The organism is Streptomyces sp. NPDC044571 (assembly GCF_040647115.1).
GTDB lineage: Bacteria > Actinomycetota > Actinomycetes > Streptomycetales > Streptomycetaceae > Streptomyces.
The window spans coordinates 1-57,015 of the sequence record NZ_JBEZBN010000023.1 but is presented as its reverse complement, the minus strand read 5'-3'; the positions used below and the strand labels follow the sequence as shown (position 1 = coordinate 57,015).

The following is a 57,015-nucleotide window of genomic DNA, read 5'->3' as shown; positions in this document are numbered from 1 at the left end:
CCGCGGCGCTGCGCTGCGGCTCGCGCTGCTTCTTGCGGTAGGAGTTGATGAACGTATTGGTCAGAATGCGGTAAAGCCACGCCTTCAGATTGGTGCCCTCGCGGAACTGGTGGAAGGACGCGTACGCCTTCGCATACGTTTCCTGGACCAGGTCCTCGGCGTCGGCCGGATTGCGCGTCATGCGCAGCGCGGCCGAGTACATCTGGTCGAGGTAGCCGAGGGCGTCCCTCTCGAAGCGCGCATTGCGCTCCGGGGTCGTTTCCTCCGCGTGGCCTTCGTCGGTCCCAGCGACAGGACCCACCTCCTCCGACTGCGTGACGGCTCCGAAAGCGGACCCGCTCGAATCGGAGAATAGTCGACCATCCCGGCCTTCCGCCGCCCGAAGCGGGCTGCGCTTGGGCGCGGGCAGGACCGTCCTCCCCCAGCTGCCGCTGGACGGGGCCCCCAGGCCGGCAACCTGCGGACGCTCCTGGCTGATGACCTGGGTCATGCGCTCCCTCTCCTCCGACGGGTTCCGTGCGTTCTGACATCCGGGACAACAGAGCGGCCGGGTCGCGCATTCCCGCGCGGGCACGGGCCGTAGGACCCTGTCAGGTCGCAGGGGAGGCCCGGGTCACCGCGGGAGCCCGCCGAGCCATCCGGCGACCGCCTCCGTGATCACCCGGAGCGCCCCGTCCTGGGTCAGGTCCGCCTTTTTGGGCACCGCGAAGCCGTGATCGCCGTGGGGGACCTCCACCAGCTCGTACGCCGTCTGCCCGGCCGCCGGCGGGAACTCCTCCGGGCGTCCGAAGGGGTCCCGGCCGCCCTGCACCACCAGCGTGGGCACCCCGGCGCCGAGCAGCTCCCCGGCGCGGGACTTCTCGGGCCGCCCCGGCGGGTGCAGCGGGAACGCCAGGGCCAGGGCGCCGGCCGCGCCCAGCTTGGCGGCGGTCCGGCAGGCCACCCGCGCCCCGGCGCTGCGCCCGCCCGCCACCACCGGCAGGCCGGGCGCCGCCAGGGCGGGCCACAGCCCCCGCCAGCCCTCGTCCAGCACCTTGGGCGCGGCGGCGACCTTCTTCCCGGCGACCCGCCAGGGCTGTTCGACCAGGGCCACGGTGGTGCCCAGCGCGGGCAGGGCGGCGGCCAGCGCCTGCAGGTCCCGCGCCTCGATCCCGCCGCCCGCGCCGTGGCCGACGGCGAGCACGAGGGAGGCACCGGGGGCGGTGTGCCAGGTGATGCGGGCCTGGCCCGCGGGGGTGTCGACGCTCTCGGTGCGGGTGGTCATGGGGCCCATCCTGCCCCGGGCCGCTCCTCAGAAGAGCGTGCCCTCCTCCGGCGCGGCGAGCTCCGTCAGCAGCTCGGGCCCGTTGTTGCGCACGCTGCTCACGGCGGTGGACACCGGGTACGCCCGCATGAGCCCGCCCGGTGGCGGCGCCAGCAGGTCCCGCAGCGAGCCCTCGGTGTCCGTGTCCGCGGGGTCCAGCCAGCGGTCCCACCGGTCCGGGGTGAGCATCAGCGGCATCCGCGGGTGGATCTCGGACAGGGAGCGCGGCCCCTCGGCGGGAGCGGTGGCCAGCGGTCCGGTCTCGGCCTCCGTGGTGATCACCGAGCAGGTCACCCGCCAGGCGAGCGGGTGCTGGTCGGGCAGGGTCCGGTCGCGCCAGAACTCGTATATCCCCGCCATGGCGAAGACGGTGTCGTCGGCGGGCAGCACGAAGTAGGGCTGTTTGCGCGCCCGCTTCTTCTTCCCCTCGACCTCCAGCTGCCGTTCGTCGTGGGCGGTGACCCACTCGTAATAGCCGTCGGCGGGGATGATGCAGCGGCGCTGTGCGAACGCCCGGCGGAAGGACGGCTTCTCGGCCAGCGTCTCGGACCGGGCGTTGATCATGCGGGCGGCGCCGTCGGGGTTCTGGGCCCAGGAGGGGACGAGCCCCCACTTCAGGACGCGCAGCTGCCGAACCGGACGCGGGTCCGCCGCGTCTTTCAGGAGACGGTCGAGGACGACGTGGACCTCCTTCGTCGGCGCCACGTTCCAGTCGGGGGCCAGGGTCTCCTCGGGCTCCCACTTCTCGATGCCGAAGAGCTCGACCAGGTCCTCGGGCCTGCGACTCGCTGCATACCGTCCGCACATGGCTGCCACACTGCCATGCGACCCGACCACCACCGCAAGGAGTCCGCCACTCTATGGACAGCACCACGACGGCCGCCGGTCTGTGGGACCGGCTCACCGGCATACAGGCCTCGCCCCCCGTGTGGGTGGTGATCGTGACGGGCGTGCTCGCGCTGTGCGCCGTGGCGCCCCACCCGGTGTGGCGGCTGTCCCGCAACGCCGTGACCATCGCGCACGAGGGCGGCCACGGGCTGCTGGCCCTGCTGACGGGACGCAAGCTGGACGGCATCCGGCTGCACTCGGACACCAGCGGGGTCACCCTCAGCCGGGGCCGGCCGACCGGGATCGGGATGGTCCTGACCGCCGCGGCCGGGTACACGGCCCCCTCGCTGCTGGGCCTCGGCGGGGCCGCACTGCTGTCGGCCCACCGGATCACGGTGCTGCTGTGGGCGGCGACGGCCCTGCTGGTGGCGATGCTGGTGATGATCCGCAACGCGTACGGCGTCCTGACGGTGGTGCTGGTCGGCGGGACCTTCGTGCTGGTGTCCTGGCAGACACCCGCCGAGGTGCAGGCACTGTTCGCGTACGCCGTGGTGTGGTTCCTGCTGCTGGGCGGCGTACGGCCGGTCTTCGAGCTGGGCGCCATGCGCCGGCACGGCGGAGCCCCCGACTCCGACGCCGACCAGCTCGGCCGGCTCACCCACGTCCATCCGGTGGCCTGGCTGCTGCTCTTCCACGCCGTCGCGCTGTGTTCGCTCATCGGTGGCGGGCGCTGGCTTCTCGGCCTCTGAGACGGGGCCCCGCACAGGCCGCGATCAAGATCTGGGGCCGTGGCGAGCCACTAAAGTGGTCGACATGACCGAGACCCCCGCTCTCCCCGCCCTCTGGCCCGCGCCGCTTGCCGACGGAACCGTCCAGGCCACCGTCTCCGTGCCCGGGTCGAAGTCGGTCACCAACCGCGCCCTGGTGCTCGCGGCGCTCGCCGCCGAGCCCGGCTGGGTGCGCCGCCCGCTGCGTTCGCGCGACTCCCGGCTGATGGCCGATGCGCTGCGTGCGATGGGCGTCGGCATCGAGGAGACCGTCTCCTCCAGCTCCGGCTCCGGCTCCGGCGGCCAGGCCGGTGGCGAGGCGTGGCGGGTCATCCCGGCGGCCCTGCACGGCCCGGCCACCGTCGACGTCGGCAACGCGGGCACGGTCATGCGCTTCCTGCCCCCGGTCGCCACGCTCGCCGCGGGCGACATCCGCTTCGACGGCGACCCGCGCTCCTACGAGCGTCCGCTCGGGCAGGTCATCAACGCCCTGCGCGCGCTGGGCGCCCGGATCGACGACGACGGCCGGGGCGCCCTGCCCATGACCGTCCAGGGCGGCGGGGCCCTGGAGGGCGGCACGATCGAGATCGACGCCTCGAACTCCTCGCAGTTCATCTCGGCGCTGCTGCTGTCCGCTCCCCGGTTCAACCAGGGCGTCGAGGTCCGCCACGTCGGCACCACCCTGCCCTCGATGCCGCACATCCGGATGACGGTGGAGATGCTGCGGGCGGCGGGCGCCCAGGTCGACACCCCGGAGGCGGGCGGCGAGCCGAACGTGTGGCGGGTGGCGCCGAGCGCTCTGCTGGGCCGCGACATGATCGTGGAGCCGGACCTGTCGAACGCCCAGCCGTTCCTGGCGGCGGCCCTGATCACCGGCGGCACGGTGACCATCCCGGACTGGCCGCGGCGCACCACGCAGCCGGGCGACGAGCTGCGCCGGATCTTCACGGAGATGGGCGGCTCCTGCGAGCTGACCGACGCCGGGCTGGTCTTCACCGGCAGCGGCAAGATCCACGGCATCGACGTGGACCTGGGCGAGGTCGGCGAGCTGACCCCCGGCATCGCCGCCGTGGCCGCGCTCGCCGACTCCCCCTCCACCCTGCGCGGGGTGGCACACCTTCGGCTGCACGAGACGGACCGGCTGGCGGCCCTGACCGCGGAGATCAACGGGCTCGGCGGCGAGGTCACCGAGACCGCGGACGGCCTGCACATCCGCCCGCGCCCGCTGCACGGCGGGGTGTTCCACACCTACGACGACCACCGGATGGCCACCGCGGGCGCGGTGATCGGCCTGGCCGTGGAGGGCGTGGAGATCGAGAACGTGGCGACGACCGCGAAGACGCTGCCGGACTTCCCGAGGATGTGGGCCGACATGCTGGGCCAAGCGCGGGTTGCGGGAGCGTAGGGACCGTCATGCGCAGGTACGGCAAGCACACCGACGAGGACGACATCCGGCAGCGCCCCAACCCCAAGGGCAACCGGCCCCGGACCAGCATCCGGCCCAAGCACGAGGACGCCTCCGAGGGGTTCGTCCTGACCGTCGACCGCGGGCGGCTGACCTGCCTGGTCGAGAACCGCACCGTCCACGCGATGAAGTCCAGGGAACTGGGCCGCAAGGCGGCGGTGGTCGGCGACCGGGTGTGGATCGTGGGCGATCTGACCGGCAAGAAGGACACGCTCGCGCGGATCGTGCGGATCGAGGAACGCAAGTCGGTGCTGCGGCGCACCGCCGACGACGACGACCCGTACGAGCGCGTGGTCGTGGCCAACGCCGACCAGCTGGCGATCGTCACGGCGCTGGCCGACCCGGAGCCGCGGCCCCGCATGATCGACCGCTGTCTGGTGGCCGCGTACGACGCCGGGCTGGAACCGCTGCTGGTGCTGACCAAGTCCGATCTGACCTCCGCGGACAAGATCCTGGAGATCTACTCGACGCTCGGTTTGAACTACGTGGTCACCAACCGCCAGGAGCTGGCGAACGGTGATGCGGCGGACCGGGTGCGGGAGCGGCTGACCGGCCGGATCACCGCCTTCGTCGGCCATTCGGGCGTCGGCAAGACCACCCTGGTGAACGCGCTCGTCGACGAGGGCCGCCGGCGCGCCACGGGCCACGTCAACGCGGTGACCGGCCGCGGCCGGCACACCACCACCTCGGCGCTCGCGCTGCCGCTGCCCTCGGGCGACGGCTGGGTCATCGACACCCCCGGTGTGCGCTCCTTCGGCCTGCACCACGTGGACCCGTCCCGGGTGATCCTGGCCTTCCCGGACCTCGTCCCGGGCACGGAGGGCTGCCCGCGCGCGTGCAGCCACGACGAGCCGGACTGCGCGCTCGACCAGTGGGTACAGGACGGCCACGCGGACCCGGCCCGGCTGTATTCGCTGCGGCGGCTGCTGGAGACGCGCGAGCGCCGCGAAGGGGACTGAGCGCCCGACGGGGTTTGGCCGCGATGGCCGAGGGTCAAGTCTGTCGTGATGCACTCGATGCACGAGCGCCCGAAGTGATGCGACGTCACGTGACACGGGGAGGCATACGCCATGGCGTGGCTGCTGGTCGTGGTGGCCGGGTTCCTGGAGACGGGTTTCGCGGTCTGCCTCAAGCTGTCCCACGGCTTCACCCGCCTGTGGCCGACCATCGCCTTCGCCGCCTTCGCACTCGGCAGCTTCGGCCTGCTGACGCTCGCCCTGAAGAAGCTCGACGTGGGCCCCGCGTACGCGGTGTGGACGGGCATCGGCGCCGCAGGGACGGCCATCTACGGCATGGTCTTCCTCGGCGACCTGGTCTCCACCCTCAAGCTCGTCTCGATCTCGCTGGTCATCCTCGGGGTCATCGGCCTCCAGCTGTCGGGCTCGGCTCACTGAGCACCCGCAGCAGGCGCATCAGCTCCCCGAGCCCCGGCTCCTCCCCGGGGGCTATCACGTAGGACAGCGCGAGGCGTACGGCGAGCTCGAAGCGTTGCGCCCCCTCCCCCGGCCGCAGCGCGACCGAGGCCCGGTCGCGGACGGCCCGCGCCAGTTCCCCGGGGCCGGGCGCCGGGACCCCCGGGCGCGCCCCCTGGCCGGGCGGCACCGGCAGGTTCCCGTCCCAGCACCCCGTCAGCAGGGCCCGTACGAGCGGACGCGCGCGGGCCGCCCGTACGGTCCACTCCGCGACCGAGGCGAGGCGCTCGCCGCCGGCCGCCGGGGAGCGCAGGGCCCGGTCCACCCCGTCGAGGTACCAGTCGGCCTCCCGCCGCACCAGGGCCCGCCCGAGGCCCGCCTTGCCGCCGAACTCGTTGTAGAGGGTCTGCCGGGACACCCCGGCGGCGGCAGCGACGTCGACCATCCGCACCGAGGGCCAGGGGCGCGTCGCGAGCGCCGCTCCCGCCGCTTCCAGCAAGGACTCCCGGGCTGCCGGCATCCGCGCCTCCCCGCTCCGCTTTCCCCGCTGGGCCTTCCTGCCAGAGTTGACGGGTCGACAGATCCTGTCAAGGGCGCCTGCCGGCCGCTCCGTGGACGCCGTTCGCCGGGCCCGGGCAGGCTCGATACTGTTCGGTCATGCCCGAGTATGACGATGACCTGCGCCTTGCCCTTGAGCTCGCCGACGCGGCGGACGCCGCCACGATGCAGCGCTTCCGCGCCCTCGACCTGAAGGTCGAGACCAAGCCGGACATGACTCCGGTGAGCGAGGCCGACCAGGCCGCGGAGGAGATCGTCCGGGCCGGGATCGGGGCCGCGCGGCCCGCCGACGCGATCCTGGGCGAGGAGTACGGGCTCAAGGGCAGCGGCCCGCGCCGCTGGGTGGTGGACCCGATCGACGGTACGAAGAACTACGTCCGCGGTGTCCCCGTCTGGGCGACCCTGATCTCGCTGATGCAGGAGGGCGCCGACGGCGTGTTCCGGCCCGTGGTGGGCGTCGTGTCGGCGCCGGCGCTGGGCCGCCGCTGGTGGGCGGCGCGCGGCGCGGGCGCGTACGCCGGCGGTGCGCTGGGCGGGACCACCCCGATCGGCGTGTCGAAGGTGGCCTCCCTGGGCGACGCCTCGTTCGCCTACTCCTCGCTGGGCGGCTGGGAGGAGCAGGGGCGGCTCGACGGGTTCCTGGACCTGACCCGGCAGTGCTGGCGTACGCGCGGCTACGGCGATTTCTGGCCGTACATGATGGTCGCGGAGGGCTCGCTCGACCTGTGCGCCGAGCCGGAGCTGAACCTGTGGGACATGGCCGCCATCGCGGTCGTCGTCCAGGAGGCCGGAGGCCGGTTCACCAGCCTGGACGGGGTCGAGGGCGTACACGGCGGGAACGCGGCTGCTTCGAACGGGCTGCTGCACGAGGAGATGCTCGGCTACCTGCGCCCCCGCGCCTGAGCCGGGCGGGGGCCTGCACCCGGACAACCCGGTGCGCCCTCTTGATGACCCTCCGTGCCCGTGGGAATCTGGGACTCCTCCGCTTGTGCGCTTGTGAAGGCTTTCTCCAGCGGAGGGACTCTCCTCAGGAGGTGGCTCTCTTCATGCTCGTCCGTGACGCCATGAGCACCGTGATCCTCACCCTCGGACCCGCCCACACCCTCCGGCAGGCGGCCTGCCTGATGTCCGGCCGTCGCGTCGGCGCGGCCGTCGTCCTCGACCCCGACCACAGCGGCGTCGGCATCCTCACCGAACGCGACATCCTCAACTCGATCGGCGCCGGCCACGATCCCGACCGGGAGACCGTGGGCACCCACACCACCAACAACGTGGTGTTCTGCACCCCGCAGGCCACCGTCCAGGAAGCCGCCGAGGCGATGGTCCACGGCGGCTTCCGGCATCTGATCGTGCTAGAGGACGGCGGCCCCGTGGGCATCGTGTCCGTCCGTGACGTCATCCGCTGCTGGGCGCCCGCCCGCCGCACCGTCCCTGCGTGAACGCCGGAGGGCCGGCCCCCGCGGGGTCCGGCCCTCCGGCTTTCGGCGAGCGGGTCAGCCGCGAAGGGCCTGGACCGCGGCCTCCAGCCGCTTGCCGAAGTCGCCGTCCGCCTGGCGGAAGTTGTTGATCGCCCGCTCGGCGATGTCGTCACGGGAGACCTTGGCGATGAAGCCGGAGAGGTTCTCGATCAGACGGGACTTCTCGTCCTCGGACATCAGGCGGTAGAGGTTGCCCGCCTGGACGAAGTCGTTGTCCTCGCGGTGGACCGGCGCGGCGTGGTTGCCCGTGCCGCCGGTCAGCGAGAGGGACTGCCACAGCGGGCGGTCGATCTGGTGCGGACCGCCGAAGCTGTTCGGCTCGTAGTTCTTCGCACCCTTGTGGCGGCCGTCGTAGAGGAAGCCGTCACGGGAGTTGGTGCGGGCCTCGGTGGCGTGCGGCCGGTTCACCGGGAGGTGGTCGGCGTTGATGCCGACGCGGTAGCGGTGGGCGTCGCCGTACGCGAAGAGGCGGCCCTGGAGCATCTTGTCCGGGGAGGGACCGATGCCGGGGACGAAGTGCGCCGGAGAGAAGATCGACTGCTCGACCTCGGCGAAGATGTTCTCCGGGTTGCGGTTGAGCTCCAGCTTGCCGATCTCGATCGGCGGGTAGTCCTCGTGCGGCCACACCTTGGTGAGGTCGAACGGGTTGAAGCGGTACTCGGCCGCCTCGGCCGCCGGCATGATCTGGACCTGCACGGTCCAGCTCGGGAAGTCGCCGCGCTCGATGGCCTCGCGCAGGTCGCGCTGGTGCGAGTCGGGGTCCTCGCCGGCGAGCTGGTTGGCCTCGGCCTGGGTGAGGTTCTTGATGCCCTGGTCGGTCTTGAAGTGGTACTTGACCCAGAAGACCTCGCCGGCCTCGTTGTTCCACTGGTAGGTGTGGGAGCCGTAGCCGTTCATGTGGCGGTAGGACGCAGGGATGCCGCGGTCACCGAAGAGCCAGGTCACCTGGTGGGTGGACTCGGGCGACAGGCCCCAGAAGTCCCAGACGTTGTCCGCCTCGGTCGAGCCGGTGTACGGGTCGCGCTTCTGGGTGTGGATGAAGTCGGGGAACTTGATGGCGTCCTTGATGAAGAACACCGGCGTGTTGTTGCCGACGAGGTCGTAGTTGCCCTCTTCGGTGTAGAACTTCAGCGCCCAGCCTCGGGGGTCGCGCACCGCGTCGGCGGCACCGAGGTTGCCCGCGACGGTCGAGAAGCGCAGGAAGGTCTCGGTCTGCTTGCCGACCTCGGACAGGAACTTCGCCCGGGTCCACTGCGAGACGTCACGGGTGAGCGTGAAGGTGCCGTGGGCACCGGCGCCGCGGGCGTGCACCACGCGCTCCGGGATGCGCTCGCGGTTGAAGTGGGCGAGCTTCTCCAGCAGGAGCTGGTCCTGGACCAGGACGGGGCCGCCGATGCCCGCGGTCTCGCTGTTCTGGTTGTCGGCGACCGGCGCCCCGGCCTCCGTGGTGAGCGGTCCCTGCGTCACGTGCGCCTCCTGCGTCATTCCTGCGTGTCCTGTCCTCGGCCTCTGCCGTACTCGATCCTACGATGGACTTTGTCTAAGTCAAGCAAGCATCCAAGTCCGCACTGGTTCGGGAGTTACACCGAATCCCCTCGCTGTTAGGCTGGTGTCCATGAGTGACCTGCTGGAACGACTTCGCGGACGCGGATGGCGCATGACCGCACAGCGGCGTGTCGTGGCCGAGGTGCTCGACGGTGACCACGTTCACCTGACGGCGGACGAGGTGCACGCGCGCGCGGTGGAGAAGCTGCCCGAGATCTCCCGCGCCACCGTCTACAACACCCTGGGCGAGCTCGTGTCCCTCGGCGAGGTACTGGAAGTCTCGACCGACCGCCGCGCCAAGCGGTACGACCCGAACGCGCACCAGCCCCACCAGCACCTGGTCTGCGCACAGTGCGGCTCGATCCGGGACGTCCACCCGGCGGGCAACCCGCTGGCCGACCTGCCGGACGCCGAGCGCTTCGGCTTCGTGGTGTCGGCGGTCGAGGTGACCTACCGGGGCCTGTGCCCGAACTGCGCGGACGCGTGAGCGGCGCGGCACGCCGCTGAGGAAGCAAGCAGGGCCGGGGGCCGCAGCCCCCGGCCCTTTGCGCGTGCCCGAACGGGCTCCTTGCGTAGGCCCGAAGGGGGCCGGAAACGACTGAAGGCCCGGATCCAAGGATCCGGGCCTTCAGCCTTCAGTAGCGGGGACAGGATTTGAACCTGCGACCTCTGGGTTATGAGCCCAGCGAGCTACCGAGCTGCTCCACCCCGCGTCGGTAAACCCAACGTTACGTGACACCCCGCGACACATGCAAATCGGTTAACGGGCGCGGACCTGCGGCCGGGGTTTCGGGCCCCGGCCGCAGGTCACGCGGACAGCTCCTCGGCCAGCGCGTCGCGCAGCCGCGCCGCCCGCTCCGAGACCTCCGCCGGCCCCAGCTCCATGGCGCGGACGCACCACTTCTGCCCCTCCGCCAGATCCCCGTGCCGGGCCGCCAGCAGCCCCAGCCGCAGCGCCGCCCGGCCGTGGCCGGCGACGGCCGCACGGGTCCACCACAGGGCCGCCTCCGGCTCGTTCCCCTCCCGGGCGAGCAGCAGCCCGAGGTTGAAGGCGCCGTTGCGGGAGCCGGCCTCCGCCGCCTCCCGGTACCACCGGGCGGCCGCGGCGAGCTCGCCCCGCGCGGCGGCCAGCATCCCGACCCGCACCTGCGCGCGGCGGTGCCCGAGCTCCGCGGCCCGCTCGTACCACTCCTCGCTCTCGGTCTTCGGGGCTCCGCCCACCGGCTCGCCCAGGGCCACCGGCTCCGGGGGCGGAGCCAGCGATTCGAGCAGCGCGGCCAGCCGGAACGCGGCCTCGGCGCTGCCGCCGCCCGCCGCGCACCGCAGGTGCCGCTCGGCCGCCCGCTCCTCGCCGTCCCGGACCAGCGCGATGCCGACCTGGAGCGCGGCGTCGGTGTGCCCGGCGGACGCGGCCCGCTCGTACCACTTCAGGGCGGTGCGGTCCTCGTCCCGGCTCGCGAACAGGATGCCGAGGTTGAAGGCGGCGTCCACGCTGCCGGCTTCCGCCGCCTTCGAGAACCACGGCTCCGCCCCGGCCGCGTCGCCGACCTGGAGCAGCATGATGGCGAGGGCGTTGGCCGCCTCCCGGTGCCCCGCGTAGGCGGCCCGCCGGTACCACTGCTCGGCCTGCGCGGTCCGGTCCTGTGCGGCGCACAGCAAAGCAAGGTTGTACGCCCCGTTCTGGTCGCCCGCGTCCATGGCGGTCCGGTACCACTTCTCCGCGGTCTCGGTCTCCCCCCGGGCGGCGTGCAGGGCACCCAGCGCGTTCGCGGCGTTGCCGTCGCCGTCCTGCGCGGCGCGGTTCCACCACGCGACGGCGCTCTCCTCGTCACCGGCGTCGCGCAGCAGGAAGCCGAGCGCGCACGCGGCCCGGGCCTCGCCCTGCTTGGCGGAGGTCAGGTACCAGCGGGCGGCCTCCTTGAGCTCGCCGCGGGCCTCCAGGAGGGCGCCCAGGTGCAGCGCGGCCCGCCGGTGGCCGCGCGCGGCGGCCTGCCGGTACCACTGCTCGGCCTCTGCGGGGTCGCCCTTGCGCAGGTGCCGGGCCAGCCGGTAGGCGGCCTCGCGGTGGCCCTGTTCGGCGGCCTGGCGGTACCACCGCTCGACGCCCTTGTCCCCGCGGTGCTCCAGCAGCTCGGCCAGGCCGTACGCGCCCAGGGCATGACCGGATTCCGCCGCCTGGCGCAGCCAGTACTCGGCGGCGGGCTCGTCCCCGCGTTCGCGGAAGTGGCGGCCCAGGGCGTGCGCGGCCGGCGCGGAGCCGGCCACGGCGGCGACCCGCCACCAGCCGGCGGCCTCGTCCGGGTAGCCCCGCTGGAGCAGCAGCACCCCGAGGTTGTTGGCGGCGGCGCGGTCCCCCTCCGCGGTGGCCCCCCTCAGGTACGGCTCGGCGCCGTCCAGGTCTCCGCGGCGCAGCAGCAGCGCCCCGAGCACGCTCATCGCGCCCGGGTCGCCCCGGTCCGCCGCGACCCGGTGCCGTGCCTCCAGCTCGGCGTCGCTCGCCGGGTCGGTCTCGGCGAACATTTCCTCCGCGAAATCCGCATCGGTCAGTGCGGTCTGCGCGTTAACGACCGGAGCCTCCTCCATGGCCTCTGTGCCCGATGCGGCTGCCGTCCTCACAAACCGCCCTGCCTCCAGCAGAGTTGACCTGTCCCCCATAAATCCCATCGTCGCATCACCTGCTACCCGCGTACACCTGGTATGTCGCAGCCTGTGAGGTCACTACAGCGTTTTGTCGACATGCCCACAGAGAGATAAGTCAAACACGCTCCGCCCCCAACTCACCCGCCCCGGCTACCTCATGCTCCCCATGCACCCGTCCCGGGCACGACGAAGGCCCGGATCCCATGGATCCGGGCCTTCATCTTCAGTAGCGGGGACAGGATTTGAACCTGCGACCTCTGGGTTATGAGCCCAGCGAGCTACCGAGCTGCTCCACCCCGCGTCGGTGAAACCACAGTATCACGACGCGGGGCCGAGCCATTACGCCGGTCGCTCAGCCCCCGGGCTTGGGGGTCGTGAGCTTCGCCTCCGCGTCGATCGCCCGCTTCAGCGCCGCCTTGATCTCGTCCTGCGCCTTGCCGAACGCCGCCCAGTCGCCGGCCTGGCGGGCCTTCTCGGCGTCCTCGACGGCCTTCTGGGCATCCGCGAGCGCGGCCTTGACCGTCGGGTCCTGGGCGGTCGGCGGCGTGGCCGTCCCGTCGCCCGGCGGGGTCACCGGCGTCGTCGGCACGGTCGGCGCCTCCGCCCCGAAGACCACGTTCAGCGCCTTCTCCAGCGTGTCCTCGAACGCGGTCTGGCCGCCGTAGGTCACCAGCACCTTGCGCAGCAGCGGGTACTTCAGCCCGGAACTGCGCACGTACACCGGCTCCACGTACAGCATTCCGCCGTCGAGCGGCACGGCGAGCAGATTGCCGTACTCGACCTCGGAGTCGCCGCCGCGCAGCAACCGGATCGACTCGGCGATCTTCGGCTCGGACTGGAACTTGCTCTGCACCTGGCCCGGGCCGTCGACCGGCTTGCTGGTCGGCAGCTTCAGGATGCTGATCTTGCCGTAGTCCGGGGTGCCGGGATCGGCGTTGACCGCCATGAAGGCACTCAGGTTGGGCCGCTCGTTGGGCGTGAAGGTCGTCGTGAGGGAGAAGACCTGGTCCTTCTCCTTCTGGTCCGGCATCTTCATCGACAGGTAGTACGGCGGAACGGCCGTACCGGCCTTGGTCGTCGGGTCGTCGGGGACGGCCCAGGCCTCACTGCCGCTGAGGAAGGTCTGCGGGTCCGTGACGTGGTAGCGGGTCAGCAGCTCGCGCTGGACCTTGAAGAGGTCCTGCGGGTAGCGCAGGTGCTCCATGAGCGACTTGGGGATCTCGCTCTTGGTCTTGACCGTGCCGGGGAACGCCTTCATCCAGGTCCGCAGGACCGGGTCCTTGGTGTCCCACTGGTAGAGGCTGACCGTGCCGTCGTACGCGTCGACGGTCGCCTTCACCGAGTTGCGGATGTAGTTGACCTGGTTCTCCTGCGCCACCACCGCGCGCTGGCTGTTGGTCAGCGAGTCCGCGGTGCTCTGGCCCAACGTGGTGCGCGAGGCGTAGGGATAGCCGTTCGTCGTCGTGTAGGCGTCGACGATCCACTTGATCCGGCCGTCGATGACCGCCGGGTACGGGGCGCCGTCGATGGTCAGCCACGGGGCGACCGCCTCGACGCGCTCCTTGGGCGTGCGGTGGTAGAGGATCCGCGAGCCGTCCCCGATGGCACCGGAGTAGAGGATCTGGGGCTCGCTGAAGGCCAGGGCGTACGCGGCCCGGTTGACCGGGTTGTCCAGGTTGACACCGGAGTCGCCCTGGTAACTCGTCTCCTTCTCGCCCTTGTCGTCCGAGTAGTCGAGCTCCTTCTGCGGGCCGCCGACGATCGAGTACTGCTTCGTCTGCTCGCCGTAGTAGATGCGCTGCTCGAAGTCGGTGCCGAACATGCCCTTGGAGGGCAGGTCGGACTGGGTGAAGTCGGGGGCGCCCTGGTCGCCGACGGTGGTGCCCTTGGCGGCGACCACGCCGTATCCGTGGGTGTACTTGAAGTGGTCGTTGATCCAGTTGTTCTTCGGGATGCCGCCGATGTTCAGCTCACGCAGCCCGATGACGGTGTCCTGGCCCTTGTACCGGTCCACGGCGAGCGTGGACGGGAAGGCGTAGTACCCCTTGACCTGCTGGAGCTGCTGGAACGCCGGGGAGACGATGTTGGGGTCGAGGAGGCGGACGCTGGCCGTGGTGTCGGCGGCCTGCCGCAGCTTCGACTTGTCCTGCGTCTGCGGCACGCCCGGGTAGTCCTTCACCTCGGACCGGTCGATCCCGTACGCGTCGCGGGTGGCCTTGATGTTCTTCTCGACGTACGGCGATTCCTTGGCCTGCTCATTGGGCTGGACCTGGAACTTCTGGACGATCGCCGGATACAGCCCGCCGATCAGGATCGCCGAGAGCACCATCAGGCCGAAGCCGATCACCGGCAGCTGCCAGGTGCGGCGCCACAGGGTCGCGAAGAAGAGCACGGCGCAGATGGCGGCGATGGCGACGAGGATCGTCTTGGCCGGGAGGTACGCGTTCGCGTCGACGTAGCGCAGGCCGGTCCAGTTGTCGGCGGCCTTGAAGTCGCTGGACTTCACCGCGAGCCCGTACCGGTCCAGCCAGTACGCGACCGCCTTGAGTGTGACGAACAGGCCGAGCAGCACCGATAGGTGCCCGGTCGCGGCGGCGGTGGCCCGGGCGCCCGGGCTGGTCACGCGCAGGCCGCCGTACAGGTAGTGGACGACGACCGCGGCGATCACGGACAGCACGACCGCCGCGAAGCCGAAGCCGAGGAGGAAGCGGTACCAGGGCAGCTCGAAGGTGTAGAAGGACACGTCGAGGTGGAACTGGGGGTCCTCCTCGCCGAAGGGCACCCCGTTCACGTACATCAGCCAGGTCTTCCACTGGCCGGCCGCCGAGGCCCCCGCGATCATGCCGACGAGCGCGGCGATCCCGAGGAGCAGCCACTTCTTGTACGGGGCGATGCTCATCCGGTAGCGGTCGAGGCTCTGCTGCTCCATCGACATCGCGCTGAGCGGCGGCCGCAGCCGGTGGGCCAGCCAGAGGTTCAGCCCGACGGCGCCGGCCATCAGCAGGCCGAAGACGGCGAAGAGGCCGATCTTGGTCCACAGGGTGGTGGTGAAGACGGTGGAGTACTTGACGGAGCGGAACCAGAGCCAGTCGGTCCAGAAGCCCGCGAACATGACGAACGCCATGCCCAGGACGGCCAGCACGCCCAAGGTCATCAGAAGAGTGCGGGACCGCCGGGAGGGGCGGCCGACTCTCATCCGTGGCCCGGAGGGGCCTCCGCCGCGGTCCGGCATCTGGAAAGCCAAGGTGCGCACCTCGAAAGTCGCTGAGTCTGGTGATGGGGCATTTCAAAAGCTGGGCCCCCGATCGTAGGGCCCACTCATGCAACTTACTGAGGCTTTAGTCAGTTCCCGTTATCGGGTGGAAACGAGGCAGGATGTTGTCCATGTCCAACGTTTCCCCTTCCCCCGGCACGCCGATGGCGGCCAGCCCGCTCACCCGCGCCTGCCTTGAGATCGACGAGTACGCGGCCGGCCTGGGCTGGGACCAGCCCGCGCGGCTGTTCGCCCTCGTCGACACGGCCAAGCTCAAGAAGCAGGAGCCGCGTCTCGCAAGCCAGCTCGGCCTCGACCAGGACGACGCCGGCAAGTCCTCCCTCACCCCCATCGAGCAGGAAGAGCTGCCCGCCGGGACCCCCCTCGACAAGTTCCTGGGCACCATCGCCTGGCCCGACTCCGTCGTCGGCTGCGCCCTGACCGTGGAGCGGCTGATGCTGCCGCCGTCCGCGGAGGCCTCCGTACCGGAAGGGCTCGGCGACAAGCAGCTGGCGAAGTGGGTCGCCGGCCACCCGGAGCGGCAGGAGGTGCGCCTGACCGTGGCCGTGCTGCGCGACGGATCGCGCGAGTCTGCCGTACGGCTGCGGGAGAAGGACTCCTCGACCGAGGTGCTCACCGGCGGGGGCCTGGTGCCCGGGCTGGCGGAGGCGCTGGCCGCGACGTTCGCGTAACGCGGGGGCGGGCTCCCGCGGGGGGCTCCCCGCGGGCCGGGCCCTGCGGGAGCGGTCAGGGCGTGCCGCACTGCGGCAGCCCGGCCGGGTCCCCCTTGCCGATCTTCTCCAGCGCCCGGGTGGCGTCGCCGATGGTGGAGACCTTCACCAGGGTCAGGCCGTCGGGGACGTTCTTGGCGGCCGAGGCGCAGTTCTCGGCGGGGGTCAGGAAGTACTCGGCGCCGGCGTTGCGGGCGCCGATGGTCTTCATCTGGATGCCGCCGATGGGGCCGACCTTGCCCGTGTCGTCGATGGTGCCGGTGCCCGCGACGAACTTCCCGCCGGTCAGGTCGCCCGGGGTGAGCTTGTCGACGATGCCGAGGGAGAACATCAGGCCCGCGCTGGGGCCGCCGACGTCGGCGAGCTTGATGTCGATGGCGAACGGGAAGGTGTGGTCGGTGCCCGCCCGGATGCCGACGATGGCGTGCCCGTCGCCCTGCGCCTTGGCGGTGGTGATGGTGACCTTGGTCGGGCCGGTGGGCTCGCGGTGCGTCTTCTCGGCCTCGGCCGCTTCGGCGGCGGCCACGATGGTGAACTCGACCGGTTCGCCCGGCTTGTGCTTGGTGACGAGCCCGGCCACGTCGTCGGGGGCGGTGACCGCGGTGCCGTCGACCGCGCGGATCACGTCCCCGGCGTGCAGCTTGCCCTCGGCGGGGCTGCCCTTGACCACGGAGGAGACCACCACGCGGGTGCTGACTCCCGGGATGCCCAGCTGCTTGAGGGCCGCCACCTTGGCGCTCTCCTGCGACTGGCTGAACTCCTCGGCGTTCTCCTGGGTGGACTGCTCTTCCGTCTTGCCGTCCGGGTAAAGGTTCTCGTGCGGGACGACGATGTTGTCGCCGGACAGCCAGCCGTAGACCGCTTCCAGCAGGTTCATGTCGTAGTCCGCGCCCGTGACGCGGACGGTCGTCATGTTGAGGTGGCCGCTGGTCGGATAGGTCTTGCGGTCCGCGATGCTGATGACGGGCGCGCCGTGCGAGTCTCCGAGCGTGTTCACCGTGGGGCCCGGGCTCATCTCCGAGTACGGAACCTTGATGAACACCCCTGCGCAGAGCAGCGCGAACAGCATGAGCGTGGAGGCGAGCATCGTCGCAGTGCGGCGTGGCATGGATCGACAGTACGGGACGCGTCAGACGGCGTCGGAACCGGAGTGTGCCTCTGCCTTCACCCTGCTCTGCTCGGCCTTTCCCATGGCTTCACGGAACCTCGCGTAGCCCGCGAGCTCGGATATGTCACCTTGGGTACGGTCGCGGGCCGCCCAGCTGCCCCATATCGCTGCTCCGATCGCGGCGAACAGCGGAATCAGCAACCACGCCAGTGACGCCATGGACGTGTCTCCCTACCCCGAAGTGCGTGTCGTTGGTGGCTTCAACGCTCGTGCCCGTGGGGGGGTTACGCAAATCGAGGGCGTGTTGCGCGGCCGAACGGGTGGGACAGTACACCGCCCCGCCGACCGGGTTTCAACGACCCCCGGGTTGGGCACGCACCACCCCTCGCCGACCGTGCCGAGGTCGCCTCAGCAGGCGCCGACCCACTCCTCGGTGCCGTCCGAGAAGGTCTGGTGCTTCCAGATCGGGACCTCGTGCTTGAGGTCGTCGATCAGCATGCGGCAGGCCTCGAAGGCCTCCCCGCGGTGCGGGCAGGACACGGCGACGACGACCGCCAGGTCACCGACCGACAGGTCGCCGATGCGGTGGACGGCGGCCAGGGCGCGCACCGGGTACTTCGCCACGACGCGCTCGGCGATGCGGCGCATCTCGGCCTCGGCCGTCGGGTGGCAGGAGTAGCCGAGCGAGTCGACGTCCGCCCCTCCGTCGTGGTTGCGCACCGTGCCGACGAAGAGCGTCGTGCCGCCCGTCGCGTCGTCGCCGACGGCCTGGAAGACCTCGTCGATCGACAGCGGGGTCTCGCGGATCTGGAGCAGCCGGATCGGGTCCGGAGCGGCCTGCTCGCCGGGGTGGTCGAAGTGCGGTGCCATGCCTTCCATCGTGCCCTAGCCTCCATGGTCGCGAAATAGCCGATTCACCCGTGCCGCGCCCCCGCACTTGGGAGCCTCCTACAGGACCGCGCCCGCCCCTGGCACCGCAGCGGTCAGATCCCGCGCCGCCGGCGGGCCCGGCGGACCACCGCGGCGGCGCCCAGCAGCGCGACCGTGGCACCCGCCGCACCTGCGGCCGTGGCGTCCTTGCGGCCGAGCCTGCGGCCCGCGACGGTGTGCCGGCCCGCGACCTCCTGCAGGAGCTCGGCGAGCACCTCCTCGTTCGTCCAGCGCGGCCGCCAGCCCGCCGCGTGCAGGCCGCTGACGCTGACCACCCAGGGGTGCATGGTGTACGCGAGGTCGCCCGCAGGGGACGGCGTGAGGCCGATGCGGTGCAGCCGGGCCGCCGCACCGAGCGCGACCGCGGACGGCAGCTCCATCCGGCGGATGCCGCTGAGCTCCTCGACCTCCTCCTGCTCCAGCCAGCCCTCGCAGCCCACCGCGAGCTCGCCCTCGACCTTCTCCAGGGCGGCGTACTCCAGGGCGCTGACCAGGTCCTCGACATGGCAGAACTGCCAGGTCGGCCGGGATCCGGCCACCACCAGCAGGCGCGGGGACTCGAAGTAGCGGGTCAGCGCCGTGTCGGTGCCGCCGACCAGCACGGCCGGGCGGATCACGGTCACGTTCAGCCCCGGGTGCGCACGCGGGGCCCGGCGGCCCAGCCGCTCGATCTCCAGCAGGTCGCCGACGCCGGTCGCCTCGGCCGTGGCCCGCAGCTCGGAGTCCTCCGAGAGCGGGATGTCGTTGTCCGGCAGGGCCCCGTAGACCATCGCCGAGGTGCAGAGCACGACCCGGTGCACCCCGGCCGCCGCTGCCGCCGTCAGGACGGTCTGGGTGCCGCGCACGTTGTACGCGGTACGGGCCGCCGGGTCCGTCTCCAGGTCCAGGTCCAGCGCGAGGTGGACCACCACGTCGGCGCCGCGGAGTTTCTCGGCGATCGCCGGGTCGCGTACGTCCAGGACGTGCCACTGCGCGGCCGCGCAGTCGCCGCGCCGCTCGTCGATGGCGACGACCTGCTTGACCTCGTCGGAGTCGACCAGGCGGTTCACGAGTGCCGCTCCGACGCCGGACGCGGCGCCCGTGACGGCGATCACGGGGCTCGGGCGTCGGGGGGCCGACTGGTTTCGCGGCTGGCGAACGCCCTGGGCGCCGTCACCGTGCTCAGGGCGGTCTTCGCCGTCGTGCGGCGGGCGAAGCTGCGGATCTGGGGAACTCACGGGGCGTCTCCAGCGGTTGTCTTCAGTAGGGACGCGCCGTGACGCGTGCCCACCAGTTGGCGTCCATCCTGCCGCAGCGCGGGAGTGGGTGGAGCACCGAGCCCGGAAGCGGGTCCGGTGTCTACGCTGGGTGGTGTTGTCGGACCATCGCCCGTCGGCTCCCGCCGGCGGCCCTACGAGCCGAGGAAACCCGTGAGCGACACCCCATTCGGATTCGGCCTTCCGCCGGAGGAGCCGGAGAACGGCGACGAGGGCAAGAAGAAGGGCAGTCAGGGCGGCCAGGGCGGCCCGAATCCGTTCGGGTTCCCCGGCGGCATGGGCCTGCCGGGAGGCGCCGGCGGCCCGGGCGGTGCGGACAATCCCTTCGCCGCGATGTTCGGCGCGATGAACCCGAACGACCTGGGAGCGGCCTTCCAGCAGCTCGGCCAGATGCTCAGCTACGAGGGCGGTCCCGTGAACTGGGACATGGCCAAGGACATCGCCCGCCAGACCGTGGCGCAGGGCACGGCGGACGGCGTCAAGGACACGAGCGTCGGCCTCGCCGAGAAGTCCGCGGTGGAGGAGGCCGTACGCCTCGCCGACCACTGGCTGGACGGGGTGACCTCGCTGCCCTCGGGCGCCACCACGGCCGTCGCGTGGAGCCGCGCCGAGTGGGTCGAGGCGACCCTCCCGGTGTGGAAGGAGCTCGTGGACCCGGTCGCCGAGCGCGTCGGCGCGGCCATGGGCAATGTGCTGCCCGAGGAGATGCAGGCCATGGCGGGCCCGCTGCTCGGCATGATGCGCTCGATGGGCGGGGCCATGTTCGGCCAGCAGATCGGGCAGGCCGTGGGCGTGCTCGCGGGCGAGGTCGTCGGCTCGACCGACATCGGCCTGCCGCTGGGCCCGGCCGGCAAGGCGGCGCTGCTCCCGCTGAACATCGAGGGCTTCGGCAAGGACCTCGGCGTCCCCTCCGAGGAGGTGCGCCTCTACCTGGCGCTGCGCGAGGCGGCCCACGCGCGGCTGTTCGCGCACGTGCCGTGGCTGCGTTCGCACCTGCTCGGCACGGTCGAGGGGTACGCGCGCGGCATCAAGGTCGACACCTCGAAGCTGGAGGACGTGGTCGGCCAGATCGACCCGACCAACCCGGAGCAGCTCCAGGAAGCGCTCCAGGGCGGCATGTTCCAGCCGCAGGACACCCCGGAGCAGAAGGCGGCCCTGGCCCGCCTGGAGACGGCCCTCGCGCTGGTCGAGGGCTGGGTGGACGCCGTCGTGCACGAGGCGGCCAAGCCCCGGCTGACCTCGGCGGACGCCATGCGCGAGACCATGCGCCGGCGGCGCGCCTCGGGCGGACCGGCGGAGCAGACCTTCGCGACCCTGATCGGCCTGGAGCTGCGCCCGCGCCGGCTGCGCGACGCCTCGCGGCTGTGGGCCTCCCTCACCGACGCGCGCGGCATGGAGGGCCGCGACGGGCTGTGGGAGCACCCGGACATGCTGCCGACGGCCTCCGACCTCGACGACCCGGACGGGTTCGTGCACCGTGAGCAGCTGGACTTCTCGGAGATCGACAAGATGCTCGGTGAGGCCGCGCAGAAGCGGGAGCAGGGCGACGGCAAGGGCGAGGGCGAAGACCAGAAGTGAGCCTGCACGAAGACGCGGTCCGCGTCCTGGAGTCCTACGAGGACCAGCCCGACCTGCGCGACCTGTACCTGGAGCACCTCGGCACGCATCCCGACGGGGTGTACAAGCCCTGCACGGCCGGGCACATCACCGGCAGTGCGCTGGTGGTCGACCCGGAGCGGGGGCGCGTGCTGCTGACCCTGCACAAGAAGCTCGGCATGTGGCTCCAGATGGGCGGCCACTGCGAGCCCGGTGACACGACGCTGGCCTCGGCGGCGCTGCGGGAGGCCGTCGAGGAGTCCGGGATCGGCACGGGGCTGAGCCTGCTGCCGGGCGGCCCGGTGCGGCTGGACCGGCATCCGATCCCGGCACCGTGCAACTGGCACCTGGACGTGCAGTACGCGGCCCTGGCGCCGGCCGGGGCCCTGGCCGAGATCAGCGAGGAGTCGCTCGACCTGCGCTGGTTCCCGTACGAGGAGGTGGCGTCGGTGGCCGACGCCTCGGTCGTACGGCTGGTGGAGGCGACCCGGGCGCGGCTCTGACGCCCTGGGGAGGACGGGTGAGGGGCGGCCCGCGGATGCGGGCCGCCCCTCACGGCATGGCGGCCCGTGGGCCGCCGGTGGTGCGTGGTGCTCAGTTCCAGGCGTTGTTCTGGTTCTGGGCGTGGGCGCCGTGCTGGCCCATGCCGAACTGGGCCGCGACGCCCTGGCCGAGCTGGGCGTTCTGCGGCGGCAGCACCTCGCTGGGCTGCACCAGCGCGAAACCGGTGCCGAGGAAGCTGAGCTCCCAGCCCTCGCCCGTGTTGCCGCGCCGCCGCCAGACGCCGCTGGAGTGCGTCTGGGCCTGCATCTGCACGCGCAGCGAGGTGGACCAGGCGACGATCGCGTCGGCGTCGGCGTTGACGTACTTGTCGGGCGTGACCTGCATCATCAGCGGCTGCCCGGAGGTCATCAGCGCGACCTTGCCGCGGCCGCTGATGTTGAGCTGGTACTTGCCGGAGCCGGAGATCCCGTACTGGCTGTCCACCGCGATGACCTCGGTGTGCAGCGTGGAGTCCAGGGCCAGCACGTAGCTGCTGTCGACGGTGAGGCCGTCGTGGTCCACGTCCACCACGTGCACGTACTGGGCGAGGTTGGCCAGGTAGACCGTGCCCTGCCCGGAGCAGCGCATCAGGTCCAGGCCCTCGCCGGTGCGGCTGCGGGCGGTGCGCTGGGTGGTGTTCTGGTACTCGCCGTCGAAGTCGACGATCCCCTGGTAGGCGACCATCGCGCCCTTGCGGGCGAGGACGTCGTCGGAGCCGCTCAGCGTGACCCGCAGCAGCTGCGGGTTCTGCACGGTGTACCGCTCCTGGGACTGCGCCTCGGCGTGGGCGAAAAGTGCGCTCTGCATGATGTGTCCGCTCCCCCTCAGCCCCGGGTCCGGAGCCGGTCGGTGCTGTCCTCGCTGGGCTGTACGACGACGATGCCCTGGCCGGAGAAGGCCATCTGGTAGGCCTCCCCGCTTCCTCGGCCGATCATCGACGAGGCCTTGAAGCTGCGCTTCCCCTTGACCTTGAGGTTCGGCGACCAGGCGACGAGCGCGTCCGGGTCGACGTACGTCTCGTCCTCGCCGCGGCCGCAGTCGACCACGATCGGGGTGCCCCGGGAGGTGATCGCGACCCAGCCGGTGCCGGCGATCTGCACGTTGAAGAGGCCCTGGCCGGCGAACTTGGCCATGCCCTTGACCCGCTCGACGCCCCACTGGAGGTGGGCGTCGAAGGCGAGCAGGTTGGTGCCGTTGACGGACAGCGCGTCGTTGTTGAGGTTGATGACGACGACGTCCGCGCCGTAGTCGGCGAGGTAGAGAAGGCCGTCGCCGGTGCACTTCATCAGCGGTGCGCCCTCGCCGGTGAGCCACTGCGAGGCCATCTGGCGCAGGGCGGGCGGGTTGGGCTCGTACTGGACGAAGCCCTCGTAGGCGACCATCGATCCGGTGCGGGCGAAGAGGTCCTGGCCGCTCTGCATGGCGACCTTGAGCATGGCCCGGCCGTGGTTCTCCATACGGGCCGTGACGGGGGTGGGGGCGTAGCCCGCGAGCTGCTGGTTCATTGCGTTCATGACGGGCTCCCTCAGACCTCGTACGGCTGGACGACGATGAAGTTGCCGGGGGCGCCGCGGAACTGGAGGTTCACGGTCTCCCCGCTGTGGCCGGGGTAGGCGTTGCGCCGCAGCCGGACCTGGCTGGAGACGATCACCTGCGAGGCGGCGGACCACGCGACGATGGCGTTGCTGTCGGCGAAGGTCGTCGGGGTGACGGGCAGGACGACGGGCACGCCGTGCGTCTTGACGATCACCGTGCCGGTGCCCTGGAAGAGCATGGTGAACAGCGCGCCGCCCGGGATGCCGTGGCCCTCGATCCGGCGGACCTCGTGCTGGAGGGACTCGTCGAAGGCGAGGACGGACTCGGCCGAGACGCAGATCCCGTCGCCTTGGAGCTCAATGGCGTGCAGGTGGGCGCCGTTCTCGGCGAGGAAGACCTGACCGCGGCCGCTGCAGCGCATCAGCTGCATCTCCTGGCCGGTGGCGTTGCCGACGATGCGGCCGGCGAAGCCCGCGCCCTTGTAGCTGAAGTCGACCTTGCCCTGGTAGAGCACCATGCTGCCCTGGCGGGCGAGGACGGGCTGGCCGCCCATCGACAGGTCGACGCGCATGAGCTGCTGGTTCTGCGGGGTCCAGCGGGCGCCGGTGGGGGCTTCCTTGTACGGCTGGAGGGCGGCGGCGAGGCCGGCTCCGGCGGCGTGCGGGGCGCCTGCGTGCGGCGGGACCTGCCCGTAGCCGGGTTGCTGGCCGTACGGGGGCGGCTGCTGGCCGGGGACCTGGCCGTAAGGGGCGGGGGCCGGGGCGGGCGGCGGGACCTGGCCGTAGCCGGGCTGCCGGCCGTAACCCTGCTGCTGGCCGTGGCCGGGCACTTGGCCGTACGAGGGCGGGCCGGCCTGCTGCGGAGGCTGGGGCGGCTGACCGTACGCGGGGGCGGGCGCGCCCAGCGGCGCGACCATGGTGGGCGCCGAGTGCACCGGGGCCGCCGGCCCGGGGGGAGCCGGGGGCTGCTGGTACTGCGGGGCGGAGGCCGGAGGTTGCGGGGCCGGCGCCTGGGCGGCGGGCGCCTGCGGGGCGGGGGCCTGGACCGGGGCGCCGAAGGACGGCGCGGGGGCGGCGCCCTGCGGCGGCGGGGCGAATCCGGGCGCGGCGCCGCTCTGGGCCGGAGGCCGGGCCTGCGCGGACTGCTCCTCCTCGGCGACCTCTCCGCCGAAGTTCTCCAGCAGGGCGGCGAGGCCGCCGTCGAAGCCCTGGCCCACGGCGGCGAAGCGCCACACGTCCTTCAGGTAGAAGTCGCCGATCATCAGCGCCCGCTCGGTGCTGAACTCCGCACCGGTGAAGGAGTAGCGGACGACTTCCTCGCCGCCCGCCACGACGCGGATGTAGCCGGGGCCGATCTGCGACATCTGTCCGGGGCCGTCGATGGAGGCGGCGAAGGACAGCTTGTGGATGTTCGCCGGGATGCGGTCCAGCGTCACCCGGAAGGACTCGGTGTCACCGGCCTGGGCGCCGAGCTGCTGGATGGACTCCTCGGGCGACTTCGGCTGGTTGTAGAAGACGAAGTAGCGGTCGTCCGACAGCTGCTCATGGGCGTCGAGGCCGAAGCAGCTGATGTCGATGGCGAGTCCCGGCCCGGCGATCTGGACGCCTACGTACAGGTCCGTGCCTGCCGTCAGGTCGCTGATCCTGGCCTTGTGACCGCGTTGGAATTCCCTGGCCATACGTAACGACCGTCCCCCATCCCGACAGTGAATTGCGTGGCGCTCAGGCTAGCCGCAACTGCCGACATCCGGCCAAGCCGGTACCGATCCGGTACATCCCGTCCGGCCGCCGCCCGGGGTGCGGCCGCGGTCATTCGCCCCGGGCGGCGGGAACCGTGGGAAGGCGTTCGGCGGCGACGATTCCCTCCAGATAGCCGCGGGCCCGCTCGGTGCGCGGATAGGCCTCCAGCAACTCCCAGAAACGCGGCCCGTGTCCGGGCACGAGGAGGTGGGCCAGCTCGTGCAGCAGTACGTAGTCGACCACGTACTCGGGCATCCCCTGGAGGCGGTGCGAGAGCCGGATGCTGCCCTCGGCGGGGGTGCAGGAGCCCCACCGGGTGTTCTGGTTGGTGACCCAGCGCACGGAGCGGGGGCGGGCGCGGGAGCCGAAGTACTGCTCGGACAAACGCTCGGCGCGCGCGGTGAGTTCCGCGTCTCCCAGGGTGCGCTTGTTCTCCTGGGCCGCCAGCTTGTCGAGCATCACGCCCACCCAGCGCCGCTCCTCCGCCTCCGACATCCGGGCAGGGATGAGGACGACCGTACGGTCACCCTCGCGGTAGGCGGATACGGTCCTGCGGCGGCGCGCGCTCCGGCGGACTTCGACGGCGCGCTGGGGTGGGTCGGCGGACACGCCCAAGACCGTACCTGTTCGCCGCGGCCGAAGTCCCCCTGCTCCACGCTTCGAACATGATCGATTCCGCGGTGGCGCAGGAAACACACCGTTTCTCCATCTCATATGCCTAATAGGGCTTGCCTGTGGACAAATGCGGACGGGGAATCCGGGGGGCGGGCACTCTGCGGAGGAGTGGAAATCCAGAGCGGGATTCTGACGAGGGGGACGGCCATGTATCCGAAGGTGAAGCCGGCGCTGGCGAGGGCCTGGCGGGATCTGCAGACGGTGCAGTTCGGGGTGACGCCCGCGCATGCGGTGGTGCTGGAACCCGTGGACACGGCGACCGGATCGCTCATCGAGCGGATCGACGGGACGCGGGGGATGGAGCTGCTGCGGGCGGAGGCGGCGGGGATGGGGCTGCCGGAGGGCCAGGTGGACGGGCTGGTCCGGCGACTGGCATCGGCCGGGCTGCTCGACGACGCCACGGCGGGCGGCCCACGGGCCCAGGACATGCGTCGGCGCCCGAAGGAGCTGGAGCGGCTCGGTCCCGATCTGGGCTCCCTCTCCCTGGTCCACCGCGAACCGGGGGGCGACCTGCGGGGGGCTGCGGCGCGCCGGCAGATAAGAGTGCAGGTGCGCGGCAGCGGCCGGGTGGGCGCGGTGATCGCCGCGGTCCTGGCGGGAGCGGGCGTGGGCCGGGTCGAAGTGCTCGACGGCGGCCGGGTCGAACCGGGGGACGTGGCCCCGGGCGGGCTGGGACCGGCCGGCGTGGGCCGGCTGCGGGCCGAGGCCGCGGCCGGGCTGGTGCGGGCGTCGGCTCCGGGACGCGCGCCGCGGGCCGAGGAGCGCGAGGGCCCCGAGCCCGGGTTGGCCCTGGTGGTGGTCGCACCCCGGGACGGGCTGCATGCCTGGGCCCCGGATCCGGGCACGGCCGCCGACTGGATCGCCACGGGCACGCCCCACCTGTACGCCGGGGTGCTGGAGGGCACGGGAGTGGTGGGGCCGCTGGTGCTGCCGGGTGCCACGGCCTGCGCGGGCTGCATGGAGCGGGACCGGGTCGCGCAGGATCCCGCCTGGCCCCGGATGCTGGTCCAGTGGCGCTCGGCGCACCGCCGCCGGGCCGGCGGAGCCTGCGACCTGGGCCTGTCCACGGCGGTGGCGGGCCTGGCCGCGGCCCACGCCCTGTCCTTCCTCGACGGCGAACTCCCGGCCTCCACCGCCTCCCGCTGGGAGGCGGCCCTCCCGGGGCTGCACTGGGAGCGCACGGACGTCCGCCCCGACCCGGAGTGCCCGTGTGGCGCGGCGGTCCCGGTGGAAGAGGCGGTGCCGTCATGAGGAGGCTGTTACGACGGCTCCGCGATCCTGTCCTCGACGGTGCGGCAGAGCGGTTCGAGGCGGGGCTGCGCCGAGGGGACCACCAGCGCCAGGCTGCGCAGGGCGGCGAGCAGCTCACGCATCTGCCCAGGAGGCGGATTGCAGCCGAGGAACTCGGCAAGGTTCTGCTCGGCCTGCTCCCACCTTGGCCAAAGGCAGTGCGCAAGCAGGAGATTGCCCGCATCCGAAGCGGAACGGTCACCTGCGTCGCCAGGGGCGAGGATCTCGACCGTGCGCGCCAGCTCTCCGTCCCGATCCGGGTGCCGCAGCGCGTGCAGCACGACGGCCTTCTCGTAATGCGTCCAGGCGAAGCCAGGTTCGAGCTCGGTGGCGCGGGTGAGGTCGACCAGAGCCTCGTCGTACCGGCCGAGCAGACGGTAGGTGAGTCCTCGGGCGGTGAGGGCGGATGCGCCGGCCGGCCGGAGTGCGGCGGCCACGCCGTAGTCCGCCAAAGCCTCCTCGTACCTGCCCAGCAGGCGATGGACATCGCCCCGCTTGGTGGCTGCCCAGTGGTCGTCGGGACGGAGCTCGCCGAGGCGCGCGAAGTCGGCCAGTGCTCCCTCGAAGCGACCGAGCTTCTCAAGCAGCGACGCACGCAGGTGGAGAGCCCAGTGGTAGTCCGGGGCCCGCTCGACGACCCGGTCGAAGTCGGCCAATGCCTCCTCGTGCCGGGCCATCAAGCGGAAGGTCTCGCCCCGTCCGGTGAGGGCCCAGCTGGAATCCGGCTCGCGTTCGATGGCCCGGTCGAAGTCGGCCAGCGCCTCGTCGTACCGCTGCATCGATCGGTGGATGTCGCCTTTGCAGGCGAGGGCCCAGGCACTGTCGGGCCTCAGTTCGAGGGCGCGCCGCAAGTCAGCCAGGGCCTCCTCGTACCGCCCCAGGTATCGGTGCACGAGCCCGCGGCTGGTGAAGGCCAGGTCGTAGTCCGGGGCCAGTTCGATGGCACGGTCGAAGTCCGCCAACGCCTGCTCATAGCGCCCCCCGAGGGTGTGGGTGTTCCCCCGGTTCACACAGGCCCATGCGCTCCCGTCCCCGGTCTCCATGGCGCGGGTGAAGTCCGCCGTGGCTTCCTCGTGCCGGCCCGTCAGCTGGTGGACGATCCCGCGGATGGTGATCACCCAGTGCACGGTCGGGTCGAGCTCGACGGCGCGGTCGAGATCGGCCAGCGCCTCCTCGAACCGCTCGGCAAAGCGGTACGCGACCCCGCGGTTGGCCAGCGTCGGGAAGTCGCCGGGCTTGAGTTCGAGCGCGCGCGAGTAGTCCGCGATCGCCTCCTCGTACCGCTCCATGAGCTCGTGCGTCCGTCCAAGGCCGAAGTGGATGCGGGCGGCTTGGGGATCCAGGGCGAGTGCCTGGGCGTAGTCGGTCAGGGCCTGCGGATATCGCCCGGCGTTGCGGTGGTCTCGGGCACGGAGGGTCAAGGCCAGGCACCGGCCGTCGGGGGCGAGTCCGGCTCGGGTCAGGAGAAGGGTCAGGGTGGCGGTACCGGGGTCGGGCCGGGCCAGGGCCGTCTGGAGCCGCTCGCCCCAGCCGGTCAGGTCGCCGGATTCGGTGTCGCGGCCGGCCCTGACCACGACCTGTACCCAGCGGCGCAGCGTGGTCACGTCGTGGTCGTAGGCGTCGAGGAGTTCCCGCAGGGCGGCCGGCACGGCGCCGCGGGGGGCGGCGCAGAGCCGGTGATAGGTCTCCTGCAGGCGGTGTCCGCGCCAGCTCTCGTCCGACCACCAGCCGTCGGCCGGGGTGGCGGCCTCCTCCAGCCGGGCGCGGCGCTGCCCGAAGGTGTCGGCGAGCCGGGTGTGCAGCTGCTCCCAGCGGGCCGGGGACTGCCTGCGCTGCAGGCGCAGCATGGTGCTGCGGACCACCTCGTGGTAGCGGCAGTGGCCCGAGCGGTCGGTGACGAAGGGCATCGACCGAAGCCAGCCGAAGAGTTCGGCGGCCTCTTCCTCGACGGCAGCCCGGTACACGTCCTCGTCCAGCTCCTGGGGAAACGCACAGGCCAGGGCGGCGGCCCGGCGGGCGGGGTCGGTCTCCCACTTCAGGAACCGCTCGACGGCGGTGCCGCTGGGGTCCCCGATCTCCTCCACCGTGCCGGGCTGGGCCTCGGCCAGGGTGGAGACCAGGACCGGAAGCCGCCCGGACAGGTGCAGGATCATCTCGACGACCCGTTCGTCCGTCACACCCTTGCCCGTCAGCAGTTGGCGGGCTTCGGAGTCCGTGAACACCTCCAGCGGCCAGTCGGTGACCAGGTCGCGCCAGTCCTCCCAGCAGCGGGCGGCCAGTGGGGCCTGCCCGGCCAGGGTGACGAGTACGTTCGCGGGCAGTTCGCCGTGGCGGTCGCTGACCAGCACGTCACGCAGCCAGGTGTCGAGCATCGGGCCGGTGCGCTCGTAGGTGTCGAAGAACAGCGCGACCCACGGATGTCTGCGGGCCACCTCGCCGAGCTCCTCAAGGAAGACCGGGGCCAGGGCGTCCACGGGGGACAGCACCAGCTCGACATCGCCGTGGCTGCGCAGGCGGGTGCTGAGGAGGGCCTTGACCCGGTCGGCGCCGGCGGCGAGCTGGTTCGGGTCGACCGCACCGGTGAAGGCGCCGACCCCCGGGATCATGCCCAGCCCGACCAGCCCCAGCTGCGAGGCGATCACGCTGGACGGGGACGGGGACGGCCCGCCGCCGGCTGCCGCGTCCGCCCCGGCCACGGCCGAGACGACCCCGGCATCGGCCTCGTGCCGGCGCTGGCGATAGGTGGACAGCAGTTTGTCGAAGTTCTTGAGCGCCGCTCCCTGCTGGGCGAACTGGGCGCTGATGACCTCCATCGTCTCGATCACGTCCGCGACCGACTCGTCCACGCAGGCAGTGATGGCCCCACCCTCGCGGGCCGTGGTGTCCAGCTGGCGCACCAGGGTGGACTTGCCGACGCCGGCCGGGCCGCGGATGTGGAAGAAGAACTGCGCCGCCTCCTCGGGCGGTTGCCGCAGGACGTCACGGAACGCCGTGACCTGCCCCTGGCGCCCGATGAACCCGCTGGAGCGCCGCCGTCGGATCAGCTCCTGCCTCGAAGGCCCCCGCACCGCCATCCGCAGCCCTTTCCGCTCGCTGCTCGACCCACTGTCCGGCCATGCTGTCCCATGGGGGTGAACGCTGTCCGCAGACGGCCCGGTTCCCGCCATCCGCCGGCGGGCGACTCGGCCAGGGGGGCGCGGGAAGGCCATGACAGGATGCAAGGGGCCGAGGGCGCCGCGCTGAAACGCCTTGTGGGGCGCAGCTGTCTGGGATTTGGAGGGGCGTATGTCTGATCTTCCCCGGAAGGCGGTCACCCGTACCGTCAAGCTGGCCGCGCTGCCGCTCGGCATCGCGGGCCGGGTCACTTGGGGGCTGGGGAAGCGGATCGGGGGCAAGTCGGCGGAGATAGTGGCACGCGAGCTCCAACAGCGCACCGCCGACCAACTGTTCCGCACCCTCGGGGAGTTGAAGGGCGGCGCCATGAAGTTCGGGCAGGCCCTCTCGGTCTTCGAGTCGGCCCTGCCCGAGGAGGTCGCCGGGCCGTACCGGGCGGCGCTGACCAAGCTGCAGGAGGCGGCGCCGCCGCTTCCCGCGGCGACGGTGCACCAGGTGCTGGCGGACCGGCTGGGCGCCGACTGGCGGGACCTGTTCGAGGAGTTCGAGGACAAGCCGGCCGCGGCGGCCTCGATCGGGCAGGTGCACCGGGCGGTCTGGCACGACGGCCGGCAGGTCGCGGTCAAGGTCCAGTATCCGGGCGCCGGAGAGGCGCTCCTCTCCGACTTGAGGCAACTGGGCCGGTTCGCCGGACTGCTGGGGCCGCTGATACCCGGCATGGACATGAAGCCTTTGATCAAGGAACTGCGCGACCGGGTCTCGGAGGAGCTGGACTACGAGCTGGAAGCGGAGGCGCAGCGGACGCACGCCGATGCGTTCGAGGGCGACGCGGACGTGGTCGTACCGGATGTCGTGCACCAGGGCGACCAGGTGCTGGTGACCGAGTGGATGGAAGGCACCCCGCTGTCGGAGGTGATAGCCGACGGCACCCAGGAGGAGCGCGACCGCGCCGGACAGCTGCTGGCCCGGTTCCTCTTCTCCGGGCCCGCGCGCACGGGCCTGCTGCACGCGGACCCGCACCCCGGCAACTTCCGCCTGATACAGGGGGCGGACGGCCGGACGCGGCTGGGCGTGCTGGACTTCGGCACGGTCGACCGGCTTCCCGGCGGCTGGCCCAAGCCCATCGGCACCTCGCTGCGGATGACGCTGGAGGGGGATGCCCAGGGGATCTACGGGCACCTGTGCGCGGAAGGGTTCGTACGCGAGTCCATCGAGCTCGATCCGGATGCGGTGCTGGACTACCTGAAGCCCATCATCGAGCCCGCCGAGGCGGAGGAGTTCACCTTCACGCGGCCGTGGCTGCGCGGCCAGGCGGCCCGGATCGCGGATCCCCGTTCCCCCGCACACCAGTTGGGACGGCAGATCAACCTGCCGCCCTCGTACCTGCTGATCCACCGGGTGACGCTGAGCACCATCGGGGTGCTGTGCCAGCTGGGCGCGACGGTGCGGCTGCGGGACGAACTGGACTCCTGGCTCCCGGGTTTCTCGTCCGAGGACCGGGTGCAGGACCGGGATTAGTCCCGGCTGCCGCGCGCCCCGCGGCCGGCCGGCCGGTTCACCACCAGGAGGAGTCGAGGCGGCCCTCGATCGCGCGGAGGTTGGCCCGCGCGCAGTCGACGCAGAAGAACTGTCTGGCCCCGTTCTCCACGGAGCAGGTCCAGGTGGGCGGGGCGCCGCCAGGGGCCTTCTTGCCGCAGCTCGCGCAGACGACGGGCTCGGCCTGGGGTCCCGACGGGGCAGGGTGGGGAGTCGGCTGGTCCACCTCCAGACGATACCTCCGCGCAGGGCGCGGAGCCTTCCGCAACGCACCGGGGGGACCGGTCCCTTCGGACCCGGTCCCCCCGGTGGCTGTTCTCGGCTTCTTAGTGCATGACGGCCATGGCCAGCGCGCGGCGGGCGCGCAGCGAGACGCGCTCGGCTCGCCGCTGCATGCGGCGGGCGGCGACCAGGCGCAGGGCGCGACGCTCGGCGTCGGCCTCACGCATGCGGTCGTCCATATGGGCACGGGCCAGGGCTTCTGGGATGAGTTGCATTTCGCGGGTCCTGTTCTGACGCGAGGTGATCGCGCCGGCGGTGATGAAGTCTGCGGTGGCGGAGCCGTTCGGCTGCTCGCTCGTGGTGAGGGCGGTCATGGGGGCCTGCTTCAGGGGGTCGTGCGTCAGGGGGCGGTCGATGGTTCCGATGGCGGTCATGCCGCGACAACCGGGTTCTTGCGCGGGCGTCCACGGGGACGCTTGCGGGCTACGACCACGCCCTGGACGAACAGCTCGCCACCCCAGACACCCCAGGGCTCGCGGCGCTCGATCGCCCCGGCGAGGCAGGCCTCGACCAGCGGGCAGGTCCGGCAGAGCGACTTCGCGTACTCGACGTCGGCCGGGGACTCGGCGAAGAAGACCTCGGGGTCGTAGGTACGGCAGGCAACGGGTACGCCGAGGTTCTCGATGGCGTCGTCGAGCGCGGTGAGCGCGGTGAGGGGAGTCAAGGTGGAGTCCTCCGGGACTGCGGGCGGGGAGATCGTCTGGGTCTGCGGTACGGACGGGGCGTGCGCTTCGAGTTGCACGGTGTTTTCTTCCTCGTCTTGATCGGCTAGTCGGTCCGGCCCGGTTCGGCCGGGGGCGGCTGGTACCTGGTCTTGCCAGTCCCGAGGCTCCTTCGTGCTGTCGCCCCCGTTCGGGGACAAACAGAAGGGCCGCGGATCCCGGGTGGGGTTCCGCGGCCCTGAAGGCGCCGGCCTGATCGTCGGATCAGGCTGGATCACTCCAGGGTTCGAGCCCACGGAAGGCCCACATCAGGTGGTGCTGCTGCTTCGTCTGCGTCGTCTGGGATCCGGCACCGGCTGCGGCCGCGAAGCCATAGGCGCCATGCGCCTGGGCTTCCGCTACTGCCACCGGTGCCTGGGTCGGTCGCTCATTCCGCTCACGCACGGGAAGCGTGGCCAGGAGGGCACGGCTGTCAGCGGAAATCGCGGACAGACCGGTACCCAGGAGCGAAGCGGAGGAGCCGAGCAGGCAGGAGGCGGCAACCGAGCGATCGGTCATTTTGGTGCTGGTGATGAAGCTGGTCACTGGTCTCGCCTCCTCTCGGCGTCTCGGGGAGCTGGGCCCGAGGGCCCGTCCCATGCGTATTCGGATAAGTACAGCACGGAACCAGGGCTTCGTAGAAGCCACCGTTTCCGTTGCTAAGAACCTATGGGGATCCGCTGGGCATGTGCAAACTATTTTTCCGACGAGTTTCTACGCGTCGTCAGCATCCGCACCCCCAGGCTCCTGACCTGCACAGATGGCCAACACCTCGGCTCCGTACCGGTCAAGCTTGCGGCCGCCCACTCCCGAGATCATCGAGAGCTCTCCCGCCTCGGACGGCGCGGCCTCCGCGATGGCCATGAGCGTCTTGTCCGTGAAGACGCAGTACGGGGGCAGTCCCTGCTCCTTCGACCGGTCCGCGCGCCACTCCCGCAGCCGCTCGTAAAGGCCCTCGTCCATGTCCGACGGGCAGTCCTCGCAGCGCATCAGCTTCAGCTCGCCGGCCTCGGTCAGGGTCTTGCCGCAGACCCGGCAGCGCACCGGCCCGCGGCGGCCCCGCTTGCGGGCCGGCTGCTCGCCCGCGGCGGCCATCCGGCTTCCGGGGACCGCGGAGCCCGGGCGCAGCCCGTTCAGGAAGCGGCTGGCACGTCGGGAGGCCCGGCCGCCCGGGGAGCGGGAGAGCGCCCAGGACAGGGTCAGGTGGTGGCGGGCCCGCGTGACGCCGACGTACAGGAGCCGGCGCTCCTCCTCGACCTGCTCGTCGGTCTTGGCGTAGGTGATCGGCACCATGCCGTCGGTGAGGCCGACCAGGAACACGGCATCCCACTCCAGGCCCTTCGCCGCGTGCAGCGAGGCCAGGGTGACGCCCTGGACGGTCGGAGCGTGCTGGGCGGCCCGGCGCTCGTCCAGCTCGATCACCAGGTCGGCCAGGGTGGCCCCCGGGCGCGCCCGGGAGAAGTCCTCGGCGAGCCGGACCAGCGCCGCCACGGATTCCCACTGCTCGCGCACCGCGCCCGAGCCGGCGGGCGGCTCGGCCGGCCAGCCGGTGGAGCTGAGCACGGCCCGCACCTGGGAGCCGAGCTCGACGACGTCGTCGAGCAGCGGGTCGTTCCCGCCGGAACGGGCGGCGCCGCGCAGCGCGAGGATCGCCTTCTGCACCTCGTTCCGCTCGAAGAAGCGCTCCGCGCCGCGCAGCTGGTACGGGACGCCGGCGTCGGCGAGGGCCTGCTCGTAGACCTCGGACTGGGCGTTGATGCGGTACAGCACGGCGATCTCGCCGGCCGGGACGCCGGCCGCGATCAGGTCGCGGATCCGCGCGGCGACGCCCTCGGCCTCGGCGGGCTCGTCCGGGTACTCCGCGTAGACCGGGTCGGGGCCGGGCTCGCGCTGGGAGACCAGCTCCAGGCGGTGCTCGGCGGCGCGCCCCTTGGCTTGGCGCAGCAGCCCGTTGGCGAGGTGGACGACCTGCGGGGTGGACCGGTAGTCGCGGACCAGCTTGACCACCGTCGCCTGCGGGTAGCGGGTGCGGAAGTTGAGCAGGTGGTCGGGGGTGGCCCCGGTGAAGGAGTAGATGGTCTGGCTGGCGTCCCCGACGACGCAGAGGCTGTCGCGCTCGCCGAGCCACAGCTCCAGCAGCCGCTGCTGGAGCGGGCTGACGTCCTGGTACTCGTCGACGACGAAGTGCTGGTACTGGGCGCGGATCTGCTCGGCGATGTCATCGCGGTCCTGCAGGATGCCGACGGTGAGCAGCAGCACGTCCTCGAAGTCGATCATGCCGCGGTCGCGCTTGAGCTGCTCGTACGTCCCGTAGATCTGGGCGATCTCCGCCATGTCCCGGGGGGCTTCGCGGCCGGCTTTGATCGCGGCCGCCGGATAGTCGGCGGGCACGGTCTGGGTGACCTTCGCCCACTCGATCTCGCCGGTGACATCGCGCAGCTCGCCGCGGTCGAGCCGGATGCGGCAGCGGGCGCCCGCCTCGGCGACGAGCTGGACCTTGCGCTCGGCGAGCCGCGGCACCTCGCCGCCGATCGCCTTGGGCCAGAAGTACTGGAGCTGGCGCAGGGCGGCGGAGTGGAAGGTGCGCGCCTGGACCCCGCCCGCGCCGAGGGAGCGCAGGCGGCCGCGCATCTCGCCGGCGGCACGGTTGGTGAAGGTGACGGCAAGCACACTGGCCGGCATGAGCCGCCCGGAGCGGACGCCGTAGGCGATGCGGTGGGTGATCGCCCGGGTCTTGCCCGTCCCGGCGCCCGCCAGGACGCACACCGGCCCGCGCAGGGTCGTCGCGACCTCGCGCTGCTCCGGGTCCAGGCCCAGGAGCACCGCGTCGGCCGAGTCGGCGTCGGCTGGGAGGGAAGGGAAGTGCGTTGCTGCTGTCACCCCGCCATGCTGCCAGGTCGCCCGGGGCGGACGGGAAATCCGTCCACAGGCCGACCGTATTCGTCGTACTTGACGGACCCGGTGCACCACGGGTGCGGGAATGGCACCGCACTCCCGTACGTTCGAGTACTCGGACCACCCAGACCACAGAGGAGCGAGCATGCAGGACACGGGTTCCGTGACGATGTACAGCACGACCTGGTGCGGCTACTGCCGCCGGCTGAAGACCCAGCTGGACCGGGAAGGCATCGCGTACAACGAGATCAACATCGAGCTGGACCCCGAGTCCGCCGCTTTCGTCGAGAAGGCGAACAACGGCAACCAGACGGTTCCCACCGTGCTCGTCGTCTCCCCCGCCGGCAGCGAGTCGGTCATGACGAACCCGAGCCTCGCCCAGGTCAAGCAGGCCCTCGCCGTCTGATCCCGCTGATACGCCGGCGCGCCCCGCGCACCCGGAGCCCAGAAAGGCCCCCGCCGCGGCGGGGGCCTTCTGCTGTGACGAACGACGCCTGCGCGCTACGCGAGCGGCTTCGGCAGCGGCTCGCCGTACCAGCGTTCCACCAGGCGGGCCGCGATGGAGATGCCCGACGGGGGGATCACCGCGCCCGACTCGAACGCCGCGCGCAGCTCCTCGCGGGAGAACCAGCGGGCCTCCTCGATCTCCTCGCCGTCGACCGTGATCTCGGAGCTGACGGCGCGGGCCGTGAAGCCCAGCATCAGGCTGTACGGGAACGGCCAGGGCTGGCTGGCGACGTACTCGACCTCGCCGACCTTGACGCCGGCCTCCTCCCACACCTCCCGGACCACCGACTGCTCGATCGATTCGCCCGGCTCCACGAAGCCGGCCAGCGTCGAGAAGCGCCCTTCCGGCCAGTGCACCTGGCGGCCCAGCAGGGCGCGGTCGTGCTCGTCGGTCACCAGCATGATCACGGCCGGGTCGGTGCGCGGGTAGTGCTCGGCGCCGCAGCCCGGGCAGCGGCGGATGTGCCCGGCCGCCGCGACGACCGTGCGCTCGCCGCAGCGGGAGCAGAAGCGGTGCATCCGCTGCCAGTTCTCCAAGGCCACCGCATGGACCATCAGCCCGGCATCGCGCGGGGACAGCAGCAGGCCCGCCTCGCGCAGGCCGGCCGGGCGGGCCGACTGGTCCATCCGGCCCGGCAGCGAGTCCTTCTGCAGCGCGAAGTACCGCACGCCGTCCTCGTCGGTGCCCAGGAAGTACCGGTGCGTCTCGGTGAGCGGGGCCTCGAAGGCCGGGGTCATCACGATCCCGGTCTCTCCGTCGGGGGTGTCGTCGATCAGGACCTGGCCGCCGGAGACGACGAAGACGCGCGTCGTCGGGTGGCTCCAGGCGGCGGCGAGCCAGGCCTCGTCGAGGCGGTGGTGTGCGGCGCGGTCGATTCCGCTGGCCGCGGCGAGCGAGAGAGGGCGCTCGGTGTGCGTGCTCACAGGTACTTCCAACTCCCCCGGTGGTGGGACAGACAGGCAGGCTCGGTGAAACGTGGACGGTGGTGGGCCGGGGACGCCGCGTGTGGCGCGGTGGCGCGGCGGTCCCGGGCGGGCTGGGGCGGTCTCAGGCGGGCTTCCCCCGGGCGCCGAGATCACCCCACAGGTACGCGGCCGTCTCCACCCCCTTGAGGAGGAGGTCCAGCTCGACCTTCTCGTTCGGCGAATGCCAGCCGTCGGACGGTACGGAGATGCCGAGGAACAGGACGGGCGCGTCCAGGACGTCCTGGAGGTCCGCCGCCGGTCCCGAGCCGCCCTCGCGGGTGAAGCGGACCTTCTCGCCGAAGGCGCGGCCCATGGCCCGTACGACCGACTGCAGCGCCGGGTGGTCCAGCGGCGTCAGGCACGGCCGGGTGGGGGCGCCGAACACGATGGAATGCCGAATCCCCTCCGGGATCCGGGCGGCGACCCAGTCCCTGACGGCCGCCTCGACCTCGTACGGGTCCTGCCCGGACACCAGGCGGAACGAGAGCTTCAGGTGCGCGGAGGCCGGCACGATGGTCTTGCCGCCGGGGCCCTGGTAGCCGCCGCCGATGCCGTTGACCTCGGCGGTCGGGCGGGCCCAGACCCGCTCCAGGGTGGAGTAGCCCCGCTCGCCCGCGGTGGCGTGGGACTTGGCCGTACGCAGCCACTCGGACTCGTCGAACGGCAGCTCGGCGATCAGCGCCCGCTCGTCGTCGGTGAGCTCGGCGATGTTGTCGTAGAAGCCGGGGATGGTCACGCGCTCGTCGGCGTCGTGCAGCGCCGCGACCAGGCGGGCGGCGACGGTGGCCGGATTGGGCACGGCCCCGCCGAAGGCGCCGGAGTGGATGTCCTGGTCGGGCCCGTGCAGGTCGATCTCGCAGTCGGCGACGCCGCGCATGCCGGTGCAGACGGTGGGGGTGGTCTCGGACCACATGCCGGTGTCGGAGACGATCACGACGTCGGCGGCCAGGCGTGCGGCCTCCCGCTCGACCAGGGCCCGGAAGTTCGGGGAGCCCGACTCCTCTTCGCCCTCGACGAGCAGCTTGAGGTGCACCGCGGGAGCGGAGGCGCCGGTGGCGGCCAGGTGGGCCCGTACGCCCAGGGTGTGGAAGAACACCTGGCCCTTGTCGTCGGCGGCTCCGCGCCCGTACATCCGGCCGTCCCGGACGACCGGCTCGAAGGGGTCGGTGTGCCAGCCGTCGGCCAGGGCGGCGGGCTGCACGTCGTGGTGTCCGTAGACGAGGACGGTGGGCGCGTCCGGGTCCTCGCTGGGCCACTCCGCGAAGACGGCGGGCGCGCCGGGCGTCGGCCATATCTCGGCGACCGGGAAGCCGGTCTCCTTGAGCTTCGCGGCGAGCCACTCGGCGCTGCGCCGTACGTCGTCCGCGTGCTCCGGCTGCGCCGAGACGGAGGGAATGCGCAGCCACTCGGCGAGGTCGTCGAGGAAGGCGGCGCGGTGCGTGTCGATGTACGTGCGGACGACGCTGTCCGCCGGGATTTCGCTCATGCCCATGAGCCTATCTGTCGGCCTGGGGGCCACTGCCCGTGCCCGATTTGCCTTGGAGGATCCGCTCAAGACGGGCGCGGTCGGGGAGGTCCCGCGGCCGGATCACGCGGCCGCTGCGGACGTGGAGGAAGGCGGCGGCGACCCGGTCGAGGGGAGTGCCGGTAGCTTCCGCCCAGGCGAGGCGGTAGACGGCGAGCTGGAGGGGATCGGCCTGCGTGGTGCGGCCGGTCTTCCAGTCGACGATCTCGTACGCGTACGGGGCGTCGGGGCGGGGGTCGTGGTAGACGGCGTCGATCCGGCCGCGGATCACCCGGCCCGCGAGGGTGAGCTGGACCGGGACCTCCATGCGGTGGGGGGTGCGCTCGGCGTACGGGCTGCGCTCGAAGGCCGCCTTGAGGGCGTCTAGGTCGGCCTCGTCGGCGATCTCCTGGTCGGAGCCGGGCAGCTCCGTCTCCGGTTCGAGCAGGTCGAGGAAGGGCAGCGGCAGCTCGTCGAAGCGGGACTCCACCCACGCGTGGAAGCGGGTGCCCTGCCGGGCGGCGGGCTGCGGGGGCTTGGGCATGGGGCGGGCGAGGTCGCGGGCGAAGGCCTGCTCGTCCGCGGCGAGGCGCAGCAGCTGGCTGGCGGAGAGCGCGGCCGGGAGCTCCACGTCCCGGACGGTGGCGCGGGCACGGCGGAGCTCGCCTTCGAGGGCGTCGAGGTCCCGGTCCCAGGACGCGATGGTGCGCTCCTCCTCGGGCGTCGTCTCGGGGCCGTTGCCGGTGCGGGAGCCGGAGCCGGAGCCCCGGAGGGCGGCCTCCGGAGCGGCGGCGCCCCAGAGCTCCGCCTCCGGCCAGAGCTCGTCGTCCTGCGGGGCGGCGGCCCGGGTGCTCGGCTTCCCCACCCCGCCCCTTCCCGAAACCGGGGCTCCGCCCCAGCCCCCGGAACCGACCGGGCCGTCGGCCCAGGGCCCGGGGGCCTGCGCCGCGTCCGCGGGCAGCCCGGACTCCCCGTGACCGCCCGGGAACGGGTCGTCGGTCCACGGCTCCGGCTCCGGCTCCGGGGGCTCCGACGCGTACGCCGGGTCCTCGCAGTCCGGGGGCCAGAGGTACGGGTCGTCGGCCCCGGGCGCAGCCGGGGCCGGAGCCGCGCTGTACGGATCGTCCGCAGGAGCGGAAGCGGAAGCCGGGGGCGCAGCCGCGCGGTACGGGTCGTCGGCCGCGGCGGCTGCGGGCGGAGCCGCAAGGTAGTGGTCCTCGTCCGCCGGTGCATCCGCGGGCGGGTCCCAAAGGTCTTCCTCCGCAGGAGCGGAAGCGGAAGCCGGGCGAGCAGTCGGTCGGTGCGGGGGGCGGGCCGTGAGGTACGACTCGACCAGGGCCGCCGCCGAGCGGCGCAGGGCGAGGGACTCCGGGTCCAGCGGCAGCGGCCAGGACTGGTCCTGCGTCGACCCCGCCGCCAGGGCCGGGTTCTCCTCGCCCGGGGCCGGCTCCGGCGCCCAGGCCTCGATCTCGCCGTGTCCCGCGACGCAGTGCTCGTACAGCGCCGACAGGAACGACGACGGGCCGCGCGGCTTCTTCTGCGTGGGGCCCCACCAGTGCCCCGAGGCGAGCAGCAGGGAGCGGGGGCGGGTGAAGGTCACGTAGCCGAGGCGGAGTTCCTCGGTCTCCTTGTGGTCCTTCAGGGCCGCCTTGAAGGCCTTCAGCCCCGCCGAGGTCCACGCCGGATCACCGGGAAGGGTGGAGGCGTCGCCGCGCAGGGCGTACGGCAGCACCTTGGCGTACGAGGTCCAGGCCTCCGGCGGGTTCTCCTTCGGGAACGCGCCCGCGCACAGCTCCGGGACCACGACCACGTCCCACTCCAACCCCTTGGACTTGTGCGCGGTGAGCACCTTCACGGTGTTCTCGCCGCCGGGCAGGGCGTGGTCGAGGCCCTTCTCGTACTGGGCCGCCGTGCGGAGGAAGGCCAGGAACGCCAGCAGCGACGCCTCCCCGTCCAGGGAGGCGAAGCCCGCCGCCACGTCCAGGAAGCCGGACAGCGTCTCGCGCCGCCGCGCGGCCAGGGCGTGCGGGGAGGCGGACAGTTCCACGTCGAGGCCGGTCACGGCCAGCACCCGGTGCAGTACGTCCATCAGCGGGTCGGCGAGCGAGCGCCGCAGGTCGCGCAGCTCCTGGGCCAGGTGCGCGAAGCGGACCCGGGCGGCGGCCGAGAACGGCAGGTCGTCGGGCTGCGAGGACGTGCCGGAGCCGTCCAGGAACGTCTCCAGGGCGTCCGCCAGCGAGATGACCTCCGCCGGGTCCACGCCCTCCACCGCCGCCGCGAGGCGCTCGTCCGGGTCCTCCGCCCCGCCCGGCGAGCGGCCGATCAGCAGCCGTGCGCGCCGCCCGAGCAGGGCCAGGTCGCGCGCGCCGATCCGCCACCGCGGCCCGATGAGGAGGCGTACGAGCGAGGCGTTGGCTCCCGGGTCCTGGAGCACCTCGCACACCGCGACCAGGTCCGCGACCTCCGGGAGGTGCAGGAGCCCCGACAGGCCGACGACCTCGACCGGCACGTCCCGGGCCACCAGCACCGCCTGGATCTGCGCGAAGTCGGCGGCGGAACGGCACAGCACCGCGATCTCCCGCGGCTCCGTGCCCGTCCGGACCAGGTGCGCGACGGAGTCCCCGAGCCACTCCAGCTCCTCGGCGCGGGTGGGCAGCAGCGCGCAGCGCACGGAGCCGGCCCGCTCCTCCCCCGGCGCGGGCCGCAGCGCCTCGACTCCCTCGTGCATGGCCCGCAGCGGGGCCGCGAGCCCGTTGGCCAGGTCGAGGAGGCGGCCGCCGCTGCGCCGGTTCTCGCTGAGCGAGAAGCGCGTGGCCGGGCTGCCGTCCGCGTGGGGGAAGTGCTCGGGGAAGTCGTCCAGGTTGGCCACGGACGCACCGCGCCAGCCGTAGATCGCCTGGCAGGGGTCGCCGACGGCGGTCACGGCGTGCCCGCTGCCCCCGCCGAACAGCCCGGACAGCAGCAGCCGCTGGGCCACCGAGGTGTCCTGGTACTCGTCGAGCAGGACCACCCGGAACTCCTCGCGCAGCAGCACCCCCACCTCGGGCCGGGTGGTCGCGAGCTCCGCGGACAGGGCTATCTGGTCGCTGAAGTCGAACAGGTCGCGGGAGCGTTTGGCGGCGCGGTAGCGCTCGGTCAGCTCCAGCAGCTCCAGGCGGCCGCGCGCCGCCTCGGGGACCTTGCGCAGGTCGTCGTTGGTGAGCCGGGTGCCGGACAGCACGTCCAGCAGCCCCGTGTCGTACGCGCGCAGCCGCTCCGGGGGGACCAGGTGCTCGGAGAGCTCCGCGTCGAGCGCGAGCAGGTCACTGACCAGGTCGGGGACGGACCTGGTCAGCGCCGGGTACGGGCCGGGCGCCTCGCGGAGCACCCGCGCGGCGAGCTGGAAGCGGGTGGCGTCCGCGAGCAGCCGGGCGCTGGGTTCCAGTCCGATGCGCAGGCCGTGGTCCTTGAGGAGCTGCCCGGCGAACGCGTGGTACGTGGAGATCCGCGGCTCACCGCCGACCGCGTCGACCCCGGTCAGGAGGGGGGCGGGGTCGGGGTCGCCGATGCCGGCCGCCGCGAGGGCCTTGCGGACGCGCTCGGCGAGCTCGCCGGCGGCCTTGTTGGTGAAGGTCAGGCCGAGGACCTGTTCGGGCGCGACCGTCCCGGTGCCGACCAGCCAGACCACGCGGGCGGCCATGACGGTGGTCTTGCCCGAGCCGGCGCCGGCCACGATGACCTGCGGGGCGGGCGGCGCGGTGATGCAGGCGAGCTGCTCGGGCGTGAAGGGGATGCCGAGGAGCTCCTTGAGCTGCTCGGGGTCGGTGAGGACGGCCGGAAGCGAGGGAGCGGCGGGAGCGGAGGGTGCAGGGGACGGACGCGCGGGCACGGGAAAGAGGCTAGCCGCAGCCGCCGACACTCCCGCTCACTCGACCGTCTGGCGGCCCTCCGGCCGGGCGCTGCAGGCACTGCGGAAGGAGCAGTGGTCGCAGTGCTTGCCGACGGCGGGGGTGAAGCGCTCGTCGAGCACGCGGCCCGCGGCGGTGGCGAGCAGGTCGCCGACCCACTCGCCGTCCAGCGGCTCCTGGGCCTGCACCTTGGGGACGGCGTCGCCGCCCTCGCGGACGGCGGCGCCCTGGCGCAGGTGGACGAGCTCGGCGCCGCCCGGCTGCGGCCGCAGGCCGTCGAAGACCTCGTCGACGGCGCCTTCGCGCACCGCGAGCTGGTAGACGGCGAGCTGCGGGTGCCGGGCGACCTCGGCCTTGGTGGGCGCGGCCTTGCCGGTCTTGAAGTCCACGACGTACGCACGCCCCTGCGGGTCCGATTCGACCCGGTCCATGGAGCCCCGGATCCGAACGGCGTACTCGCCCGCTTCGAGCGTGACGTCGAACGCGTGCTCCGTGGCCACGGCCGCCCTGCCCCCGCGGTCGGTGGTGTGCCAGCGCAGGAAGCGCTCCAGGGCCGCGCGGGCGGTCTCCTTCTCCTGGCGGGACTTCCAGGGGGCGTCGAAGGCGAGGGCGTCCCAGACGGAGTCGAGGCGCTCCATCAGGACGGCCAGGTCGGCGGGGGTGCGGCCGGAGGCGACCTCGTCGGCGAGGACGTGGACGACGTTGCCGAAGCCCTGTGCGGCGGTGGAGGGTGCGTCGGCCTTGACCTCGCGGCCCAGGAACCACTGGAGGGAGCAGGTGTTGGCGAGCTGGTCCAGGGCGCTGCCGGACAGGGCGACGGGCCGGGCCCGGTCGCGCAGCGGAACGCTGCTGCGGGTGGGCTCGTACAGGCCCCACCAGCGCTGCGGATGCGCCGCGGGGACGAGCGGGCGGTCCTCCTCGTCGGTGAGCGCGGCGAGGCGGGCCAGCCGCCGGGCGGCCGCGTCGCGCAGGGCGGGCGAGGCCTCGGGGTCGACGGTGGTGGCGCGCAGCTCGGCGACGAGCGCCGGGACGGCGAGGGGGCGGCGTGGCCGGCCGGCGACGTCCTTGGGGGTGACGCCGAGCTCGGTGAGGAAGCGCGAGGGCTGGTCGCCGTCCTCGGCGGGGGCCTTGACGGCGGTGACGACGAGGCGTTCGCGGGCGCGGGTGGCGGCGACGTAGAAGAGGCGGCGTTCCTCGGCGAGGAGGGCGCCGGGGGTGAGGGGCTCGGCGAGGCCGTCGCGGCCGATGCGGTCGGCTTCGAGGAGGGAGCCGCGGCGGCGCAGGTCGGGCCAGAGGCCTTCCTGCACGCCGGCGACGACGACGAGCCGCCACTCCAGGCCCTTGGAGCGGTGGGCGGTCATCAGCCGGACCGCTTCGGTGCGGGTGGCCTTGCGGGTGAGGGTGTCGGCCGCGATGTCCTCGGCTTCGAGCTGTTCGAGGAAGTTCAGGGCGCCGCGGCCGCCGGTCCGCTCCTCGGCGCGGGCGGCCGTGTCGAAGAGCGCGCAGACGGCGTCGAGGTCGCGGTCGGCGTTGCGGCCGGCCGGGCCGCCGCGGCGGGCGCTGCGCTCCAGCCGCTGCGGCCAGGGGGTGCCGTCCCAGAGGGTCCACAGCACCTCTTCGGCGGTGCCGCCGCCCTGGAGCAGCTCGCGGGCCTTGCGCAGGAGCAGCCCGAGGCGCTGCGCTCCGCGGGCGTACGAGGGGTCGTGCGCGACGAGCCGTTCCGGCTCGGCGAGGGCGCGGGCCAGCAGCACGTCGGACGGTGCGGGCACCTTGATCCCGGCGGCCCGCTCCTCGTCGCGGAGGGCACGTCCGAGCCGGCGCAGGTCGGCGGAGTCCATCCCGCCGAGGGGCGAACCGAGCAGGGTGATGGCGGCCTCCACCCCGACCCACCCCTCATCAAGGGCGCCGCCGAGCCCGCCTACGGCTCCGGCCGCGGCTTCGGCTTCGTCCGGCGCGGCTGGGGCTGCGGCCTCCGGCCCGGCGGCTGCGGACGCCGGGGTGGTAGGGGCGCCCGCTTGGCGCTGGGCGGGGACGGTGGCGGGGGGAGATCCGGCCTCTTCCGCGGCGGCGGAAGCCGGGACCGGTCCGGCCGGGGTCCGGTCCGCGCCCGGGCCGGGGGGCAGGGTGGACAGGGCCAGCGTGCGCAGCGCCGTCAGCAGGGGGGACACCGCCGGCTCGTGGCGCAACGGGATGTCCGTGCCGTCCGTCTCGGCCGGGACCCCCGCCGAGATCAGCGCGCGCCGCATCGCCGGCAGGGTGCGCCCGCCCGAGCGGACCAGGACGGCCATGTCCTGCCAGGGCACGCCGTCCTCCAAGTGCGCCCTGCGCAGGATGTCCGCGATGTTGTCGAGCTCGGCGCCGGCCGTCGGGTACGTGAACACCTCGACCCGGCCGCCCTCCCGCGTGGCCCGCAGCTCCCGGTGCGCCCGTACGGCGGCCGCGGGCAGCCGCGGCACCGGCATCCGCGCGGTCAGCAGGCGGGTCGCGGCCAGCAGGTTCGCGCCCGAGCGGCGGCCGACCGTCAGGGCGCGGACGGCCGCGCCGGGGAAGACCCCCTCGAAGTCGAGGATGTTGTTCAGGTCGGCACCGCGGAAGGCGTAGATCGACTGGTCCGGATCGCCGAAGGCGACCAGCGTGCCGGTCGGCCCGTTCAGGGCCCGCAGCAGCCGCAGCTGCGAGGCGTCGGTGTCCTGGTACTCGTCCACGTAGATCACGTCGTACGCACCGGACAGCGACGGCGTGCGCTCGGCCAGCAGGACCGCACGGTGGAGGAGCTCGGCGTAGTCCAGCGTGCCCTGCATGTCCAGGACGTCCAGGTACTCGGCGAGGAACGCGGCCGCCGCCTTCCAGTCCGGACGCCCCAGCCGGGACGCGAACGCGTCGAGCGCCTCCGGCCCGAGACCCAGCTCACGGGCGCGGGCGAGCACCGCGCGGACCTCGTCCGCGAAGCCGCGCGTGGTCAGCGCGGCCCGCAGGTCGTCCGGCCAGCGGATCGAGCGGATCTGGCGCTGGCCCTCCAGCAGGGTGCGGACCATCACGTCCTGCTCGGGGCCGGACAGCAGCCGCAGCGGATCCGCGAACAGGTCCGCGTCCTGGTGGGCGCGCACCAGCCCGTAACAGAAGGAGTGGAAGGTGGTGGCCTGCGGCGCCCGCGCCCCGCCCAGGCGCAGCGCGGCCCGGTCGCGCAGCTCCACGGCCGCCTTGCGGCTGAAGGTGAGGATCAGGATCCGGGCCGGGTCCGTACCGGCCTCGACACGGGCGGCGGCCGCCTCGACCAGCGTGGTCGTCTTCCCGGTGCCCGGCCCGGCCAGGACCAGGAGCGGCCCGCGGATGTGGTCAACCACCGCCTGCTGCGCTGCGTCCAGCACAGGGGGATCCACCCGTTCCGGCCCGGTGCGCACGAGGCGGTACGCGTCAGGGGTCCGCGTACGCCGCCGCTCGGAGCGGTCGGAGGGAGAGGTGATCACGTGGGGTGCCGGTCCTGGTGGGTCTGCCGTTGCCGCGGCCGCTGCCGCGTCCGCCGAAGAGGCAACGCTACGGCAACCGGCGCGCCCCGCGCAGTTCCCCGAGGTGGGGCGCCGGCTCGGGGCCGGGGGCTCCCCACCGCACCGGGCGGGCCGGCGTGCGGGCAGGCCCGCGGGGCGTCCGGGGAGGCGTACCGTCCCCCGTACGGGCCTTCGTACGGGGACTCGGCCACCCGCTCGCGCCCCCGATGGACGAAGCTGTCAGGTGTGAGCCCCCTCCCGCTCCTCGCGTACGTCCCGGCCGTCCCAGCGCGCCCGCGGCATGTCGAGCCGGGCCTCGCCGTCGGCGGTCAGGCGCAGCGGCGTGGCCTCGGCCCGGTAGTGCTGAAGGGCGCGGTGCTCGCTGCCCGGGAGGGGCCGCCCGTCCGCCCGCACCACCCGCCACCAGGGCACGGCTCCCCCGTACAGGGCCATGACGCGGCCGACTTGGCGCGGGCCGCCCTCGCCGAGCCATTCGGCCACGTCCCCGTACGTCATCACCCGGCCGGGCGGAATCCGCTCGGTCGCTTCCAGCACCCGCTCCGCGTACGCGGGCAGCTCTTCGCTCATTCCGCCCATGGTGCCGCACGTCGCCGACAGGCCCGCGGAGGGTTTCCCTCCGCACCGGCGCGCACCCTGATGCCTCCCTTGCCCTCCGGTCCGTGCCACCATCTTCCGGGCGGTGACTGGTGATACGTGATCAAGAAGAGACGGAAGTGACGACGAAGGAGCAGGGTGTGAGCCCTCCGGACGGCGCGGCAGAGGACGACGGCACGCGCCCGGACCCGCGCCCCGAACCCCGCCCGGACTCCGGCCCCGGCGAGCGGAGCAGGGCCGCGTCGCAGCCCGGGACCGGGCCGGAGACCGCCCCTGCCGCGCCCGGCGCCGGGGCCCGGTCCGCCGGGTCCGCGTCAGGGGAGGAGCACGGCCTCGGCTCCGACCCCGCCGACCAGGTCGAGGGCGACGAACCGCTGCTCGCCGCCCGGGTGCACCGGCCCTCCGACCTCGTCCGCCTCCTCGTCGGCATCCTCGGCATCGCCGTCGTCCTCGCCATCGCCGCCTTCGCCCACGGCACCACCGCCGGCCTCGAAGCCGACATCTCCCAGGGCACCGGCGCCGCGCCCGACCTCCTGATCAAGGTCGCCGGGCTGGTCTCCAGCATCGCCGTCCTGCTCGTCCCCGTCGCCTTCGCCATCGAACGGCTGATCAAACGCGACGGACTGCGCATCGCCGACGGCGTCCTCGCCGCCGTACTCGCCCACGGCGTCACCCTCGCCACCGACCTGTGGGTCTCCCAGGCCGCCCCCGCGACGATCCAGGACGCCCTGACCCGAGCCACCGGGGCGGGCGGCGCCCTCACCGACCCGGTGCACGGCTACCTCGCGCCGGTCATCGCGTACATGACCGCCGTCGGCATGACGCGGCGGCCCCGCTGGCGGGTCGCCCTGTGGGTGGTGCTGCTGCTCGACGCGTTCGCGATGCTGGTGAGCGGCTACACGACCCCGTTCTCGATCATCCTGACGGTGCTGATCGGCTGGAGCGTCGCGTACGGGACGCTGTACGCCGTCGGCTCGCCGAACGTGCGGCCCACCGGGCAGCACCTGCTGGCCGGGCTGCGCCGGGTCGGGTTCCAGCCGGTCAGCGCGATGCGCGCCGAGGTCCCCGAGGGTGGCGACACCCCCGAGGTGAGCGACCGGGGCCGCCGCTACCACGTCACCCTGGAGGACGGCCCGCCGCTCGACGTCACCGTCGTCGACCGCGAGCAGCAGGCCCACGGCTTCTTCTACCGGGTCTGGCGCCGCCTCACACTGCGCGGCATCACCACCCGGCGCAGCCTCCAGTCGCTGCGCCAGGCCCTGGAGCAGGAGGCGCTGCTCGCGTACGCCGCCATCGCGGCCGGGGCCAACGCGCCGAAGCTGATCGCCACCTCGGAGCTGGGCCCGGACGCCGTCATGCTCGTGTACGAGCACCTCGATGCCCGGCCGCTGCACGCCCTCGCCGACGAGGAGATCACCGACGACCTGACCCGCAACGCGTGGGAGCAGGTGCGGGCCTTGCAGTCGCGCCGGATCGCGCACCGCCGGCTTGAGGGTGACGCCCTGCTGGTGGATCGTTCCGGCAAGGTCATCCTCACCGACCTGCGCGGCGGCGAGATCGCGGCCGGCGACCTGGTGCTCCGGATGGACACCGCGCAGCTGCTGACCACGCTCGGCCTGCGGGTCGGCGCGGAGCGGGCGGTGGCCTCGGCGGTGTCGGTGCTCGGCCCCGACACGGTGGCGGACTGCCTGCCGCTGCTCCAGCCGATCGCGCTGAGCCGTTCCACCCGGTCGACGCTGCGCAGGCTGGCCCGGGAACGGGCCGACCGGCAGCGGGAGGCCGTACTGGAGTCCTCGCGGGCGGCGAAGGCGGCGCGGGAGGCGGCCGCCGGGGCGGAGTCCGGGGCGGGGACGACCTCCGCGGCCGACCGGAAGGCCGAGAAGAAGGCGTTGGACGACGCCCTGGACGGGGCCCGGGAGGAGGACCTGCTGAGCCAGATCCGCCAGCAGGTGCTGCTGATCCGCCCGCAGGCCCCGGTGGAGCCGGCCCGGCTGGAGCGCATCCGCCCGCGGACGCTGGTGTCGTTCATCGCCGGTGCCTTCGGTGCGTACTTCCTGCTCACGCAGCTGGCCCACGTGGACTTCGGGACGATCATCGGCGAGGCGGAGTGGGGCTGGGTGGGGGCCGCACTGGCCTTCTCGGCGCTCACCTACTTCGCGGCGGCGATGAGCCTGCTGGGCTTCGTACCGGAACGGGTGCCGTTCCTGCGCACCGTGGTCGCCCAGGTGGCGGGGTCCTTCGTGAAGCTCGTCGCCCCGGCGGCGGTCGGCGGCGTCGCCCTGAACACGCGCTTCCTGCAGCGCGCGGGGATCCGGCCGGGGCTGGCGGTGGCGAGCGTGGGCGCCTCGCAGCTGTTCGGCCTGGCGAGCCACGTCCTGCTGCTGCTGGCCTTCGGCTACCTGACGGGCACCGAGAAGACCCCCGAGATGACCCCGTCCAGGACGGTCATCGCGGGCCTGCTGACGGTGGCGGTGCTGGTGCTGGTGGTGACGGCGGTGCCGTTCCTGCGGAAGTTCGTGGTGACGCGGGTGCGTGCCCTGTTCGCGGGCGTGGTGCCGCGCATGCTGGACGTCCTGCAGCGGCCGCAGAAGCTGATGACGGGCATCGGCGGCATGCTGCTGTTGACCGGCTGCTTCGTGATGTGCCTGGACGCCTCGATCCGTGCCTTCGGCGGCGGCGAGGCCCTGAGCTACGCGAGCATCGCGGTGGTCTTCCTGGCCGGCAACGCCCTGGGCTCGGCGGCCCCGACCCCGGGCGGCATCGGCGCGGTGGAGACGACGCTGACCCTCGGCCTGATCGCGGCGGGCCTGGACAAGGAGGTCGCCATCTCGGCGGTCCTGCTGTTCCGCCTGATGACCTTCTGGCTGCCGGTCCTCCCGGGCTGGATCTCGTTCAACTTCCTCACCCGCAAGGAAGCCATCTAGCGGAGGGCATCCGGGGAAGCCGCCTCGGATGCCATCCGGCCAGGACCCGGCCGAGTTGCCGATGCGGACGCGGAGACGAGGAGCGGGGCGGCTGCCCCCTCGCCATCGTCAGCCCCACCGCGCTTGGCCTGCCGGTGCTTTCAGCTGCGGAAGAACTGGCCCAGGGCCACCTGGATTCCCTCCCCCCTGACGGCGTCCGAGAGGATTACCGGCCGCCGGAGCCCGTACCGCTGAGCCGGCGGGGACCGCGATTCGGCCCAGCCGCTCGCCGGTCCGACCCGGATGGGTCAGCGCGGGGGCGGGGGTGGGTGGGGGCGCGCAGGATGGGGGTATGTCGCGAAACCTGCCGCGGATCTCCGCTCTCGCCGTGCTCGCCACCCTGCTGGCCGGGGTCGGTGGGTGTTCTGACAGCGGGGAGGAGAAGACCCCCCGGGCCGGCGGGACCAAGGGGGCCGCGCCGCTCAAGTGGGGGGAGTGCGGGGCTCCCACCGTCGCCGAAGGCGGCGGGCAGGCGCCGCCCAAGGACTGGCAGTGCGCCACCTTGCACGTGCCTCTCGACTACGCGAAGCCCGAGGGGGAGACGGTCCCGATCGCACTGATCAAGGCGCCTGCCCGGGACAAGGGCAAGCGGATCGGTTCGCTGGTGTTCAACTTCGGCGGGCCCGGCGGGTCCGGGATCAGTACGCTGCCCGGCGCCGCCAAGGAGTACGAGGCCCTGCGCGCCCGCTACGACCTGGTCAGCTTCGACCCCCGCGGGGTGGGCCGCAGTGCCCCCGTCCAGTGCGAGGACGACAAGCAGCTCGACGCCTACTACTCCCAGGACTCGACGCCCGACACCCCTCAGGAAGAGGCCGTCTTCGTCGACAACATCAAGAAGTACCAGCAGGCCTGCAAGACGAAGTCCGGGAAGGTGCTGCCCTACGTCGGGACGGAGAACGCCGCCCGCGACATGGACCGGATCCGCCAGGCCCTCGGCGACGAGAAGCTGTACTACTTCGGGATCTCCTACGGAACCGAGCTCGGCGGGGTCTACGCGCACCTCTTCCCGAAGAACATCGGCCGGGCCGTCTTCGACGCCGTCGTCGACCCCACCAAGACCGCGGAGGAAGGTGCACTCGGCCAGGCCAAGGGCTTCCAACTGGCCCTCGGCAACTTCGCGCAGGACTGCGTGGACCGGGGCGAGGCCTGCCGGATCCAGGGCAGCACCGCCCAGGAGATCGAGGAGAACATCCTCAAGCTCCAGAAGGACCTGGCCGCGAAGCCCATCCCCGGCCTCGGCGGCCGGATGCTCACCGATTCCGCGGCGACCAACGGCATCGCCCAGGCCCTGTACTCGCAGGAGCTGTGGCCGCTGCTGGAGCAGGGCGTGGACGAGGCGGAGGGCGGCCAGGGGCAGTTGCTGATGGCGTTGTCCGACGCGCTCAACGGGCGTGACCAGCAAGGGCATTACAGCAACATCGGCGCCGCCAACGCCGCCATCAACTGCGCCGACTCCAAGGACCGGTTCACCCTGGCGCAGACCCGGTCGAAGCTGCCGGACTTCCGCGCCGCCTCCCCCGTCTTCGGGGACTTCCTCGGCTGGGCGCTGATGAGTTGCACCGACTGGCCGGTCCCGGGCGCCTGGAAGACCCCGGACGTCTCCGCCCCGGGCGCCGCCCCGATCCTGGTGATCGGCAACACCGGTGACCCGGCGACCCCGTACGAGGGCGCCCGCAGGATGGTCGAGCGGCTCGGGCCCGGTGTCGGCGTGGAACTCACGTACAAGGGCGAGGGGCACGGGGCGTACAACAGCGGCGACAAGTGCGTGCAGCAGGCCGTGAACGCCTACCTGTTGGACGGGAAGGTGCCCGCGGCCAATACCGTCTGCACCGCGTCCTCCTCGTCCGCCTCGTCCTCCGCGACCGCCGTCTCCGCGTCCTCCGCCTTCTCCGCCTCCTCCGCCTCGGCGAGGTAGGAACGGACCGAGGGGCCGTACCGCGTGCGCGGTACGGCCCCTCGTCGTCCAAGGGCCTGCGAGTGCCTCCGGGAGGAGGACTGGAGGACCGGAGAACTAGTAGACCGGCTTCTCCGGCTCGATCTGGTGGACCCAGCCGATCACGCCGCCGCCCACGTGGACCGCGTCCGCGAAGCCCGCGGACTTCAGGACCGCGAGGACTTCCGCACTGCGGACACCCGTCTTGCAATGCAAGACGATCCGCTTGTCCTGCGGGAGGTCCTGGAGCGCGGTGCCCATCAGGAACTCGCCCTTGGGGATCAGCTTCGCGCCCGGGATCGAGACGATCTCGTACTCGTTCTTCTCGCGGACGTCGATGATCTCGATGTTCTCGCCCTCGTCGATCCACTCCTTGAGCTGCTTGGGAGTGATCGTCGAACCGGCCGCGGCCTCCTGGGCCTCCTCCGACACGACGCCGCAGAAGGCCTCGTAGTCGATGAGCTCGGTGACGGTCGCGTTCGGGCCGCAGACCGCGCAGTCGGGGTCCTTGCGGACCTTGACCTGGCGGTACTGCATCTCCAGGGCGTCGTAGATCATCAGGCGGCCGACCAGCGGCTCGCCGACACCCGTGAGGACCTTGATGGCCTCGGTGACCTGGATGGACCCGATGGACGCGCACAGCACGCCCAGGACGCCGCCCTCGGCGCAGCTCGGGACCATGCCCGGCGGCGGGGGCTCCGGGTACAGGCAGCGGTAGCACGGTCCGTGCTCGGACCAGAAGACCGAGGCCTGGCCGTCGAAGCGGTAGATCGAGCCCCACACGTACGGCTTGTTCAGCAGCACGCAGGCGTCGTTGACCAGATAGCGCGTGGCGAAGTTGTCCGTGCCGTCGACGATGAGGTCGTACTGGCTGAAGATCTCCATCACGTTGTCGGCTTCGAGCCGCTCCTCGTGAAGGACCACGTTCACGTACGGGTTGATGCCCAGCACGCTGTCGCGCGCGGACTCGGCCTTGGACCGGCCGATGTCCGCCTGGCTGTGGATGATCTGACGCTGCAGGTTCGACTCGTCGACCTCGTCGAACTCCACGATGCCCAACGTGCCGACGCCGGCCGCGGCGAGGTACATGAGGGCGGGAGAGCCGAGGCCGCCCGCGCCCACGGCCAGCACCTTGGCGTTCTTCAGGCGCTTCTGGCCGTCCATCCCGACATCCGGGATGATCAGGTGGCGGGAGTACCGACGAACCTCGTCAACGGTGAGCTCAGCAGCTGGCTCGACCAGGGGTGGCAGCGACACGGGGACTCCGTAGATGGGTATGTCTGAACGGTGGTTCTTTCCGTAACACTGCCACGCCCTTCTTCATTCCGAGACACCTGGTCCGATGCGTGAGACGATTTCGTCCCAGTACGCGGGCATTGACGCCCAGGGGTCCCGCTCTCCCGTCCCGCGCCGGTCGGTGAACCAGATCGTGCCCGCGCCCTGCCAGCGGGCGATCCGCACGGCCTCCTCCAGGTGCGTGCGCGGCACCCCGTGCACCAGGTGGCAGAACCGCTCCGCCGGGTACTCGGCGGTCCACTCCGCCACCTGGGACCAGCGGTAGTCCGTCCATGCGCCGGAGAAGGTGACCAGCTGGTCGGCGGCCTCCACGTAGCCCTCGTACGGGTGCGTGCCGTGTCCCAGCACGATCCGCAGCGCCTCTCCCCCGTCGCACAGCCCGCGCAGCGTGTCGGCGACCCGGCGTACGGCGGCCAGGTCCGCCCGGTCCGCGGGGGCGTCGGCGAGGTAGAACCCGTCCACCCGGTACCAGTCCCGGTAGCGGTGGGCGTCTGAGACGAGCTCCCCGAAGGAGCGGGACCCGTCCCGCATCGCCAGATGGCCGAGTACGGTGCCGCCGGCGTCCCGGAGCTTCGCCGCGGCCTCCGTGCACTGCGGGTCGGGCCGGCCGCCCGGCCCGTCGGCGACGTTGAGCACGGTCCAGTGCAGCGGGGTTCCGGGACGGGTCAGCTCGGCCCATTCGACCGGCGCGAGCAGCGGGTGCGCGTAGCCGGGCACGCCCAGGCCGAGACGGCCCGCCTCGGTGGCGGCGGCGGCCGCGGCCTGTGTCGTCAGATGCGGCACGCCGCCTCCATCCAGATGTCCGCGAGGGATTCCTCCAGGTTGATGCGGGGCCGCCAGCCGAGCCGGTCCCGGGCGGTGCGCACGTCGGCCTGCTGCCAGGCGCCGCAGCCGTCGGGGTACGGGTACGCCGCAGGCACCGTGGCGGCCGCGGCGATCTGCTCGGGCGTGGCCTCCGAACGCGGGGCTCCGATGGCCGCCAGACCGGCCGGCCGGCCCGGGTGCCCGTGTCCGGGCCCGTGCCCGTGGGCGTGTTGCTGCGCTCCGCCGTGCGGTACGTCCAGCTCGTGCAGGGCCCCGCCGTAGCCGGCGACCCTGGCCAGCACGGCCGCGGCGTCGCGCAGCCGGACGGCGCGGCCGGTGCCGATGTTGACGACGCCCTGGGCGGCGGAGAGCGAGGCGGCGTGCACGGCCCGCGCCACGTCCCGGACGTCCACGAAGTCGCGCTGGACGCCGAGCCCGCTGAGCTTGAGCTCACCGTCCCCGTTCTGCATGGCGCGCCGCATGGCCTCGGCGAGCCGGCCGAGCGGGGATCCGGCGGGGGTGCCGGGTCCGACGGGCGAGAAGATGCGCAGGACGACCGCGTCGAGTCCGGAGCCGAGCACCAGCTCGGTCGCGGCGAGCTTGCTGACGCCGTACGGTCCGCCGGGTCTGGGCACGGCGTCCTCGGCCGTGGACGATCCGGGCTGGCTGGGCCCGTACTCGGCGGCGCAGCCGAGCTGGACGAGGCGGGCCCCGCAGCCGCTGCGGCGCAGCGATTCGCAGATGGTGGCGACGGCGACGGTGTTGTGGCGGGTCAGTTCCCGGGCGCCGCCCCGGGTGGCGCCGGCGCAGTTGATGACGACGCCCGGGTGGACGGCGTCGAGGAACCGGGTGAGCGCGCCGGGGCTGCCGGTGGCGAGGTCGAAGCGGACGTCGGCGTCGTCGCCGCGGCCGAGCGCGGTGAGCTGGACGGCGGGGTCGGCGAGCAGGCGGTCGGCGACGTAGCGGCCGAGGTATCCGTTGGCTCCGATCAGCAGCACCCTCATCGCGCGGCCCCTTGATCGGTTGGCTGGCCGGTCATCCTGTGTCTCCTTCGTCGGTGGGCAGGGGTCGTGTCGGGGTCGGGGTGGGGGCCGGGTTCGGCGGTTCAGGGCCTTGCGTGGGCGGACGCGCGGGACAGCGCGACGAGGGCGTGTACGAGGAGCCCGGCCGCGGCGGCGGACACCGCGGGCGGGACGGGGACCAGAGCGAGGGCGAGGGCGAGGGCTGCGGTCACGGGTCCGCGCGCGGCGCCGTGGCCGAGCAGCAGGCGGGTGAGGAACAGCAGGACGGCCGGCGGTACGGCGAGCGCGAGCGGTGTCCCGGCGAGGGCGGCCGCCCCGGCGGCGGCTGCGGCGAAGGCGGCCACCGCGCCGAGCAGCAGCGGCCGGGTCCCCTCGGCGAAGTCCTCCAGGGCGCGGCTCCCGGCGAGCCTGCGCCGGGAGCGGGCGGCGAACAGGGCGCCGATCAGGTGGCCGGGGGCCACGGCCAGCGCGAGGGCGACCCCGAGGGCGGTGCCGTGGCGGTACACCGCCCAGCCGACGACGGCCGCGGCGAGCAGGTGCGCGGCGTACGGGAAGCGGCCGCCTGCGGCCCCGCCGGGCCGGCCGGGCCGCACCAGGGCGGCGACGGTGGCGAGTACGGCGACGGGACCCGCGAACGGCGTCCCGGCTGCTGCGGCCCCGAGCGCGAGGGCCCCGGGCAGCAGGGCGTACCCGAAGCCGCGTAACGCTCGGACGTCGAGCGCCCGGCCGGCGGGCGGGGCGGCGGGCTCGTCCCCGCGCGGGGTCCGGGCGTACAGCTCCTCGGCGAGGGAGAAGACGTCGCGGTGGCGGAAGCGGGCGGCGGTCCGGTCGGTGATGCCCTGGGCTTCCAGCCCGGCGGCGATCTCCAGCGGGTCCACGGCCCGTTCGCACAGCGCCCGGTGGCGGTGCAGCAGGGTCTTGACGGGGTCGCCGGCGGCGCGGCGGCGGGGTGTCCCCGGGACGGGGGCGAGGGGTGCCGCTTCGTCGAGGGTCATACCGCCGCCTCCGAGGGGGCTGCCGCGCCGGGGCCCGAGGCGCCCGGATACACGTCCGGGGCCGCGTCCGCGGCCGAAGCCGGGCCCGGAGCCGCCGCCGCGCCCGCGGCGGGAACCGGCAACGCGGCCGGACCCGCGTCGGTCGCCGGGCCCGCATCGGGCCCCGCGCCCGCGCTCGGCGTGGACGCCCAGGTCGGGGTCGTCCAATGGCCCGGGATCCGGGCCTCCGGGGGTTGCGCGAAGGGGACCCCGGCGCCCGCGCGCCCCGGCCCGCGGGCCAGCAGCTGAAGGTAGATCTCCCGGAAGGCGGCCACGTTCTGCTCGACGGTGAACAGCTCCAGGGCCCGCGCCCGGGCGGCGGCGCCCAGCCGCCCGGCCCGCTCGGGGTCGCCCAGCAGCGCCAGGCAGGCGTCGGCCAGGGCCCGCGGATTGCGCGGGGGGACGACGAGGCCGGTGCCGCCGATGACCTCGCACACCGCTCCGACGTCGGTGGACACGGTGGCCCGCCCGCAGAACATCGCCTCGGCCAAGGTGATGGGGAAGCCCTCGATCACCGAGGACAGGACGACCACGCGTCCCGAGCCGTACGCGTCGGCCGACGAGGGGGCCTCGGGTCCGCCGATCTCCTCGAAGGTGACCGGGTTCTCCCCGACCGTGACCGCGTCGGCTGCCTCGTCGGGGAAGAGCTGCGCCGCCAGCGAGCGGCAGTCCGCGAGGTAGCCCGGCACCGCCGCCGTGGCGAAGAGGCGCAGCCGGGTCCCCGGCGCGGCCTTGCGGACCTCGGCGAACGCGTGGAGCAAGGCGATCAGGTCCTTGGCGGGCTCGACCCGGCCGACCCACACCAGGGTGTCCGGGTCTCCGCGGTCCGGCGCCTCCCCGACGGTGGCGAATCGGTCCGCCTCCATTCCCGGGTACACCGTCCGCACCCGCTCCCGCTGCGCCCCGCACCGCTCCTGCCAGCGGCGGGCGTGCGCATTGCCGGGGGTGAGCAGGTCGGCGCGGGCGTAGATCTCGGCGGCCAGCCGTACGTGGAAGGCCGCGAGCAGGGCCCGCACGGCCGGCCGGGTGCCTTCGGCGTCCTCCAGGTAGTGGGCCCGCAGCTGGACCCCGTACTCCGTGACCAGCAGCGGAACCCCGAAGAAGCGTTTGGCCAGCAGTCCGGGCAGCGCCGCCACCCCGCCCGCGGCCGCGTGGCACACGTCGACCTCGCGCAGGTCCTCGTACCAGTCGAGGGACAGCGGCCGCAGCAGCCGCTCCAGGGCGTCGACGAACTCCAGCAGGTCCGCCACCTGGGCGCGCTGTACGGAGCGGCGCGCTCCCGAGGCGCGGCAGGCGGCCTCCACGGCGCGCACCGCGGTCTCGGAGCGCAGCGCCGCGTACAGCCCGCCCTGCTCGCGGGCGAGTTCGGCCAGCCCGTACAGGCCGGCGGCGAAGACCGCGGGCTCGCCGACGCAGATGCCCCGGACGAGCTCCTTGAAGCAGTCGGCGAAACGCCGGCGTTCGCGTCGGGAGTAGCTCCGGCCGTCGTCGGCCGGGGCCCACAGCGGGGCGGTCGAGACCCGGGTGACGTGTTCGGGGAGGACGACCCGGCCGCGCTCCTCCTGCTCGGCGCTGCGGCTCAGCGCGTAGAGCTCGAACTCGTGCTGCGGCAGGCCGCGTACGAGCCGGTCGCACCAGATCCTGGCCTCTCCCGTCGCATACGGATAACCACCTTCGGTGAGCAGTCCGATCCGCACGAGTGGCACCCCCGTTCTCCCGTTCAGGCGGTCGCCTCCGGTCCGGTGACCCGCCGCGGGAGAACTCAAGCGGATGTGCCGGTGGCGCGACGGACGGTTGTCCGTCGCCCGCCCCCGCGCC

At 72.9% G+C, this 57,015-nt stretch carries 46 protein-coding genes and 2 tRNA genes (1 of these 48 only partly in view); 15 read left to right on the top strand and 33 right to left on the bottom strand.

Features of this window, described 5'->3' with window-relative positions; all coding sequences use genetic code 11:
- The 3 genes from AB0B01_RS14890 to AB0B01_RS14880 form a co-directional block, all read right to left on the bottom strand.
- Window positions 1-301: the start of a sigma-70 family RNA polymerase sigma factor gene (locus AB0B01_RS14890; RefSeq protein ID WP_008741505.1), read on the bottom strand. The gene continues 344 nt to the left of window position 1, outside the view; 301 of the gene's 645 nt are visible here — the first part of the coding sequence; its start codon is at window positions 299-301; its stop codon lies off the left edge, out of view.
- Between the two features lie 312 nt (window positions 302-613).
- A complete protein-coding gene (locus AB0B01_RS14885; RefSeq protein ID WP_361717776.1) occupies window positions 614-1,264 on the bottom strand; it encodes an alpha/beta family hydrolase in 651 nt (216 codons plus the stop codon).
- A gap of 27 nt (window positions 1,265-1,291) precedes the next feature.
- On the bottom strand, window positions 1,292-2,110 hold the full coding sequence (locus AB0B01_RS14880) for an SOS response-associated peptidase (RefSeq protein ID WP_361717773.1): 819 nt from the start codon (window positions 2,108-2,110) through the stop codon (window positions 1,292-1,294).
- A 53-nt stretch (window positions 2,111-2,163) separates the two neighbouring features.
- Between AB0B01_RS14880 and AB0B01_RS14875 the strand changes: the two genes are divergently transcribed.
- The 4 genes from AB0B01_RS14875 to AB0B01_RS14860 all read left to right on the top strand — a co-directional run bounded on the left by AB0B01_RS14875 (window position 2,164) and on the right by AB0B01_RS14860 (window position 5,757).
- Window positions 2,164-2,880, top strand: coding sequence for a M50 family metallopeptidase (locus AB0B01_RS14875; RefSeq protein WP_361717770.1), 717 nt, complete (start codon window positions 2,164-2,166; stop codon window positions 2,878-2,880).
- A gap of 64 nt (window positions 2,881-2,944) precedes the next feature.
- Window positions 2,945-4,303, top strand: a complete 1,359-nt coding sequence (aroA, locus tag AB0B01_RS14870; RefSeq protein WP_361717767.1) for a 3-phosphoshikimate 1-carboxyvinyltransferase — start codon at window positions 2,945-2,947, stop codon at window positions 4,301-4,303.
- An 8-nt stretch (window positions 4,304-4,311) separates the two neighbouring features.
- Window positions 4,312-5,322: a ribosome small subunit-dependent GTPase A gene (gene rsgA / locus AB0B01_RS14865; RefSeq protein ID WP_361717764.1), complete on the top strand. Its 1,011-nt coding sequence runs from the start codon at window positions 4,312-4,314 to the stop codon at window positions 5,320-5,322.
- A gap of 111 nt (window positions 5,323-5,433) precedes the next feature.
- Window positions 5,434-5,757: a multidrug efflux SMR transporter gene (locus AB0B01_RS14860; RefSeq protein ID WP_361717761.1), complete on the top strand. Its 324-nt coding sequence runs from the start codon at window positions 5,434-5,436 to the stop codon at window positions 5,755-5,757.
- Here the strand turns inward: AB0B01_RS14860 and AB0B01_RS14855 are convergent.
- A complete protein-coding gene (locus AB0B01_RS14855; protein ID WP_361717758.1) occupies window positions 5,723-6,295 on the bottom strand; it encodes a TetR/AcrR family transcriptional regulator in 573 nt (190 codons plus the stop codon). The genes AB0B01_RS14860 and AB0B01_RS14855 overlap by 35 nt on opposite strands.
- A 137-nt stretch (window positions 6,296-6,432) precedes the next feature.
- Between AB0B01_RS14855 and hisN the strand changes: the two genes are divergently transcribed.
- Both hisN and AB0B01_RS14845 read left to right on the top strand, forming a co-directional pair.
- Window positions 6,433-7,236 carry a histidinol-phosphatase gene (gene hisN, locus AB0B01_RS14850; RefSeq protein WP_361717755.1) on the top strand — a complete coding sequence of 268 codons (804 nt, stop codon included), beginning with the start codon at window positions 6,433-6,435 and terminating at the stop codon, window positions 7,234-7,236.
- A gap of 143 nt (window positions 7,237-7,379) precedes the next feature.
- Entirely contained in the window at window positions 7,380-7,772 is a 393-nt protein-coding gene (locus tag AB0B01_RS14845; protein ID WP_361717752.1) for a CBS domain-containing protein, read from the top strand.
- Between the two features lie 54 nt (window positions 7,773-7,826).
- Here the strand turns inward: AB0B01_RS14845 and AB0B01_RS14840 are convergent, their stop codons facing one another.
- A complete protein-coding gene (locus tag AB0B01_RS14840) occupies window positions 7,827-9,296 on the bottom strand; it encodes a catalase (RefSeq protein ID WP_361717749.1) in 1,470 nt (489 codons plus the stop codon).
- 130 nt (window positions 9,297-9,426) lie between these two features.
- On the opposite strand from AB0B01_RS14840, the gene AB0B01_RS14835 reads away from it, so the two are divergent.
- A complete protein-coding gene (locus AB0B01_RS14835; protein ID WP_361717746.1) occupies window positions 9,427-9,843 on the top strand; it encodes a Fur family transcriptional regulator in 417 nt (138 codons plus the stop codon).
- A 152-nt stretch (window positions 9,844-9,995) separates the two neighbouring features.
- Here AB0B01_RS14835 and AB0B01_RS14830 read toward each other — a convergent pair.
- The 4 genes from AB0B01_RS14830 to AB0B01_RS14815 form a co-directional block, all read right to left on the bottom strand.
- Window positions 9,996-10,069: transfer RNA gene (locus AB0B01_RS14830), tRNA-Met, on the bottom strand.
- 94 nt (window positions 10,070-10,163) lie between these two features.
- A complete protein-coding gene (locus AB0B01_RS14825) occupies window positions 10,164-12,020 on the bottom strand; it encodes a tetratricopeptide repeat protein (protein WP_361717743.1) in 1,857 nt (618 codons plus the stop codon).
- Between the two features lie 203 nt (window positions 12,021-12,223).
- Window positions 12,224-12,297, bottom strand: a tRNA-Met gene (locus tag AB0B01_RS14820).
- A 51-nt stretch (window positions 12,298-12,348) separates the two neighbouring features.
- Window positions 12,349-15,228 carry a UPF0182 family protein gene (locus AB0B01_RS14815; protein WP_361717893.1) on the bottom strand — a complete coding sequence of 960 codons (2,880 nt, stop codon included), beginning with the start codon at window positions 15,226-15,228 and terminating at the stop codon, window positions 12,349-12,351.
- A gap of 143 nt (window positions 15,229-15,371) precedes the next feature.
- On the opposite strand from AB0B01_RS14815, the gene AB0B01_RS14810 reads away from it, so the two are divergent.
- Window positions 15,372-15,941 carry a PPA1309 family protein gene (locus AB0B01_RS14810; RefSeq protein WP_361717740.1) on the top strand — a complete coding sequence of 190 codons (570 nt, stop codon included), beginning with the start codon at window positions 15,372-15,374 and terminating at the stop codon, window positions 15,939-15,941.
- 55 nt (window positions 15,942-15,996) lie between these two features.
- On the opposite strand, the gene AB0B01_RS14805 is transcribed toward AB0B01_RS14810, so the two are convergent.
- The 4 genes from AB0B01_RS14805 to AB0B01_RS14790 all read right to left on the bottom strand — a co-directional run bounded on the left by AB0B01_RS14805 (window position 15,997) and on the right by AB0B01_RS14790 (window position 19,235).
- Complete coding sequence (locus AB0B01_RS14805; RefSeq protein WP_361717737.1) at window positions 15,997-17,088, bottom strand: PDZ domain-containing protein; 1,092 nt, start codon at window positions 17,086-17,088, stop codon at window positions 15,997-15,999.
- A 21-nt stretch (window positions 17,089-17,109) separates the two neighbouring features.
- A complete protein-coding gene (locus AB0B01_RS14800) occupies window positions 17,110-17,307 on the bottom strand; it encodes a hypothetical protein (protein WP_356849852.1) in 198 nt (65 codons plus the stop codon).
- Window positions 17,308-17,496: 189 nt separating this feature from the next.
- A complete protein-coding gene (locus AB0B01_RS14795; protein ID WP_356849851.1) occupies window positions 17,497-17,958 on the bottom strand; it encodes a molybdenum cofactor biosynthesis protein MoaE in 462 nt (153 codons plus the stop codon).
- Between the two features lie 113 nt (window positions 17,959-18,071).
- The gene (locus AB0B01_RS14790) at window positions 18,072-19,235 is read right to left on the bottom strand and encodes an SDR family oxidoreductase (RefSeq protein ID WP_361717734.1); all 1,164 of its coding nucleotides are present in this window, start codon (window positions 19,233-19,235) and stop codon (window positions 18,072-18,074) included.
- A gap of 192 nt (window positions 19,236-19,427) precedes the next feature.
- On the opposite strand from AB0B01_RS14790, the gene AB0B01_RS14785 reads away from it, so the two are divergent.
- The gene (locus tag AB0B01_RS14785; protein WP_361717731.1) at window positions 19,428-20,852 is read left to right on the top strand and encodes a zinc-dependent metalloprotease; all 1,425 of its coding nucleotides are present in this window, start codon (window positions 19,428-19,430) and stop codon (window positions 20,850-20,852) included.
- Complete coding sequence (locus AB0B01_RS14780; protein WP_361717728.1) at window positions 20,849-21,373, top strand: NUDIX hydrolase; 525 nt, start codon at window positions 20,849-20,851, stop codon at window positions 21,371-21,373. Before AB0B01_RS14785 ends, AB0B01_RS14780 begins: the two co-directional genes overlap by 4 nt.
- A 91-nt stretch (window positions 21,374-21,464) precedes the next feature.
- Here AB0B01_RS14780 and AB0B01_RS14775 read toward each other — a convergent pair whose 3' ends face one another.
- The 4 genes from AB0B01_RS14775 to AB0B01_RS14760 form a co-directional block, all read right to left on the bottom strand.
- Window positions 21,465-22,220, bottom strand: a complete 756-nt coding sequence (locus tag AB0B01_RS14775) for an AIM24 family protein (RefSeq protein WP_361717725.1) — start codon at window positions 22,218-22,220, stop codon at window positions 21,465-21,467.
- Window positions 22,221-22,237: 17 nt separating this feature from the next.
- Complete coding sequence (locus AB0B01_RS14770; protein WP_356849952.1) at window positions 22,238-22,918, bottom strand: AIM24 family protein; 681 nt, start codon at window positions 22,916-22,918, stop codon at window positions 22,238-22,240.
- 20 nt (window positions 22,919-22,938) lie between these two features.
- Window positions 22,939-24,627, bottom strand: a complete 1,689-nt coding sequence (locus AB0B01_RS14765) for a TerD family protein (protein ID WP_361717722.1) — start codon at window positions 24,625-24,627, stop codon at window positions 22,939-22,941.
- A gap of 130 nt (window positions 24,628-24,757) precedes the next feature.
- Complete coding sequence (locus AB0B01_RS14760; RefSeq protein WP_361717719.1) at window positions 24,758-25,297, bottom strand: M48 family metallopeptidase; 540 nt, start codon at window positions 25,295-25,297, stop codon at window positions 24,758-24,760.
- A gap of 213 nt (window positions 25,298-25,510) precedes the next feature.
- Here AB0B01_RS14760 and AB0B01_RS14755 point away from each other — a divergent pair, with 213 nt between their 5' ends.
- A complete protein-coding gene (locus AB0B01_RS14755) occupies window positions 25,511-26,614 on the top strand; it encodes a ThiF family adenylyltransferase (RefSeq protein ID WP_361717716.1) in 1,104 nt (367 codons plus the stop codon).
- Between the two features lie 8 nt (window positions 26,615-26,622).
- On the opposite strand, the gene AB0B01_RS14750 is transcribed toward AB0B01_RS14755, so the two are convergent.
- The gene (locus tag AB0B01_RS14750) at window positions 26,623-29,727 is read right to left on the bottom strand and encodes a tetratricopeptide repeat protein (protein ID WP_361717713.1); all 3,105 of its coding nucleotides are present in this window, start codon (window positions 29,725-29,727) and stop codon (window positions 26,623-26,625) included.
- Between the two features lie 211 nt (window positions 29,728-29,938).
- Between AB0B01_RS14750 and AB0B01_RS14745 the strand changes: the two genes are divergently transcribed.
- On the top strand, window positions 29,939-31,285 hold the full coding sequence (locus tag AB0B01_RS14745) for an AarF/ABC1/UbiB kinase family protein (RefSeq protein ID WP_361717710.1): 1,347 nt from the start codon (window positions 29,939-29,941) through the stop codon (window positions 31,283-31,285).
- Between the two features lie 37 nt (window positions 31,286-31,322).
- On the opposite strand, the gene AB0B01_RS14740 is transcribed toward AB0B01_RS14745, so the two are convergent.
- The 5 genes from AB0B01_RS14740 to AB0B01_RS14720 form a co-directional block, all read right to left on the bottom strand.
- Window positions 31,323-31,529, bottom strand: coding sequence for a hypothetical protein (locus tag AB0B01_RS14740; protein ID WP_361717708.1), 207 nt, complete (start codon window positions 31,527-31,529; stop codon window positions 31,323-31,325).
- A gap of 100 nt (window positions 31,530-31,629) precedes the next feature.
- Window positions 31,630-31,959, bottom strand: a complete 330-nt coding sequence (locus AB0B01_RS14735; protein WP_361717705.1) for a hypothetical protein — start codon at window positions 31,957-31,959, stop codon at window positions 31,630-31,632.
- Entirely contained in the window at window positions 31,956-32,327 is a 372-nt protein-coding gene (locus AB0B01_RS14730; RefSeq protein WP_356849839.1) for a WhiB family transcriptional regulator, read from the bottom strand. The genes AB0B01_RS14735 and AB0B01_RS14730 overlap by 4 nt, the downstream gene beginning before the upstream one ends.
- A gap of 184 nt (window positions 32,328-32,511) precedes the next feature.
- Entirely contained in the window at window positions 32,512-32,832 is a 321-nt protein-coding gene (locus AB0B01_RS14725) for a hypothetical protein (protein ID WP_361717702.1), read from the bottom strand.
- Window positions 32,833-33,000: 168 nt separating this feature from the next.
- Window positions 33,001-35,166, bottom strand: coding sequence for an ATP-dependent DNA helicase UvrD2 (locus tag AB0B01_RS14720; protein WP_361717699.1), 2,166 nt, complete (start codon window positions 35,164-35,166; stop codon window positions 33,001-33,003).
- A 160-nt stretch (window positions 35,167-35,326) separates the two neighbouring features.
- Between AB0B01_RS14720 and AB0B01_RS14715 the strand changes: the two genes are divergently transcribed.
- Window positions 35,327-35,587 carry a mycoredoxin gene (locus tag AB0B01_RS14715; RefSeq protein ID WP_356849836.1) on the top strand — a complete coding sequence of 87 codons (261 nt, stop codon included), beginning with the start codon at window positions 35,327-35,329 and terminating at the stop codon, window positions 35,585-35,587.
- A 95-nt stretch (window positions 35,588-35,682) separates the two neighbouring features.
- Here AB0B01_RS14715 and nudC read toward each other — a convergent pair whose 3' ends face one another.
- The 5 genes from nudC to AB0B01_RS14690 form a co-directional block, all read right to left on the bottom strand.
- A complete protein-coding gene (gene nudC, locus AB0B01_RS14710; RefSeq protein ID WP_361717696.1) occupies window positions 35,683-36,624 on the bottom strand; it encodes an NAD(+) diphosphatase in 942 nt (313 codons plus the stop codon).
- A 112-nt stretch (window positions 36,625-36,736) separates the two neighbouring features.
- Complete coding sequence (locus tag AB0B01_RS14705; RefSeq protein WP_361717693.1) at window positions 36,737-38,140, bottom strand: dipeptidase; 1,404 nt, start codon at window positions 38,138-38,140, stop codon at window positions 36,737-36,739.
- A gap of 10 nt (window positions 38,141-38,150) precedes the next feature.
- Window positions 38,151-42,026: an ATP-dependent DNA helicase gene (locus tag AB0B01_RS14700; protein ID WP_361717690.1), complete on the bottom strand. Its 3,876-nt coding sequence runs from the start codon at window positions 42,024-42,026 to the stop codon at window positions 38,151-38,153.
- A 36-nt stretch (window positions 42,027-42,062) separates the two neighbouring features.
- Window positions 42,063-45,509, bottom strand: coding sequence for an ATP-dependent DNA helicase (locus AB0B01_RS14695; RefSeq protein ID WP_361717888.1), 3,447 nt, complete (start codon window positions 45,507-45,509; stop codon window positions 42,063-42,065).
- Window positions 45,510-45,770: 261 nt separating this feature from the next.
- Entirely contained in the window at window positions 45,771-46,127 is a 357-nt protein-coding gene (locus tag AB0B01_RS14690; RefSeq protein ID WP_361717687.1) for an MGMT family protein, read from the bottom strand.
- A gap of 110 nt (window positions 46,128-46,237) precedes the next feature.
- On the opposite strand from AB0B01_RS14690, the gene AB0B01_RS14685 reads away from it, so the two are divergent.
- Window positions 46,238-49,069 (top strand): lysylphosphatidylglycerol synthase transmembrane domain-containing protein, encoded by a 2,832-nt coding sequence (locus tag AB0B01_RS14685; protein WP_361717684.1) that lies wholly within the window; start codon window positions 46,238-46,240, stop codon window positions 49,067-49,069.
- 331 nt (window positions 49,070-49,400) lie between these two features.
- Window positions 49,401-51,023: an alpha/beta hydrolase gene (locus AB0B01_RS14680; protein WP_361717681.1), complete on the top strand. Its 1,623-nt coding sequence runs from the start codon at window positions 49,401-49,403 to the stop codon at window positions 51,021-51,023.
- 96 nt (window positions 51,024-51,119) lie between these two features.
- Here AB0B01_RS14680 and moeZ read toward each other — a convergent pair whose 3' ends face one another.
- The 5 genes from moeZ to AB0B01_RS14655 all read right to left on the bottom strand — a co-directional run bounded on the left by moeZ (window position 51,120) and on the right by AB0B01_RS14655 (window position 56,894).
- Window positions 51,120-52,298: an adenylyltransferase/sulfurtransferase MoeZ gene (gene moeZ, locus AB0B01_RS14675; RefSeq protein ID WP_356849824.1), complete on the bottom strand. Its 1,179-nt coding sequence runs from the start codon at window positions 52,296-52,298 to the stop codon at window positions 51,120-51,122.
- Window positions 52,299-52,361: 63 nt separating this feature from the next.
- Window positions 52,362-53,120 (bottom strand): spherulation-specific family 4 protein, encoded by a 759-nt coding sequence (locus tag AB0B01_RS14670; RefSeq protein ID WP_361717677.1) that lies wholly within the window; start codon window positions 53,118-53,120, stop codon window positions 52,362-52,364.
- Entirely contained in the window at window positions 53,108-54,145 is a 1,038-nt protein-coding gene (locus AB0B01_RS14665; RefSeq protein ID WP_361717674.1) for an NAD-dependent epimerase/dehydratase, read from the bottom strand. The genes AB0B01_RS14670 and AB0B01_RS14665 overlap by 13 nt, the downstream gene beginning before the upstream one ends.
- A 101-nt stretch (window positions 54,146-54,246) precedes the next feature.
- On the bottom strand, window positions 54,247-55,158 hold the full coding sequence (locus AB0B01_RS14660; RefSeq protein WP_361717671.1) for a hypothetical protein: 912 nt from the start codon (window positions 55,156-55,158) through the stop codon (window positions 54,247-54,249).
- Window positions 55,155-56,894, bottom strand: coding sequence for a DUF3492 domain-containing protein (locus AB0B01_RS14655; protein ID WP_361717668.1), 1,740 nt, complete (start codon window positions 56,892-56,894; stop codon window positions 55,155-55,157). The genes AB0B01_RS14660 and AB0B01_RS14655 overlap by 4 nt, the downstream gene beginning before the upstream one ends.
- Window positions 56,895-57,015: the final 121 nt, after the last annotated feature.

Excerpts from the sequence above, each read along its gene's own strand:
- AB0B01_RS14885 (WP_361717776.1), bottom strand. The coding sequence starts at position 1,264 with ATGACCACCCGCACCGAGAGCGTCGACACCCCCGCGGGCCAGGCCCGC.
- AB0B01_RS14880 (WP_361717773.1), bottom strand. The coding sequence starts at position 2,110 with ATGTGCGGACGGTATGCAGCGAGTCGCAGGCCCGAGGACCTGGTCGAG.
- AB0B01_RS14875 (WP_361717770.1), top strand. The coding sequence starts at position 2,164 with ATGGACAGCACCACGACGGCCGCCGGTCTGTGGGACCGGCTCACCGGC.
- aroA (WP_361717767.1), top strand. The coding sequence starts at position 2,945 with ATGACCGAGACCCCCGCTCTCCCCGCCCTCTGGCCCGCGCCGCTTGCC.
- rsgA (WP_361717764.1), top strand. The coding sequence starts at position 4,312 with ATGCGCAGGTACGGCAAGCACACCGACGAGGACGACATCCGGCAGCGC.
- AB0B01_RS14860 (WP_361717761.1), top strand. The coding sequence starts at position 5,434 with ATGGCGTGGCTGCTGGTCGTGGTGGCCGGGTTCCTGGAGACGGGTTTC.
- AB0B01_RS14855 (WP_361717758.1), bottom strand. The coding sequence starts at position 6,295 with ATGCCGGCAGCCCGGGAGTCCTTGCTGGAAGCGGCGGGAGCGGCGCTC.
- hisN (WP_361717755.1), top strand. The coding sequence starts at position 6,433 with ATGCCCGAGTATGACGATGACCTGCGCCTTGCCCTTGAGCTCGCCGAC.
- AB0B01_RS14845 (WP_361717752.1), top strand. The coding sequence starts at position 7,380 with ATGCTCGTCCGTGACGCCATGAGCACCGTGATCCTCACCCTCGGACCC.
- AB0B01_RS14840 (WP_361717749.1), bottom strand. The coding sequence starts at position 9,296 with ATGACGCAGGAGGCGCACGTGACGCAGGGACCGCTCACCACGGAGGCC.
- AB0B01_RS14835 (WP_361717746.1), top strand. The coding sequence starts at position 9,427 with ATGAGTGACCTGCTGGAACGACTTCGCGGACGCGGATGGCGCATGACC.
- AB0B01_RS14825 (WP_361717743.1), bottom strand. The coding sequence starts at position 12,020 with ATGGGATTTATGGGGGACAGGTCAACTCTGCTGGAGGCAGGGCGGTTT.
- AB0B01_RS14815 (WP_361717893.1), bottom strand. The coding sequence starts at position 15,228 with ATGCCGGACCGCGGCGGAGGCCCCTCCGGGCCACGGATGAGAGTCGGC.
- AB0B01_RS14810 (WP_361717740.1), top strand. The coding sequence starts at position 15,372 with ATGTTGTCCATGTCCAACGTTTCCCCTTCCCCCGGCACGCCGATGGCG.
- AB0B01_RS14805 (WP_361717737.1), bottom strand. The coding sequence starts at position 17,088 with ATGCCACGCCGCACTGCGACGATGCTCGCCTCCACGCTCATGCTGTTC.
- AB0B01_RS14800 (WP_356849852.1), bottom strand. The coding sequence starts at position 17,307 with ATGGCGTCACTGGCGTGGTTGCTGATTCCGCTGTTCGCCGCGATCGGA.
- AB0B01_RS14795 (WP_356849851.1), bottom strand. The coding sequence starts at position 17,958 with ATGGCACCGCACTTCGACCACCCCGGCGAGCAGGCCGCTCCGGACCCG.
- AB0B01_RS14775 (WP_361717725.1), bottom strand. The coding sequence starts at position 22,220 with ATGCAGAGCGCACTTTTCGCCCACGCCGAGGCGCAGTCCCAGGAGCGG.
- AB0B01_RS14770 (WP_356849952.1), bottom strand. The coding sequence starts at position 22,918 with ATGAACCAGCAGCTCGCGGGCTACGCCCCCACCCCCGTCACGGCCCGT.
- AB0B01_RS14765 (WP_361717722.1), bottom strand. The coding sequence starts at position 24,627 with ATGGCCAGGGAATTCCAACGCGGTCACAAGGCCAGGATCAGCGACCTG.
- AB0B01_RS14755 (WP_361717716.1), top strand. The coding sequence starts at position 25,511 with ATGTATCCGAAGGTGAAGCCGGCGCTGGCGAGGGCCTGGCGGGATCTG.
- AB0B01_RS14750 (WP_361717713.1), bottom strand. The coding sequence starts at position 29,727 with ATGGCGGTGCGGGGGCCTTCGAGGCAGGAGCTGATCCGACGGCGGCGC.
- AB0B01_RS14745 (WP_361717710.1), top strand. The coding sequence starts at position 29,939 with ATGTCTGATCTTCCCCGGAAGGCGGTCACCCGTACCGTCAAGCTGGCC.
- AB0B01_RS14735 (WP_361717705.1), bottom strand. The coding sequence starts at position 31,959 with ATGACCGCCATCGGAACCATCGACCGCCCCCTGACGCACGACCCCCTG.
- AB0B01_RS14715 (WP_356849836.1), top strand. The coding sequence starts at position 35,327 with ATGCAGGACACGGGTTCCGTGACGATGTACAGCACGACCTGGTGCGGC.
- AB0B01_RS14705 (WP_361717693.1), bottom strand. The coding sequence starts at position 38,140 with ATGAGCGAAATCCCGGCGGACAGCGTCGTCCGCACGTACATCGACACG.
- AB0B01_RS14690 (WP_361717687.1), bottom strand. The coding sequence starts at position 46,127 with ATGGGCGGAATGAGCGAAGAGCTGCCCGCGTACGCGGAGCGGGTGCTG.
- AB0B01_RS14680 (WP_361717681.1), top strand. The coding sequence starts at position 49,401 with ATGTCGCGAAACCTGCCGCGGATCTCCGCTCTCGCCGTGCTCGCCACC.
- AB0B01_RS14665 (WP_361717674.1), bottom strand. The coding sequence starts at position 54,145 with ATGAGGGTGCTGCTGATCGGAGCCAACGGATACCTCGGCCGCTACGTC.
- AB0B01_RS14660 (WP_361717671.1), bottom strand. The coding sequence starts at position 55,158 with ATGACCCTCGACGAAGCGGCACCCCTCGCCCCCGTCCCGGGGACACCC.